Source organism: Vulcanococcus limneticus LL (genome assembly GCF_943369875.1).
Classification (GTDB): Bacteria; Cyanobacteriota; Cyanobacteriia; order PCC-6307; family Cyanobiaceae; genus Vulcanococcus; species Vulcanococcus limneticus_A.
This window is the reverse complement of the sequence record NZ_CALROT020000011.1, coordinates 1-54,909: the sequence shown is the minus strand read 5'-3', so window position 1 is coordinate 54,909 and position 54,909 is coordinate 1. Positions and strand designations below refer to the sequence as shown.

Genomic DNA, 54,909 nt, shown 5'->3' with positions numbered 1-54,909 from the left:
TCCGCGTCTACCTCGGCGACGAGACCACCCGCTCCATGGGTCTCGCCTACTGAGGCAGGTCCCGGTCGGCCGACGACCTGTGTTCCAGGAGTCGTTGGCCGCCATTCACCCATAAGCTCAAGCCCAGCTCCGGCTGGGCTTTTTTGTTGGCGGTGTCTCCGGGCGCCGCCGCCCTCCTCCCTCGGCATCTATGTGCGGCATCGTGGCGGTGATCGGTTCGCGGGAGGCGGCTCCCCTGCTGCTGGAGGGCCTCCGGCAGCTCGAATACCGCGGCTATGACTCGGCCGGCCTGGCCACGGTGGAGGCTCTGCCGGCGGGCCCGGCGGGCGGTCCTGCCGAGGGACGGCTCACCTGCCTGCGGGCCGAGGGCAAGCTGATCAACCTCACCCACCGCTTCGAGCAGCACGGGGCCCCGGGTCAGTGCGGCATCGGCCACACCCGCTGGGCCACCCACGGCAAGCCCGAGGAGCGCAACGCCCACCCCCACCTCGACGGCAGCGGCCGGCTGGCGGTGGTGCAGAACGGCATCATCGAGAACTTCCGGATCCTGCGCGAGGAGCTGCAGGCCGAGGGCGTGGTGTTCCGCTCCGACACCGACACCGAGGTGATTCCCCACCTGGTGGCCCGCCAGCTGGAGCGGATCCAGCAGGGCCGGCCCGCCAGCGGCGCCCTGCTGCTGGAGGCCGTGCAGCAGGTGCTGCCGCTGCTGCACGGCGCCTACGCCCTGGCGGTGGTGTGGGCGGCCCTGCCCGGGGCCCTGGTGGTGGCGCGCAAGGCGGCGCCGCTGCTGATCGGCCTGGGCGAGGGCGAGTTCCTCTGCGCCAGCGACACCCCGGCCCTGGCCGGCTTCACCCGCACGATCCTGCCCCTGGAGGACGGCGAGGTGGCGCTGCTCACCCCCCTGGGGATCGAGCTTTACAACGCGGCCGGCGAGCGCCAGCAGCGCACCCCCTCGCTGCTGAGCGGCACCGAGCACGTGGCGGACAAGCGCAGCTTCCGCCACTTCATGCTCAAGGAGATCCACGAGCAGCCGGAAACGGCGGCCCTGTGGGTGGCGCGCCACCTGCCGGAGGCCGGCGCGGCCGGCGGCCAGGCCGGTGCCTCGCTGGTGGCCCTGCCCCTGGATGAGGAGGTGTACGAGGGCGTGGAGCGGATCCAGATCCTGGCCTGCGGCACCAGCCGCCACGCCGCCCAGGTGGGCGCCTACCTGCTGGAGCAGCTGGCGGGGATTCCCACCCGCGTCTTCTACGCCAGTGAATTCCGCTACGCGCCGCCGCCGCTTGCGGCCCACACGCTCACGATCGGCGTCACCCAGTCGGGCGAGACGGCCGACACCCTGGCGGCCCTGGCGATGGAGCAGGAGCGCCGCGCCCTGGTGGCGGATCCGGCCTTCGCGCCGCGGCTGCTGGGCATCACCAACCGTCCCGAGAGCTCCCTGGGCCGCCTGGTGCCCCACATCCTCGACATCGGCGCCGGCATCGAGGTGGGGGTGGCCGCCACCAAGACCTTCCTCGGCCAGCTGCTGGCCTTCTACGGCCTGGCCCTGGCCTTCGCCGAGCGCCGCGGCGGTGGAGCCACCGGCCACGGGCCTGAGCAGCTACGGCGCCTGGTGGCCGATCTGCGGGCCCTGCCGGAGCAGCTCAAGGTCCTGGTGGAGGACCACGACCGCCGCTGCGCCGAGCTGGCCCACCTGTTCGCCGACACCCAGGACGTGATCTTCTTGGGCCGTGGCATCAACTACCCGATCGCCCTGGAGGGCGCCCTCAAGCTCAAGGAGATCAGCTACATCCACGCCGAGGGCTACCCGGCCGGCGAGATGAAGCACGGGCCCATCGCCCTGCTGGATGCGCGGGTGCCGGTGGTGTCGATCGCGGTGCCGGGCCTGGTGTTCGACAAGGTGCTCAGCAACGCCCAGGAGGCCAAGGCCCGCGATGCCAAGCTGATCGGCGTGGCCCCCGAGGGTCCCGACACGGAGCTGTTCGACACCCTGCTGCCCGTGCCGGAGGTGGATGAGCTGCTCAGCCCGCTGCTGACGGTGATCCCGATGCAGCTGCTCAGCTATCACATCGCGGCCCATCGGGGGCTTGATGTGGATCAGCCGCGCAATCTCGCCAAGAGCGTCACAGTCGAGTAGGTGCGGCGTCGGGTGTGTCCCTCGGGGCGGCCACCGGCCTGGGGCCGGAATGCCGCCCCGAGGGACACACCCGACGCGCCGCAGGAGTTGGGGGTGGGGAGGGGTTTTAGGGGCCTGTCTGCACCTTGTCGGCGCAGGCTGAAGCTTGGTGTGGTCGCTCTGGGATGTGGGGCGAGGTTGGCGGGCGCGGCTGAGGTGTGGCGCGACGGCCTGTGGGGGAGTGGTTGAGCGCGGGCTGTCGTCTGGAGAGGGTCGTGGCGTGCACCTGAATGCCCGTCAGGCCTCCACGCTGCCATCCATCCCCTCCCCCACCCCGGCTACCGGTGAAGGGCTGATCAGAGGGCCGCATTCCGGCCTCCGGCCGGTGGCGGCCCGCCGGTCAGCCCTTCACCGCCACACGCCCACTCCTGCCGTAGAGGTCTTCGAAGCGCACGATGTCGTCTTCGCCCAGATAGGGCCCGCTCTGCACTTCGATCATCTCCACCGGGATGCGGCCGGGGTTGGTGAGGCGGTGTTTGCAGCCCAGGGGGATGTAGGTGCTCTGGTTCTCGCCCACCAGCTCCTCGACGCCGTTCTTCTCCACCACGGCGGTGCCGGCCACCACCACCCAATGCTCGGCGCGGTGGTGGTGCATCTGCAGCGACAGTGAGGCCCCGGGGTTGACCACGATCTTCTTGACCTGCCAGCGCTCGCCCTCGGTGACCCCGTCGTAGGAGCCCCAGGGGCGGTAGATGCGGCGGTGGGCCCGGCTCTCGCGGGCGCCCTCCTGCTCCAGCTGGCCCACGACCGCCTTGATGTCCTGGGCCCGATCGCGGTGGGCCACCAGCACCACGTCGTCCGTTTCCACCACCACCAGGTCTTCCACCCCCAGCCCCACCACCAGGCGGTGCTCGCTGCGCAGGTAGCAGTTGCGGGAGTCCTGGCTGATCACCCGGCCCCGCAGCACGTTGCCCTCGGCGTCCTGGTCCGCCGTCTCCCAGAGGGCGCTCCAGCTGCCCACGTCGCTCCAGCCGGCCTCCAGGGGCAGCACGGCGCCGCGGTCGGTCTTCTCCATCACCGCCACGTCGATCGCCACGTTGGGGCAGCCGGCGAAGGCCTCCCGCTCCAGCCGCAGGAAGTCCAGGTCGGCGCTGTCATGTTCGAGGGCGGCCCGGCAGGCGCTCACCACCTCGGGGGCCAGCCGCTCCAGTTCGGCCAGGATCGCGCTGGCCTTGAACAGGAACATGCCGCTGTTCCAGGTGAAGCGACCGCTGGCCAGGAACCCCTCGGCGGTGGCGCGGTCGGGCTTCTCCACGAAGCGGGCGATCGGCACCGGGCCCTGGGGTGCCGCGCTGGTGCCGTTGGCGCCAGCGGCGCTCGCGGCTTCCGGGGCGGTGGCGGCCTCGATGTAGCCGTAGCCCGTCTCCGGGGCGGTGGGCACGATCCCGAAGGTCACCAGGGCGCCGGCCTCGGCGGCGGGGATGCCGGCCGCCACGGTGGCGCGGAAGCGCTCCGCCTCGCGGATCACGTGGTCGGCGGCGAGCACCAGCAGCAGTGGATCCTCGCCGCGGGCCGTGGCCTGCAGGGCCGCCACCGCCACGGCGGGGGCGGTGTTGCGGCCCATCGGCTCCAGCAGGATCGCGGCGGGCTCCACGCCGATCTGGCGCATCTGCTCGGCCCCGATGAAGCGGTGGTCCTCGTTGCAGATCAGCAGCGGCGCGGCCAGGCCGCCCAGGCCCCGCAGCCGCAGCTGGGTCTGCTGCAGCAGGGTCTCCTCGCCGCTGCCGGCCAGGGCCCAGTACTGCTTGGGATAGCTGGCCCGCGATAGGGGCCAGAGGCGGGTGCCCGTGCCGCCGCAGAGGATCACCGGCACCAGCGCGGAGCTGGTGGTGGCGCTACCCGCGCTGGCCGTGGCGCTGGAGAGGGTGGCGGCGGCGCTTGGGGTCGCGGTCATCGCGGGGGATCACTCGGCGGCGGGGCGGCGCCCGTCGGCCCGGTCCCCATGGATGGCCCCATTCCAACCCAGAACCGCTGCGGCAGGAAGGTGGCCGCGTCGGATCCCGGACTGCCGGGATGGATCCCCGGCCGCAGTGCCCTGGCCCGGCCCCGCCCAGCGTGGCGTTGGCTGGCCCTGCCCACTGGCGCGTGACGCCTGGGGGCCCCCGTCGTCAGGTTTCAGCCCTCGGCCAGCTCCAGCAGGCCCGGCGGCGGCGTCAGCGACAGCCAGCCCTCCGCCAGCTCCACCCGCGGCACGATCGCCTCCACGAAGGGGATCAGCAGCCGGCGCCCACCCTCGCTCAGCTCCACCTCCAGCAGGTCGTTGCCGGCGTGGATCAGGTCGCTGACCCGGCCGATCACCGCGCCATCGGCCGCCAGCCGCACCTCCAGGCCCACCAGATCCAGCAGGTGGAACTCGCCCTTGGCCAGCTTGGGCCGGTCGGCGGCGGGCACCAGCAGATCGCGGCCCACCAGGGCCTCGGCGGCGCTGCGGTCGTCCACGCCCGCGAAGCGCACCACGTAGAGCTCCCGGCCCGGCAGCTGGCGGCCCGCCAGCAGCTCCAGCGGCTGGGGTGGCTCGCCGCGGCGCTGCAGCCAGCGGCGGCCGGGGCGGGTGAAGCGCTCCGGGAAGTCGCTCATCGGGTTGATCCGCAGTTCGCCCTTGAGGCCCTGCACCCCCACGACCCGGCCCACCACCAGCAGCTCCTGCTCCGGCGCCATCGGCTCCGCTGCCGGCGCGCTCCCGGGCGTTGCAGCGGGGGTTGCCTCCGTCTTTGCGTCCGTCATCCGGCCCATCTGCGTGCCCTGTGGCTCGATAATGGCCCCACGACTGGGCCCACCCATGGCTGACACCCTGCCGATCCTGCCCGGCTCCACCGTGGTGGTGCGCGACGGCCGCTCGATCTACGACGGCTACCGCGGCTTCGTGCAGCGGATCAGCGGCACCCGCGCCGCCGTGCTGTTCGAGGGCGGCAACTGGGACAAGCTCGTGACCCTGCCGCTCAAGACCCTCGAGCAGGTCTGAGCCGCTCCAGGGCCTGCCGCGCCGCCTCCTGTTCCGCGACCCGGCGTGAGCGGCCCCAGCCCTCCCCCAGCGGCTCCTCCCCCAGGCGCACCACGCAGTGGAACCGGCGCGGATCGGCGTGGATCGTGCTGATCTCCGTGCTGCGGTAGTCCGGCAGGCCGCGCCGCTGCCCCTGGCTCCACTCCTGCAGCGCCGACTTCCAGTTGTGGCGGTCCGGGTCGGCCTCCAGCTCGGCCGCCGCCGCCCGCCAGTGGGGGGTGAGCCACTGGAGCACCGGCTCCAGCCGCCCGCCCCAGATCCGATACAGGGCGCCCACCACCGCCTCACAGGCCTCGGCCCGCAGGGTGGCGCGGCCGGCCTGGTCGCCCGCGGCCATCGGCCCGATCCGCAGGGCCGCCTCCACGCCGCAGCGCTCGCCCAGTTCGCCCAGCCAGCGGTCGCTCACCAGCTGGGCCCGCAGCGCCGAGCTCTGGCCCACGCCCAGCTGGGGCTGCTCCCGCTCCAGGAACTCCGTTGCCGCCAGCCGCAGCACCGCGTCGCCCAGGAACTCCAGCCGCTCGTGGTCGATCGCCAGCCCGGCGGAGGTGTGGGTGAGGGCCGCATCCAGGGGGGCCAGGTCGGCGCCGGCCGGCGGGCTCAGGCCCAGGCCCGCCAGGAAGGCCTGCAGCTGGGCGGGGCGATCGGGGGCCTGGGCGCTGGACATGGACGGCGGAATCGGGCCGGCCGGATCGGACCGGGACAGCGGGCCGACGGCAGCGGCGGCCGGAGAAAGGGGTGAAAGCAGGACGTAAGCCGGGTTCTGTTCACCGCCGGCAAGCCGGCGGGGGTGGTCATCTGTCTGGGACCGCCGTTACCGGCGGCCTCGAGCGGCGCACGTGAAGCGGGACGGGTGTCATGGCCAACCGTTGTCCCTGGGCCTTGCTCCCAGCCGGGGTTTACCGAGCCAGCACCTCTCGATGCTGCTGGTGCGCTCTTACCGCACCCTTGCACCCTTGCCTGTGCTCCCGGGGGAGCCATCGGCGGTGTGTTTCTGTGGCACTCTCCTCACGGTCACCCGCACTGGGCGTTACCCAGCAAGCCTGGCCATTGGGGAGCCCGGACTTTCCTCAACCGGGCCCGTATCACCGACCCGAGGGCCGGGACGCAGCCCGATCGCGACCACCTCGCCTGCTTTCGGGCTCCATCATGCCCCTGCGGGCGACGCGCATAATGCGGTGGCGGGCTCCGCCCGTGGGGGGCTGTAGCTCAGCCGGATAGAGCGACGGTTTCCTAAACCGTAGGTCGTGGGTTCGAGTCCCGCCAGCCCCGTTCTCCAGGACCCGAGTCGCTGCCTGGCTGTTCAGGGACGCCCAGGGTGGACGACGGGTTCGCCTGCTGCCCCCGCCAGAGCCGCGCCCCAAGGGCAATCCGCAGGCGGCCCTGGCCCCCCGCGCCGGGCGGCGTGATCGCTCCCCCCCACAGGAAGGCGCCCCAGGTCGGGGCGCCTTGGCACCGGTTGCGGATCATCGCCTTGGCATCTGGGGCTCAATCCGATCGGGTGTCGGGGATTCACACTGAGCCTGTCTTGGGCCTGGCAGGGAAGGACGGGGATCACGTCTCCGCAAAGAGATGCTCGGGGCTTGACCTTTGCGGCTGTGATCTCGGCCCGGGTTATGCAGCCCGGGATTGCAACAGGCGGGACATAGAACTGGCGTCTGTCTCACTTCAGCGGCGGGATCGCGCTCGCACGGCGCGATCGGGTTCACGGTTGCTGGGACGCATCCTGGGCGCACCTCCGTTTTGCACACCGGCTCGGGTGATCCCTGGCCGGACTCTTGTGGAGGGCGGGGCCCGGGTTGGCTACCGGCTCCCCCCTCAACCTCAAGATACGTCTGTGTTCCGGCTCTGGTGGCGGTCTGAAGGTCCTGTTCCCGTACTCCGCGGTGTCACGCTCGGGACGCCTTGGATCGGTTGTCCCCGCCGTGGGGTGGGGCCTGCCGTACCTCGGTGGTGAGGGCCGAATCGGCAGGTTCGGCTGCCCGGATTCGATGAGCTGAAGAAGGCGGCGACAGTGTCTGCAACGGGGGCGACTGACGATCCCCTCGACACAATCCCTGCGATTCCAGCCATGCTGACCCTGCGTTCTTCCGCACCCTTCGATCTGTTCGATCGCCTGGAGCAGCAGCTCAGCCAGCAGCTCAGCCAGCCGTTGCAGACCGCTGAGCGTGTGCCCGCTGCCGAGGTGCACGACACCCCCGAGGCCTATGAACTGCTGCTCGAGCTGCCTGGCGTCGACAAGGCGGCCATCGCGGTGAAGGCCACCGATCGCACCCTGGTGATCAGCGCAGAGCGCCGCAGCCACCGCGAGCCTTCCGCTGAGGGTGAGGCCACGGTCAAGGCGCCGCTGCTGAGCGAGTTCCGCTACGGAACCTGGAGCCGCAGCTTCCGCTTCCCCCAGGCCATCGACCGCGACCGGCTGCAGGCCACCTACCGCGATGGTCTGCTGCGGGTGACGGCCCCCAAGGCCAACACCGTCACCTCCGTGACGGTGCAGGTGGAGGGCTGAGGCTGATCCCGTCAGGTGCTGGCGCCGGCGCGCCGCGGTCCTGCTGCCGCGGCGCCGCCGCCCACCCACTGCCCGCTGTGAAGCCCCTTCATGAAGAGCCGTTGCCCCCGGTGACGAGCGGTGTCGTCCTGGTGCGGGGCCGTTGCCTCCGGCGGCGCGCCGGACGATGGTGATGGCAACGGGATTCGGAGGCTCCGCTGATGGACGACACCCCCCCTGAGCACCAGCCAGGAGTGCGCTGACGATCCGGCCCCTGCTCCAACACTCTCGACGGATCTCTGACGTTCCTGGCGTGTCAAGCCAGTCGCCGTCCACTGCACCGCTCCAGGTGCCCCGGACCCAACGGAACGTCCCGATTGACACCTGGCCCCAGGTGCCAGCGCCGGCAGCTCCGACCACAACTGAAGACACCCTGATCTGACGATCAACCGACCGCGCAGCTGCGCCCGACCCCCTTGGGAAGGCACCACGGCTGAGCAGACAAATGCCCGGGGCCAACGCTCCGGGCTTTGTTGTGGCGGTCGGCGTTGTGGCGATCGGCCGGGGTGGGGCGGAGCCTCTCTCAGTCTGCTGAGCCGTCGGGCCCAAGGGTCACCGGCAGGTGGCCGGTCTTGACCCAGATCGTGCAGCCTGCCTCGCTCCAGGGGCGGTGGCTGCTGCCGGGTGGATTGCGCAGCCAGCTGCCGGTGGGGTAGCTGCCGTGCTCGTCCTGGAACACGCCAGCGAGCACCACGATCTCCTCCCCGCCGGGATGGCCGTGGGGCTGAAACACGGTGCCCGGCGCCCAGCGCACCAGGGCCACGTGCTCGGAGCCGAAGGCGTGCAACGGCAGGACCGACAGCCCCGGCACCAGGCCAGGAACCCAGGCCGCCCGGTGGGTGTCGATCACCAGGCGCTGCTGATCGGCCGGGTGCATCTGCTGCAGCTTGACCAGGATCGTGCAGCCCTCGGCACTGAACGGGGCGTGGCTGGAGCCGACCGGATTGCGCAGGTAGGTGCCGGCGGGATAGTCGCCCGTCTCGTCGGAGAAGGTGCCCTCCAGCACCAGGATCTCCTCGCCGCCGCCGTGGGCGTGGCGCTCAAAGCGGCTCCCGGGCGCGTAGCGCACGATCGAGGTGGCGCGGGCCACTTCACCGCCGCGGCGATCGAGCAGGCGCCGCTCCACCCCGGCCATGGGCGAGGGCAGCCAGGGCAGGCTGGCGGTATCGAGCACGGCCCGTTGGCCCAGATCGGCGTGGAGCTCCATGGACCCGATTCTGGTCCGCCGGCGGTGGGCCCCACGCCTGCGGGGCACGGCCTTGGCGGCGTTGTTTTCGCCCAGGGACCTGGCCGCCCAGAGCTCTGCTGTCAGGACCCGTCGGCTGGCCGGAGCAGCTGCTGCATCACCTGCGCCAGCCCATCGGCCAGCGGACGCGGGCTGGCGAGACGGGCGCTCCAGATCGTTCCGGAGAGCAGCTCCTCGCTGGACACCAGCGCCATGTCCTGGCCCTCCAGCAGCTGCAGCTGCTCCAGCGGCACCGACAGCTCGGCGCGAAAGACGTGGGCCGTGCGCCGATGCAGGCGCTGCTCCATGGCGTAGTGCAGCAACCGGGGCTGCCAGCCGATCTCCTCCAGCAGCTCACGGCGGACGGCCTGCTCCGGGGTTTCGCCGGGCTCCAGGTGGCCGCCGAACAGTCCCCAGCAGCCCGGCGCCACGATGCCGGGGATCTCATCGCGCAGCTGCAGCAGCCAGCGGCCCTCGCGCTGCAGCATCGCCAGGGCGACTTCAACGGCCATGGCACCCGATCAGGCCGTCGCCATGCGGCGCTGCTGCAGGGCGTAGAGCCCGGCGGCCCCGGCCAGCAGGCCGAGGGCGCCGCCCGCCGCCAGAACCAGCAGGGTCTGCAGCAGCAACAGCACGATCCCGAGGGCCGAGAACGCCGTGATGCGCACCTTCGCCTTGATCAGCAGGGTGAGCAACAGCACCACCGTGGCCTTCAACGCCAGCACCCTGGCCGCACCGAAGGGACACAAGGGGTTCAGAACCATCCCGACACCGCACCAGTTCACCCCATGCTGCTGCCCCCACCCCTCCACCGCGCCCCTCCACCGCGCCCCTCTACAGCGCCCCTCACCCATACCCCCACCCACCCCCACGCCCGCCACCGGCGGGTCGTGGCGCAGCGGCGATCCCGCCCCCCGGGCGGCGCGCCGCGAAGCCCGACCCGCCGGTGGCGCACCCCCGTAGCAACCACTACCTCTGGTGCCCTTCCCAATCCAGGCACCGCCGCTAGCGTGGCCCCAACCGTCATGACGCCATGGCTCAGCTGCACGATCTGCGCCTGCGGCTGCTGGTGCAACAGGAGAGCGAGCGCATCGCCGACAGCCAGCCGGACGAGCTCGATCTCTCGGTGGTGCAGGCCCGCTGCCTCTGCTGGCTGGCCCTGCTGGCCGAGGCCCATGAGGACCAGGCCACCGACGCCGAGCGCCGTGGCGACGTGGAGCAGGCCATGGGCTGGTTCGCCGATTCGATGCGGCTGCGGGACGTGATCCAGGTGGTGAGTTCGATTGAAATTCCCCTGCCCGCCACGGGCGATTCGCCGCTCTGAAGGCGCTCCAGGGCAGGTCCATCGCCCTGGTGCCATGATGGGAGTGACTCAGTGAAGGGACTGCGGTGCCGGAAGAGCCCTGCCAATGCCCTGATTGTCAGCGGTTCTACCGGGAACACGACCGCCTGATCCGCGAGAATCCCACCCTGCGTCAACAGCAGGAGCTGAACTGGGCTGCACTGCAGTCGTTCCGCACCCTGGCGGGGCGGGTGCTTGAGGAACTGCAGAAGATCCACGGCGACTGTGACGGCCCGGCACCTGCGGCGGCGACCCCCGGCGCCGTCGCCGGCGGCCCCAACGACGCGGCGGACCAGGACGCCATCCAGCAGGCCATGGGCGATCTGGAGAACATCAACGCCCACCTGTTCTCGATCGAGGCCCTGATGGAGCGCATCTTCGATGTGCGCGTGCCGGAGGAGGTGGAGCAGAAGTTCCGCGAGCTGGCCGGTGAGCTGGCTCCCGATCCCCTCAACGCCGATCGCCTGCGCCTGAACCGTCTGCTGCACCAGACGCCCGACCTGCCCGACCACCGGGGCTGAAGCCCTAGGCCGGCGTGCCTTGCCGCTGGACACTCCGCGGCTGGCTTGACGCCGTCAGGCAGAGCCGCGCCACCATCCCCTCCTCATCGGCGGGGACCGTCAGGAGCGTGAAGGGGGGCAGCCAGACCAGGGCCGCCCGGAGTTCTTCGGCCAGCAGCGCGTCGTTGGCGCCGATGCCGCCGCTGAGGGCGATCACATCCACGCCCCCCAGGCTGGCGGCCATGGCGCCGATGCCCTTGAGCAGGCTGTGGCGGAACACGGCCAGGGCCAGCTGGGCGCCGCCATGGCCGCTGCCGGCGGCGTCGCGCAGCTCACGCCAGTCGCCGCTGAGGCCCGAGAGGCCCCGCAGGCCGCTCTCGCGGGTGAGTTGCTGATCGAGCTCGGCCAGCGGCAGCCCCTCGCGCAGCAGCTGCAGCAGCAGCCCCGGATCCACGGAGCCGCTGCGGCTGGCCATCACCAGCCCCTCCAGTGGTGTGAAGCCCATGGTGGTGTCGAGGCTGCGGCCGCCGTGGATGGCCGCCAGGGAGCAGCCGGCCCCCAGGTGACAGCTGATCAGCCGCAGCTCCCCGGCCGGTCGCTGGTCCGGGCCCTGACCACTGGCCTGCAGGCGGGCCACGGTCTCGGCCACGTGCTGGTGGTTCAGGCCGTGGAAGCCGAGGCGGCGCAGGCCGCGGCGGCGCCAGGATTCCGGGATGGCATAGGTGTAGGCCTCGGGGGCGAGGCTGGCGTGGAAGCCCGTGTCGAAGCAGGCCCACTGGGGCAACGACGGCCGTGCCGCCTGCAGCCAGAGGATCGCCTCCAGGGCCGGGCCGTTGTGCAGGGGCGCCAGGGGCACCAGGGCCCGCAGCTGGGCCAGCACGGCCGCATCGATGGCGGTGGGGCGGGTGAGCGTCTCGCCGCCGTGGACCACGCGGTGGCCCGCCAGCCGGATGTGCGGCCACCAGGGCTGCAGCTGGGGCAGCAGCCACTGCTCCAGCACCTGGGCCAGCGGTTCGCCCCGCAGCTCCCGCTCGCCAGTCCAGGGGCGGGCGCTGGGATCCCCGCCTTTTGGTCCCCCCTCGAGCCCGGCCTGATGGTGCCCGGCCTCCGCCCCGGCGGCCACCAGGGCCGCCTTGACGCTGGAGCTGCCCACGTTGAGCACCAGCACCAGCTCGGGGGGCGCCATGGCCTCAGGGCACGTCGCAGGTGATCGTGATCGGGAAGGGCTCGGCTCGCCAGATCCGTTCGGCGTACTCGCGGATCGAGCGATCCGAGGAGAAGAAGCCGGTGCGGGCCGCGTTCAGCAGCGAGATCCGGTTCCACTCTTCCCGATCAGCCCAGAGGCGGTTCACGTCATCCTGGGCCCGCAGGTAGTCGCTGAAGTCCGCCAGCACGAAGTAGGGATCGCGGCCGGTGAGGTTCTGCAGCAGCGGCCTGAACAGGTCGCCGTCGCCGTTGCTGAAGTGGCCCTGCTCCACCAGCTTGAGCACCTCGGAGAGTTCCGGGATCGAGCTGATCAGCTCCCAGGGCCGGTAGCCCTCGGTATGGAGGGCGCTGATCTCGGATTCGGTCTTGCCGAACAGGAAGAAGTTCTCCGCCCCCACCTGCTCGCGGATCTCCACGTTGGCGCCATCGAGGGTGCCGATGGTGAGGGCCCCGTTCATGGCGAACTTCATGTTGCCGGTGCCGGAGGCCTCCAGGCCGGCGGTGGAGATCTGCTCGGAGAGATCGGAGGCGGGGTACACCCGCTCCCCCAGCTTCACGTTGTAGTCCTGCAGGAACACCACCCGCAGGCGGCCGTCCATGTCGGGGTCGGCATTCACCGTTTCGGCGATGCCATTGAGGAAGCGGATGATCAGCTTGGCCATGTAGTAGCCCGGCGCCGCCTTGCCGCCGAAGATCACCGTGCGGGGTGCCAGGCCATCGGCCTGGCCGTTCTTGATGCGCAGGTACTGGGCGATCACCTGCAGGGCATTGAGGTGCTGGCGCTTGTATTCGTGGATCCGCTTGACCTGCACGTCGAACAGGGAGGAGGGATCCACCAGCAGGCCGCTCTGGCGCTGGATGTAGTGGGCCAGCGTGCGCTTGCAGGCGAGTTTGGTCTGGCCCCAGCGCTCCAGGAAGCCGCTGTCGTTCTGGAACTGCTCCAGGGCCCGCAGCTCGTCGAGGTTGCGCACCCAGCCCTCGCCGATGCTCTCATTGAGCAGCTGGTGTAGGGGCGGGTTGGAGAGCGCCAGCCAGCGCCGGGGGGTCACGCCGTTGGTGACGTTGGTGAACTTGTCGGGCCAGAGGGCGGCGAATTCGGGGAAGAGCTTGGTGCGCACCAGCTCGCTGTGCAGGGCCGCCACGCCGTTGACATGGTGGGCCGCCACCGTGGCCAGGTTGGCCATCCGCACCGCCTTGCCGCCCTCCTCGTCGATGATCGACACCCGGCGCAGCACCTCCTCGTTGCCGGGGTACTTGAGCCGCACGGTCTGCAGGAAGCGGCGGTTGATCTCGTAGATCAGCTCCAGGTGCCGCGGCAGCAGCGAGCCGAACAGCCCCAGGCCCCACTTCTCCAGGGCCTCCGGCAGCAGGGTGTGGTTGGTGTAGGCCACCGAGCGGCTGGTGATGTCCCAGGCGGTGTCCCAGTCCAGGTGCTTGTCGTCGATCAGCAGCCGCATCAGTTCGGCCACCGCGATCGCCGGGTGGGTGTCGTTGAGCTGCACCGCCCAGTGGTCGGGGAACTCCGTCACCGGCAGGCCGCGGTGCTCCAGATTGCGCAGCATGTCCTGCAGGGAGCAGCTCACGAAGAAGTGCTGCTGCTTGAGCCGCAGCCGCCGACCCTCGTCGGTGCCGTCGTTGGGATAGAGCACCTTGGAGAGGGTCTCCGAGCCCACCTTCTCCTCCACGGCGCCGTAGTAGTCGCCGATGTTGAAGGCGTAGAAGTCGAAGGATTCGCTGGCGTCGGCGCGCCATAGGCGCAGCCGGTTGCAGGTGTTGACGCGGTAGCCGAGCACCGGCACGTCGTGGGGTACACCGATGGCGTGCTCCTCGGGGATCCAGCGCACCCGGTAGTGGCCGTGCTCGTCGCGGTAGCTCTCGGTGCGGCCGCCGAAGCCCACGAAGCAGGCCAGATCCGGATGGGGCAGCTCCCAGGGCCAGCCGCCCTTGAGCCACTTGTCCGTGATCTCCACCTGCCAGCCGTCGCGGATCAGCTGGTCGAAGATGCCGAACTCATAGCGGATGCCGTAGCCGGTGGCGGGGATCTCCAGCGAGGCCAGCGACTCCATGAAGCAGGCCGCCAGGCGGCCCAGGCCGCCGTTGCCGAGGCCCGGCTCCTCCTCCACCTCGAGGATCTCCTCCAGGTGGTCGATGCCGAAGCGGCGCAGGGCCTCCGTGGCGGCCTCCTGGATGCCCAGCATCAGCAGGTTGTTGCCCAGCTGGGGACCGATCAGGAACTCGGCCGAGAGGTAGGCCACCACGCGGGTGGGGGTGGCGCGGATCGCCTCGATGCCCGCCAGGTAGCGGGTCATCAGCCGGTCGCGCACGGCGTGGCTGAGGGCCAGGTAGAGGTCGTGGCGGGAGGCGGTGGGGGCGAGTTTGCCGAGCGTGTAAAAGAGGTGCTCGGTCATGCCGTCGAACACGTCGTCGGCCTCGAGGCCGCTCCGGTCCGGGTCTGCGTAGCAGCCCGGGGTGGGCAGTTGCAGCTGGCGGGGGGCGATGTCGCTCATGCTCCGGTCTCCTGGGGGGCTGTGCTGGGGGCGCTCCAGCGCCACTCGGTGATGTCGGGGGCGTCCATGCCGTGCTCGTGGGCATAGGCGCGGTTGGCGAGAATCGCCTCTTTCATGCGTTCCTTCACGTGGGCGGCGCGGGATCCCAGGCCGGGTACGCGATCAATCACGTCGATCACCAGATTGAAGCGGTCGATCTGGTTGTTCATCGCCAGCTCCAGTGGCGTGTTGATGTTGCCTTTCTCCTTGTAGCCGCGCACGTGGAAGTTGGCGTGGTTGGTGCGGCGGTAGGTGAGGCGGTGGATCAGCCAGGGGTAGCCGTGGAAGTTGAAGATCACGGGCCGGTTGGTGGTGAACAGGGTGTCGAAGTCGCGGTGGCTGAGGCCATGGGGATGTTCACTGGGGTCGGTGAGGGCGAACAGCTTCACCACGTTCAGAACGCGGATGCGCAGCCTGGGGATCTCACGCCGCAGGATCTCCACGGCGGCCAGGGTCTCCTTGGTGGGGATGTCACCGGCGCAGGCCATCACCACATCCGGTTCATCGGGTTCATGGCCGATGTGGTCGTTGCTGGCCCAGCTCCACAGGCCGATGCCCTTGGCCACATGGGCGCGGGCCTGCTCCAGAGTGAGGTACTGCAGGTGCTTCTGCTTGTCGCTCACGATGATGTTGCAGACGTTGGTCTCCACCAGCGCCTGCTCCGCCACCGCCAGCAGCGAGTTGGCATCGGCCGGCAGATACACCCGTACCACCTCGCCGCTCTTGTTGCCCGCCAGGTCGATGAAGCCGGGGTCCTGGTGGGTGAAGCCGTTGTGGTCCTGCCGCCACACTGTGGAGCTGATCAGGCAGTTCCAGGGACCGATCGGAGCCCGCCAGGGGGCGTGGTGAATGCAGCTCTCCAGCCACTTGGCGTGCTGGTTGAACATCGAGGCGATCACATGGGCGAAGGCCTCGTAGGTGTGGAAGAAGCCGTAGCGGCCGGTGAGCAGATAGCCCTCCATCATTCCCACCAGGGTGTGCTCGCTGAGCATCTCCACCACCCGGCCCTCGCGGGCCAGCTCGCTGCCGCCCAGGTCCTCCGGAAGAAAGTCCTCCATCCACACCTTCTTGCTCACCGCGTAGATCGCCTGCAGGCGGTTGGAGGCCGTTTCATCGGGGCCGAACACCCGCAGGGAATCGGGGTTGCCGCCGATGGCGTCGCGCAGCAGGGCCCCCAGGGGGGCGGTGTTCTCGTGCTCCACCTCGCCGGGGGCCGGCACCGCCACGGCGTAGGCCGTGCTGGGGGGCAGGTGCAGCTTGCGGCGCAGCAGACCGCCGTTGGCGTGGGGATTGGAGCCCATGCGCCGGTTCCCCACGGGCGAGAGGGCCTGCAGCTCGGGCTGCAGGCGGCCGGTGGCATCAAACAGCTCCCAGGGGCGGTAGCTCTTCAGCCAGCTCTCCAGCTGCTGCAGCTGGGCCGGATCGTGGCGGGGGTTGGGCAGCGGCACCTGGTGGCTGCGCCAGAAGCCCTCCAGCTTCTGGCCGTTGAGCTCGGCGGGGCCGGTCCAGCCCTTGGGGGAGCGCAGCACGATCATCGGCCAGGCCGGCCGCACCGCCTCGCCGCTGGCGCGGGTCTCGGCGCGCACCTGCTGGATGCGGCCGATGGCGGTGTCCATGGCCTCGGCCATGGCCCGGTGCATGGCCGCGGGCTCGTGGCCCTCCACGAACAGGGGGTCCCAGCCGTAGCCGCGCAGCAGGCTCGCCAGCTCGTCCCGGGGGATGCGGGCCAGCAGGGTGGGGTTGGCGATCTTGTAGCCGTTGAGGTGCAGCACCGGCAGCACCGCCCCGTCGTGCACCGGGTTGAGGAACTTGTTGATGTGCCAGCTGGTGGCCAGGGGCCCGGTCTCCGCCTCGCCGTCGCCGACGCAGGCCAGGGCGATCAGGTCGGGGTTGTCGAACACCGCCCCGCAGGCGTGGGAGAGCACGTAGCCCAGTTCACCCCCCTCGTGGATTGAGCCGGGGGTTTCCGGGGTGCAGTGGCTGCCGATGTGGCCGGGGAAGGAGAACTGCTTGAAGAAGCGCCCCATGCCCACCGCGTCCTGGGACTTGTCGGGATAGATCTCGCTGTAGGAGCCATCCAGGTAGGTGGGGGCCAGCACCCCCGGGGCGCCGTGGCCAGGCCCGGACAGGTAGATCATGTCCAGGTCGTGGTGGCGGATCACCCGGTTGGCGTGGGCCCAGATGAACGCCTGGCCCGGACTGGAGCCCCAGTGGCCCAGCAGCCGGTTCTTGATGTGCTCGGGCCGCAGCGGTTCAGCCAGCAGCGGGTTGTCGCGCAGGTAGATCATCCCCACCGCCAGGTAGTTGGCGGCCCGCCACCAGGCATCGGTCAGCGCCAGCTCCTGCTCCAGGTCCACACCGGCGATCCGGACGCTGCCGGGGGCGAGGCCTGCTGCCGACTGGGTGGCGGTCATGACGGACGGGTCCGATCGTGCCCGGACCGTAGCCGTGCTCACCGGTCCGAGGCCCCAGACCCCAGACTCTCGTGGTGAATTGCCCACGCCCGCGATGAGCCTGCCGCCATATCTGCTGCAGGTCGGCCTGGAGGCCAGTGCCCACCAGCTTGAGGTGGCCGACACGCTGATCGGGGTCGGCCGCTTCGTGGTGATCTTCGTGGCGGCCAGGCTGCTGGCCGAACTGCTGGTGCGGCTGCAGCTGCCCACGATCCTGGGGGAGCTGGTGGCCGGGGTGCTGATCGGCGTCTCGGGCCTGCACCTGATCGTGCCGCCCGAGACCCAGGCCGCCGTCAGCGGCGCGGCGCTGGAGCTGGTGGGCTCCCTGGCGGATCTGCCGGCCGCCAGCGTCCGCGACATCTACGTGGAGAGCTTCCCCAGCCTGGAGGCGGTGGCGAACCTGGGCCTCTACGCCCTGCTGTTCCTCACCGGCCTGGAGAGCGAGCTCGATGAGCTCGTGGCGGTGGGGGGCCAGGCCACCACGGTGGCGGTGGCGGGGGTGGCCCTGCCCTTTGCCCTGGGCACCCTCGGCCTGATGCTCCTGTTCCACGTGGATCCGATCCCGGCGATCTTCGCCGGCGCCTCGATGACGGCCACCAGCATCGGCATCACCGCCAGCGTGTTCGGCGAGCTGAAGATGCTGCGCTCGCGCGAGGGTCAGATCGTGATCGGCGCCGCCGTGCTCGACGACATCCTCGGCATCGTGATCCTGGCGGTGGTGGTGAGCCTGGCGGGCGGCGGCAGCCTGGAGCTGGGGCCGATCCTCAAGCTGGTGACCGCGGCGCTGGTGTTCGTGGTGGCGGCCATCGGCCTGAGCCGCACCGCTGCCCCCGCCTTCGACGCCCTGATCGATCGGCTCAAGGCCCCCGGCGAGGTGATCGTGGCCTCGTTCGTGGTGCTCTCGCTCAGCTGCTTCGCCGCCACCGCCATCGGCCTGGAGGCGGCGCTGGGGGCCTTTGCCGCCGGCCTGATCCTCAGCACCTCCAAGCACACCCACGCCATCCAGGAGTCGGTGAAGCCGGTGGTGGCCCTGTTCGCCACGATCTTCTTCGTGCTGATCGGCACCGGCATGGACCTCTCGGTGCTCGATCCCACCAATCCGGCCAACCGTCCCGGCCTGGTGATCGCCGCCTTCCTGCTGGTGGTGGCGATCGCCGGCAAGGTGGCGGCCGGCTGGGCCTTCCTCTCCAAGCAGCCCACCAACCGGCTGGTGGTGGGGCTGGGGATGATGCCCCGCGGCGAGGTGGGCCTGATCTTCCTGGGGCTCGGCACCCAGGCCAGGCTGCTCAGTCCGCCCCTGGAGGCCGCCATCCTGCTGATGGTGATCGGCACCACCTTCCTGGCCCCGCTGCTGCTCAGACTGGTGCTGGCCGGAAAGGATGGAGATCCCGATGCCGACGCCCTCGCCGAAATCCCCACCTGACTCACCCCTGGCGGGCTGGGGCCTCAGCTGGGGAGGCTGGCTCGACAACCGCCGCGGCGAGTGGTGGCTGCTGGCCCAGCTGCTGCTGATCGCCGCCCACCTGCTGCCGGCCTGGCCGCCGCCGGGGGCCTGGGGCTACGCCTGGCCCCTGCCACTGGCCGCCGCCGGGGTTCTGCTGTTGGTGCTGGGGCTGGTGCTGGCGGCCCTGGCCTTCGGCGGGCTGGGGTCCAGCCTCACGCCCCTGCCCGATCCCAAGCCCGGCGCCGCCCTGGTGACGAGCGGTCCCTACCGCCGCTGCCGCCATCCCCTCTATCAGGCGGTGCTGCTCTGCTCCCTGGGGGTGACCCTGGCCCTGGGCAGCCTGCTGCACCTGGCCCTGCTGCTGGCGCTGGTAGGGGTGCTGGGCGGCAAGGCGCGGCGGGAGGAGCGGCAGCTGCTGCTCTGCCATCCCGACTACCCGGCCTACCGGGCGGTGACGCCGGCGATTGTTCCCGGCCTGCCCTGGCTCGACTGGCGCTGAGCAGCCGGGGCTCAGCCCCGGGAACCGGGAAGGGGTCAGGGCTCGCCGCGCAGGCTGGCCAGGCCCCAGAACAGGCCGTAGAGGGCGGCCATCACCCCGAGGCTGGTGCCCCAGCCGGGCCCCAGGGCCCAGCCCAGCCCCAGGTTGGTGAGGGCGCCCACCCCAAGGGCCAGCGCCAGGCTGGCCAGCACCAGCAGGGCCTGTTGCATCCCCTCCTCCAGGGGACCCTCCGCCAGCACCTGCTCCAGGCGGGTGAGCGGTGCGCTGAGGGGCACGTAGAGGGCCAGGGCCCAGAGGGCCGTTCCGGGGAGCAGCAGCGTCCAGTCGGGCACGGGCCAGGGGGCGGGATGGGCTCCCTAGCATCGACCACCCTGCCCCCACCCGGTGACCAGCCCCGCCGCCGCCGCCCCCGTCGAGCCGCCCGTTGCTGCGCCAGGAGGGGAGCGAGCCGACGGGACCCCCGCGATGCCGGAGGGACCGTGGCGGTTCCAGGGGCACCGGGTGCACTGCCTCAGCCGCCGGCCCGAGCGGCCCGTGGGGCCGGCGATTCTGCTGGTGCACGGCTTCGGTGCCTCCACCGACCACTGGCGCTTCAACATCCCTGCCCTGGCCGAGCGCCACGAGGTGCATGCCATCGACCTGCTGGGCTTCGGCCGCAGTGCCAAGCCCGAGGGCCCCAGCTATGGCGGTGCCCTCTGGCGCGACCAGCTGGCGGCCTACGTGACCGAGCGCATCGGCCGCCCCACGGTGCTGGTGGGCAACTCCCTCGGCGGCTATGCGGCCCTGGCGGCCGGGGCCGCTCTCGGGGAGCAGGCGGCCGGCGTGGCGCTGCTCAACGCCGCCGGCCCCTTCTCCGATGAACAGGCCGAGCCCCGGGGCTGGGGCGCCATCGCCCGCCGCACCATCGGCAGCGCCCTGCTCAAGAGCCCGGTGCTGCAGCGGCTGCTGTTCGAGAACCTGCGCCGCCCCGCCAGCGTGCGCCGCACCCTGCGGCAGGTCTACATCGACAAGACCAACGTCGACGACGCCCTGGTGGAGTCGATCCTGCGGCCCTCGCGCGATCCCGGCGCCTTCGGCGTGTTCCGGACGGTGTTCGACATTCCCCGCGGCCAGCCCCTCGATGAGCTGTTCGCCCAGCTGCAGGCGCCGCTGCTGCTGCTCTGGGGGATCCGCGACCCCTGGATCAATGCCGCCGGCCGTCGCGGCGCCTTCCAGCGCCACGCCCCGGAATGCACCACCGAGGTGGTGCTGGAGGCCGGCCACTGCCCCCACGACGAGGTGCCGGAGCAGGTGAACCGGGCGATGCTGGAGTGGCTGGCGGGCCTGCCCGGTGGCGGATCCGAGCCCTCCCTCCCGCAGCCCACCCGCCCCTAGCCATGCCGCTGACTCAGCGCACCGATCCCTATCCCCACTGGGAGTTCTCCGCGCCGTGGGGCGATCGGCTGCGGATCGTGCCCGAGCGGGGCGGCCTGGTGACGGGCTGGCAGTGCGGGGGGCGCGAGCGCCTCTATTTCGATGCCGAGCGCTTCGCCGATCCGGCCGCCTCGGTGCGGGGCGGCATCCCGGTGCTGTTTCCCATCTGCGGGAACCTGCCCGGCGATCGGCTGGAGCTGTCCCAGGGGGCGTTCCTGCTGCGGCAGCACGGCTTTGCGCGGGATCTGCCCTGGCAGCTGGAGCTGCTGGAGCCAGGAGCCGCCGGGGAGGCGGCCGGCATCCGACTGCGTCTGGAGGACAGCCCAGCGACCCGCGCCAGCTTTCCCTTCGCCTTCCGGCTGGACCTGGAGCTGCGGCTGGAACCCGGTGCCCTGGCGATCACGGCACGGATCAGCCACCGGGAAGGGCCGGCGCCGGCTGACGGAATCACCACGCCGGCGACGGCCATGCCCTTCAGCTTCGGGCTGCATCCCTACCTGGCGGTGAGTGCCCTTGAGGCGGTGGAGCTGGAGGGGCTGCCCGACACCTGCTTCGACCACCACCCCATGGCGCCGGCGGCCACGGCCACCCAGCTGGAGCGGCTCGTCCAGGGGGTGGATCTGCTCAGCGCGCCCAGCGGCCCGGTGCGGCTGTGGGATCGCGGGGCGGGCTCTGGCCTGGAACTGCAGACCACGGCCCCCTTCGACCTGGTGGTGGTCTGGACGGATCCGCCCCGGCCGATGCTCTGCCTGGAGCCCTGGACCGCGCCCCGGGGGTCCCTGGCAACGGGCGAGCGGCGCCTGGAGCTGGCGCCCGGTGCCAGCCAGGAGCTGCACTGCCGCTACCGGGTGCTCGACGACGCCTGAGCCTCGGCCGCGGCGGCCCCGCAACCGGTGCTGGTGGCTCCGCTCAGCTGGCCTGCACCCCCGGCAGCCGGCCGCGGGCCAGCTGCTGCAGCGGGTCGAACTGGCGCTTCACGGCCTCGATCAGGGGGCGCGAGGGGGCGTCCTCCCAGGCCGGCAGGCCCGCGCTGGCGGGCTGCTCCAACAGCGTGAGCTGGCCGCCCAGGGCCCGGCAGCGGCGGCGCAGCGCCTCCACCTTGTAGGTCGGCAGCTGGCTCGCCTCCGCCCAGGCCAGGCCGAGGCCGCTGCCGGCCGCCAGGCTGAGCCGCAGGTCCGCCAGCAGGGGATCCGCCAGCAGCGCCGCGGCCTCGGCGGGCAGGACGCCCAGCCGCAGCAGCCAGCGTCCACTCCCGGGGCCAGCGGCGCGGCTCGTCGGGCCGGGGCTGCTGCCCTGATCGGGGCCCAGGGCGACGGCCCGCAGGGCCTCCAGGCGCTCCGGATCCAGTTCCTGGCGCCGCAGGCCGGCGGCCTCGGCCTCGGCGCCGATGGCCGCCAGCTGGTCGGCGATGGCCTCGCCGCTGACGCTGGCCAGCCCCAGCAGCAGCCCCGGCAGGGGCGGCTGGCCGGCGGCCTCGGCCAGGGGGGCACTCCACCAGTCGAGCAGTTCCGGGCCGAGGGCGGCCGCCAGCAGGCGGCGGCGCAGCGGCTCCAGCTGCTGCGGCTCCCCTTGCAGCAGCAGGCCGCGGCGCTGGGGCGGCAGCGGCATGGTGCGCAGGGTCAGCTCGGTGATCAGGGCCAGGGAGCCCCAGCTGCCGGTGAGCAGCCGCATCAGGTCGTAGCCGGCCACGTTCTTCACCACCTTGCCGCCGGCCCGGGCCGCGGTGCCATCGGCGCGCAGCAGGCCGATGCCGATCAGCTGGTCGCGCACGCCCAGGTGCCGCTGGCGCAGGCCGCCGGCCATGCCCCGCGCCACCAGGCCCCCCACCGTGCCGGCCCCCAGGCCATCGGCGCCGCTGCCCCAGGGCCAGTCGAGGGCCAGCCACTGGCGCTGCTCCGCCAGGGCCTGCTGCAGGTGCTGCAGCGGCAGTCCGGCCTCCACGGTCACGGTGAAGTCGCCGGCGGCGTGCTCCAGGACCCGGTTCAGCCGGGCGGTGCTCACCACGGTGGGCCGCTCCTCGCCCACACCAGGCTGCACCGGCGGGCCCCAGTGCAGCCGTGTGCCCTGCCCGGCGGGCAGCCAGGGGGCGGCCTGGCGGTGGAGCTCCCGCACCAGGTCCGGCAGCGCGTGGGGCTCGGGTGTCATCACGGCACGATGGTGCCATGGCAGTGCAGAGCAGCGGCGCCGGGGCGCCGGGGACCCCGGCTTGGGGTGGGACGCCGCCGGGGACGGACCCACGGTTCAAGACGGATCCCCGGCTCAAGATCGTCGTGCTCGACGACGACCCCACCGGCTCCCAGACGCTGCACAGCTGCCCGCTGCTGCTGCGCTGGGATCCGGCCAGCCTGCGCCGGGGCCTGGCCCATCCCTCCCCGCTGCTGTTCCTGCTGGCCAACACCCGCGCCCTCGCCCCGGCCGCGGCGGCCGAACGGGTGCGCGCGATCTGCCGGGCCCTGCGGCCGGCCCTTGCGGAGGCCCAGGCGGCGGGGGAGCTCGACCACTGGTTGGTGGTGAGCCGGGGCGATTCCACCCTGCGCAGCCACTTCCCGCTGGAGGTGGAGGTGATCGCCGCGGAGCTCGGCCCCTTCGAGGCCACCCTGCTGGTGCCGGCCTTCCTGCCGGGCGGGCGCACCACCGTGGGCGGTGAGCACCGCCTGCATGGCGAGCCGGTGCACACCACCGCCTTCGCCCGCGACCGGCTGTTCGGCTACGGCACCAGCTATCTGCCGGCCTGGGTGGAGGAGAAGAGCGGTGGCCGGATCCCGGCGGCGGCGGTGCAGCGGATCGACCGGGCGGAGCTGGAGGCGGCGGCGGCGGATCGGGCGGCCGGCGGCGAGGGCTACCGGCGGCTGCGGGAGCGGCTGGCGGAGCTGCAGGGGAATGCCTGCGTGGCGGTGGATGGGGAGCGGCCGCAGCAGCTGGCGGCCCTGGGAGCCGTGGTGCGGGAGCTCACGGCTCCATCCGGGGGCGGGACTGGGGGGCGGCCGCGGCGGTTCCTGTTCCAATCCGCCGCCAGCCTGCTGAACGGCCTGGCGGACCTGCCGCCCCAGCCCCTCGATGCCGCGGGCCTGGCGGCCCTGCGGCGCCGGGATGCCGCCGGCCAGCCGCTGCCGGGGCTGGTGCTGGTGGGCTCCCACGTGCCCCTGGCCGATGCCCAGCTGGAGACGCTGCTGGCGGAACCGGGCTGCGGCGGGGTGGAGATCGCGGTGGCCACGGTGCAGCGGCTGCTGGAGGGCCCCCTGCCCGATCGGCTGCTGGCCTCCCTGGAGGCCGCCTGGCTGGAGCAGCTGCGGACCCACCTGGCGGCGGGACGCACGCCGGTGCTGTTCACCAGCCGCGGCGAACGGCCCAGCCGCAGTGCCGCCGAGGGCCGGGCCCTGGGGCTGGCGCTGGCGGGGCTGATGGCGCGGATCGGCGCCGCCCTGGCCCCCCGGCTGGGCTACCTGATCAGCAAGGGCGGCACCACCAGCCAGACCCTGCTGGCCGACGGTCTGGAGCTGGCGGCGCTGCAGCTGGAGGGCCAGCTGCTGGCGGGGCTGTCGCTGGTGCGGCCGGCGCAGGCGGGCGGGATCCCCGGCATTGAGGGGCTGCCGATCCTCACCTTCCCGGGCAACCTCGGCGATGCCGGCACCCTGGCGCTGGCCTGGCGCTGGATGGAGACCGGGGCTGCCGGGCCCGCGACGGGTGGTTCACTCAGCCGGGGGCGTTGACGGGCTGAGGGGCGCGCCACGGAAGCTGCGATCCAGCAGCTGGATCGGGTGCAGCACCGGCAGGGGCCGCGGGATCTCCTCCAGGTGGCGGCGGATCTGCAGGGTGCAGCCGATGTTGGCGCTCACGGCCAGGTCGGCGCCGCTGCCGGCCAGGTCGGCGGCCTTGAGGCGCCCCAGCTCGGCGGCCTCCTCCGGCTGCACCAGGTTGTAGATGCCGGCGCTGCCGCAGCAGACCCCCGCCTCCACCGCCTCGCGCAGCTGCACGTGGGGGATCCGGCGCAGCAGCGCCCGCGGCTGCTCCTGGAGGCCCTGGCCATGCAGCATGTGGCAGGCGTCGTGGAACACGAGCCGCAGGGGCCGCTCCGCCGTTGCGGGGGTGCCGTCGGGGTGCGGCAGCGGCCCCAGGCCGGCCTCGAAGGCCTCGCTCAGGCCCCGACGCGCCAGGAACTCCTGGATGTCGGCCACCTGGTGGGCGAAGGCGGAGCCACGGGCGGCCCAGGCCGGCTCGGTGGCCAGGATCGCGTCGAGCTGCTTGAGGGTGTGGCCGCAGCCGGAGGCCGCCACCAATACGGCCTCCAGGGGCTCGGGTCCCGCCGGTTTGCCAGGGCCAACCACGGATTCGAAGCTGTCGATCAGGGCGCCGGCCAGCTCGCGGGTCTGCTCCAGCTCGCCCTGGTGGTGGGTCACGGCGCCGCAGCAGCCCTGCTGCGGTGGGATCACCACCTCGATGCCGTTGGCGCTCAGCACCCGCACCGCCGCGGCGTTCACCTCGGGGTCGAACAGGCGCTGCACGCAGCCCAGCACCAGCCCCACCCGGGCCCGGCGTTCACCCTGGGCCGGCACCACCACGGGGAAGCCGTCGCGGAAGGCCTCGGGGGCCAGGGGCGGCAGCAGCCGCTCCATCGCCTCCAGCTGGGGGCCGAGCAGGCGGGTGAGGCCGCTGCGGCGTACCAGGGCCTGCAGGGGCGTGCCGGCGTAGGCGCGCAGGGGGGCCAGCAGGGCCCGCAGGCGCTCGGGATAGGGCAGCAGGGTGAACAGCAGCCGCCGGAAGGCCCGCTGGGCCGGGCTGCGCAGCTCCGGCGCGTTCAGCCTGGGGCGGGTGGCCTCGATCAGCTGGTCGTAGCGCACGCCCGAGGGGCAGGCCGTCACGCAGGCGAGGCAGCCCAGGCAGGAGTCGAAGTGGCTGGCGACGGTGGCATCCAGCTTCAGCTCCCCGGCCTCGATCGCCTTGAGGGCGTGGATGCGCCCCCGGGGCGAATCCATCTCCGTGCCCAGCACCCGATAGCTGGCACAGGTGGGCAGGCAGAAGCCGCAGTGCACGCAGGGATCCAGCGGCGACCCGCCTCCGGCGAAGCTGGCGGCCTCCGCCGCTGCGGCCGTGGCGCCGGCTCGCTCCATTCAGCCCCCGAAGTGGCGCACCACGGCCTCGGCGAAGCCGCTGCAGCTCACCGGCTCCACCGGCGGCTCCATCAGACGGGCCAGGTCGTAGGTCACCTCGCCGTTGGCGATGGCGGCGCTGAGGCCGGCGGTGATCAGGTCGGCCGCTTCCTGCCAGCCCATGAACTCCAGCATCATCACGCCGGAGAGAATCACCGAGCCGGGGTTGATGCGATCGAGGCCCGCATGTTTGGGGGCGGTGCCATGGGTGGCCTCGAAGATGGCGGCGGTGTCGCCGATGTTGGCGCCGGGGGCCATGCCCAGGCCGCCCACCACGGCGGCGGCGGCATCGGAGATGTAGTCGCCGTTGAGGTTGAGGGTGGCCAGGATCGAATAGTCGGCCGGGCGGGTCTGGATCTGCTGGAAGATGCTGTCGGCGATGCGGTCGTCGACCAGCACCATCGCCTTCCACTGGCCGCCGCCGTGGCTGGCGCCGATGGCGTCGATCACGCCCTGCACTTCGGCATCAATGGCCGCCTTCTTTTCGGGGGTGAGGCTGTCGTAGCCGGGTTCGATCAGGCGGGCGTTGGCCTCGATGCTCAGGTTGGGATCCTGTTCGAGGTTGCCGAGGATCCAGCTCTCGCGCTCGGTGATGCACACCTCGCGGAATTCCGTGGTGGCCAGCTCGTAGCCCCAGTCGCGGAAGGCGCCCTCGGTGAACTTCATGATGTTGCCCTTGTGCACGAGCGTCACGTGGCGCTTCTTGCCCTCCAGGCGCAGGGCGTGCTGGATCGCCTTGCGGATGTGGCGCTGGCTGCCGTGCTTGCTCACCGGCTTGATGCCGATGCCGGAGCCGGCCGGGATCTGGCGCTTGCCGAGTTTGCCGTTGGCCGGGATCACCACCTCATTGAGGTGCTGGATCAGCTCCAGGCACACGGGATCGTTGGCCTCCCACTCGATCCCCATGTAGATGTCCTCGGTGTTCTCGCGGTACACGATCACGTCGAGGTCCTGGGGCCGCTTGTGGGGGCTGGGGGTGCCCGCGTAGTAGCGGCAGGGCCGCACGCAGCAGTACAGATCGAAGATCTGGCGCAGGGCCACGTTCAGGGAGCGGATGCCGCCACCTATCGGTGTGGTGAGCGGGCCCTTGATGGCCACGCCGTAGGTGCGGATCGCCTCGAGGGTGTCCTCGGGCAGGTATTGATAGGTGCCGTAGAGGTCGCAGGCCTCATCGCCGGCGTACACCTTGAACCACTCGATCCGGCGCTCGCCGCCGTAGGCCTTGGCCACGGCCGCATCCAGCACCCGCTGGGTGGCGGGCCAGATGTCCACGCCGGTGCCGTCGCCGCGGATGAAGGGAATGATCGGGTCGTTCGGCACCACCGGCTGGCCGTTCTCGAAGCGGATGGCCGTGCCGCTGCTGGGGGCGGTGAGCTTCTCGTAGCTGGCGGTGGGAGTGCTGGCCATCGCAGGCGTCGACCGGGGCGTTGGGGGGTCAGCCGAGCCTATGCGCCGGGCCTGGCCCCAATGGTTTGTGGGGATCAGCGGTGCTGGCGCCGGTGTGCTGGGGCCTGAGCGGCCGGGCCGTTGGCCTGTGTCGGCGGCCGCCCACCTGGGCTGCGCCCGCCGCCCGGCTCCTGCAGGATGGACCCATGAATGCCGCGGATCAGGCCCGATCGCTGGAGCTGGCCCAGGCCATCGCCTCGGTGGTGCGTCTGCTGCGGACCCACTTCCCGGATGCCCGGGCCAACCTCACCCCCTGGCGCGACGATCCGCTCACCCGCGCCTTCGCCGAGCAGGAGAGCCTCGACCTCTCCTTCCACTTCCCGGGCTGGAGTCCGCGCACCCAGTGCCGCTCGTTTCTGGTGCAGCTGCGGCTGGAGCGGGCGCCGGGGACGGATGGCCTGCCGGCCGGACGGCCTCGCCTGCTGGGGGTGCTGATCCGCGGACTCACCTATGAGTCGGAGCGCTGGCGGCTGGCCACCCTGGGCGACTGGCAGCCCTCCGGCTCCCACCTGCCCCAGCCGGCGGTGGTGGAGGCCCTGCAGCAGTTCTGCCGCGAGCTGTTCGACCTGTTCGACGGCCGTGGCGAGCTGGAGGCCAGGGCCGCGTAACCCTTCGCAACCTTGGCGCCGGCGCCGGGAACACGCCGCCTACCTTGATCCGACCGACCGAGCAGCGTTTCCCAACGCCCCCTGCTGATCATGGCCGTCGCCCTTGCTGCCCAACTGCGTGAAGGGACCAAGAAGTCCCACACGATGGCGGAGAACACCGGCTTCGTGAGCTGTTTCCTCAAGGGCGTGGTCGACAAGGCGAGCTACCGCAAGCTCGTGGCCGACCTCTTCTTCGTGTACACGGCCATGGAGGAGGAGATCGGTAAGCTGCGCCAGCAGGGCCATCCCGTGGTGGGGCCGGTGGGCTTCCCCGAGCTGAACCGCCGCGAGACCCTGGAGCAGGATCTCGCCTTCTACTTCGGTGCCGACTGGCGCAGCAGCGTCAAGGCCACGCCGGCGGCTGAGGAGTATGTGGCCCGCATCCACCAGATCGCCAAGGAGGCCCCCGAGCTGCTGGTGGGCCACCACTACACCCGCTACATCGGCGATCTCTCCGGCGGCCAGATCCTCAAGAACATCGCCCAGAAGGCGATGAACCTCGGCGAGCACGACGGCCTGCGCTTCTACGAGTTCGAGGCCATCTCCGACGAGAAGGGCTTCAAGACCAACTACCGCGCCACCCTCGACGCCCTGCCGATCGACCAGGCCATGGCCGACCGCATCGTGGAGGAGGCCAACCATGCCTTCCACCTGAACATGAAGATGTTCCAGGAGCTGGAGGGCAACCTGGTGGCCGCCATCGGCAAGGTGCTCTTCGGCTTCCTCACCCGCCGCCAGCGGGCCGGCAGCACCGAGGTGGTGGCGGCCTGAGCCCCGCTGGGGCCGGCGCCACGGGGCCGGTTGCGGCAGAGTCGCCGCTGGCTGACCTGACCCGCTTGGGCTCCTCTTCGCTCCGCCCGCTGCGTTTTCTCGTGCCCGGCACCGGCAGTCGCTTCCGCGGCGGTGGCCTGCTGGTGGAGCTGCAGACGGCCCGGCTGGCGGCCCAGCTGCGGCCCACCGAGGTAGTGACCTACCGGCAGCGGCAGGCCGAGCATCCCTTCCTCGATGACCTGCTGCGGGCGGAGGGGGCTCCGGGCGAGGCCCTCTGGATCGTGAGCTGGGGGTTCGACGTGCCCGGGCTGCTGCGGCGCCTGCGGGGCCGGCCGGTGGCCTACCACGCCCACAGCAGCGGCTACGGCTTCTCCCTGCCCCCCGGCACCCCGGTGTTGGCGGTGAGTCGCAACACCCTGGGCTACTGGGGCGACCGCAGTCCCCGCAGTCCGCTGGCGCTGGTGCCCAACGCCCTGGAACCGATGTGGCTGGAGCGGGGCGCCAGGCCGGGCAACGCCGCGGCGGCGGCCTCGGCCCCCCGCCGCCCGATCGACGTGCTGGTGCAGCGGCGCAAGAGCAGTGCCTATCTGCTCCAGCAGCTGGTGCCCGCCCTGCAGGCCCGGGGCCTGCGGGTGGAGGTGCAGAGCGGCTGGGTGGAAGATCTCGTGGCCCAGTTCAACAGCGCCACGGTGGTGCTCTACGACTCGGCCGACTACTGGCGCGGCCGTGGCGTGAGCGAGGGCTTCGGCCTGCCGCCCCTGGAGGCCCTGGCCTGCGGCTGCGTGGTGTTCAGCAGCCTCAACCACGCCCTGGCCGACACGCTCGATCCCGGCCTGCTGGGCCACCAGATCGGCGCCGGCAGCCTGGAGGCCGACCTGGAGCGCATCGCCGCCGCCGTGGCGGATCCGGCGGCCTGGCGCGCCGATCCCCAGGCGTTGGCCAGGCTGCTGGAGGGGTGCAGCGAGGCGGCGCTGCTGGAGCGCTGGCGCCGCGCCCTGGCAGACATTGATGCCCACTGGGACCGGCTGGCGGCGGGGGCGCTGCCCCTGACGTCCCCATCGCCCTGGTGCCTGCGCTGGAGCCAGCGGCTGGAGCGAGGGCTCCGCCTCTGGAGCCGGCTCGTCCCTGGTGTCGCCCGGTGATGCTGCTCGCCCTCCTCCCCAGTCAGGCGCCCTTCCGGGTGGATCAGGTGATGGCGGCCCCGGGGCTGATGGCCGGCCTGTTCGGCCTTCAGGTGCTGCTGGCGGGCGTGCTGTCCTGGAGTGGCAGCCGGCGGTCCTGGCGCTGCTGGTGGCTCGCGGCCGCCGCGCTGCTGGGGGTCACGGCCCTGTTCTTTGCCCTGGGCAGCTGGGGCACCAGTGACGTCACCAAGCTGAGCGTCTGGTTTGCTGTGGCTCCCGGCCGGGGCACGGAAGGCGAGCCCTTCTGGCACCTGGTGGGTCCGCTGATCCCCCACCTCCCCTACCGGATGGCGGCGGTGCATGGCCTGGTGGCGGCCGGCTACGGGTTGGCGGCGATCCTGTTGGCGCGCCACTGGCAGCGGCCAGCCTGGGCCGGCTGGTGGTGCCTGTTCCTCACGGCCAGTCCGATGCTGCGGGGATTCCTGCAGAACGGCCAGAGTCGTCAGGCCATGGCCTTGCTGTTGTTGCTGCCCCTGATGCTGCGGGCGGCGCGGCTGGTGCGGTTGCCCTGGGGCCTGGTGGGTGGCGCCACGGCCTGGTCGGCGCTGACCCACACCACCTTCCCCGTCAACCTCCTGTTTGCCCTGCTGCCTGGCCTGGTTAGCCGGGATGGACGGGACCGCGCCGTTGGGGTGCCACGCCGACGCTGGCTGTGGCTGCTGCTGCCGGCCCTGATCGCGGTGCTGCTGATGGCTTGGCTCGGGCCCATGGCCCTGCAGAAGCTCAGCACCTACGCCACCCAGATGAGCTTCTTCAGCCACTACGCCGTGCGCCGCGAGGTGCTGCTGCTACAGGCCGCCATGGCCTTGGCCGTGGTGCTCGCCTGCCGGCAGCGGGGGCTGGGGCCCCGCCAGCTGGTGGCCTGCCCGCGGAGCCGGGTGTTGGGGCTGTTTGCCCTGCTCTATCTGGCCCTGCAGGTCTCCGTGGAGTGGGAGTGGTGGCCCCAGATCACCTTCCGGTTGGCCGACGGGGTGGGGCTGTTCCTGCTGATCAGCTTTCTAGCCTGGCTGCGGCACTACCGCGCCGAGTGGCTGCTGCTGCCGGCCCTGGCCGTCACCCTCATCTACTGGTTCGACGACCGGATCCTTCCGTCCGGGGGGTTTCGCTGCGGCCAGGACGACACGTTCCTCTGCATTCCCGACCGTTGGCCGGGCCTGGTGCGCTATTGAGTGCCGCTGGCGCCCCTGGCCTGGAGCGTGCTCAGCAACCAGGGGCGATCGGTTGCCGCGCTGGCCACGCCCTCACTGGGGTTGCGGCTTTGGCTGGGTAGGTTGACGCCGGGCCTGGCCCCCTCTGGTGGGTTTGATCGTGGTGGAGCAGACGGTGCCGGGTCGCAAGTCAGAACGCCGCCCGGCCAAGCTGCTCAACAGCCAGACCCTCTCCCAGCTCTCCCAACTGCTCGCCTACCTGCCCCGCAAGCGCCTGCGGGGCCTGGCCGTGCTGCTGGGGGTGTCGCTGCTGGTGGGTCTGTTTGATCTGGTGTTCGTGGGCCTGCTGGCCCGGCTGGTGGGGGCCATGAGTGGTTCCCGGCTGGCGGACAAGATCCCCAACATCTTTGTGTTCGGAGGCGGCAAGGCCGATCAGGGCCTGTGGATCGCCGGGCTGCTGATCGGGTTGGTGTGGATCACCATGGCGCTGAAGTATGGCGCTGCGCTGATTCAGAGCCTGCTGAGTGCGCAGATCTGGGCTGATTACGGCGAGCGCATCTACGCCAATGTGCTGCTGCAGCCCTACGAATATTTCCAGACCCAGAACACGGCCCACATGCTGGCCCGGTTGAACCGGATTCTCAGCCGCATCTCCGACGACATCGTGCTGCCGATGCTCACGGTGGTGTCCAACCTGCTCTCGGTGAGTGTGCTCACGGTGGGCATCGTGGTGGCCTTCGGTTGGCGGGCCCTGCTGATCTTCGCGTTTCTATTCGCGGCCTACGCCCTCTCCTCGCTGCTGATCACCCCGCCCCTGCGCTTTGCCACCAAGCAGAAGCTGGTGTTCTCGCTGCGGGTCAATTCGCTGCTGCTGGAGTCCACCCGCTCGATTCGCGATGTGCAGCTCTATGGGGCTGAGCGCCATTACCTGCATCAGTTCGAGGCCATCGGCACCCGCGGTAAGAAATTCGACCGCATTTCCAAGCTCCTGCCCGATGTGCCCCGCTATGTGATTGAACCGGCGGGCATCACCGTGCTGTTTCTGGTGGGCCTGCTGCCGGCCCTGCTGCACCGCGATGCCGGGCGGATGATCCAGGACGCGGTGCCCACCCTGGCCGCGATCATGTTTGCCGGGCTGCGGCTCTCGGCGCCGATCCAGGCCATCTTCCGCTCCATCAACAAGCTGCGGGGCGGCCTGCCGGACATCAGCGATGCCCTGCAGCTGCTGCAGCTCAAACCCAAGCGCCTGCTGCTGGGGGCGGCTGCCACGCCCACGCCCAGCGGGGTGATGCCCCGCACGTCGATCCGGCTGGACAATGCCTGGTACCGCTATCCCCAAGCCAAGAACTGGGTGATCCAGGGGGTGAATCTCACGGTGCCCGTCGGTTCCAGAGTGGCCCTGGTGGGCCAGACCGGTGGGGGCAAGTCCACGGCGGCCCATCTGCTGCTGGGTCTGCTGCAGCCCCAGCAGGGCCAGTTGCTCCTGGACGGCATTCCGGTGACGGCTTCCGAGCTGCCGGCCTGGCAGGCCTGCTGCGCGATCGTGCCCCAGAACATCGTGCTGCTGGATGCCAGCGTGCGCGCCAATGTGGCCTTCGGTGCCGATGAGGAGGCCATCGACGATGACGCCGTCTGGGAGGCCCTGGAGATGGCCCAGCTCGATGAATTCGTGAGTGAGTTGCCCTACGGCTTCTACACCGTGGTGGGGGAAGATGGCATGCGCCTCTCCGGTGGCCAGCGCCAGCGCCTGGCCCTGGCCCGCGCCTTCTACAAGCAGGCCAAGGTGCTGATCCTCGATGAGGCCACCAGCGCCCTCGACAACAAGACCGAGAACGACGTGCTGGAGGCCCTGGAGCTGGTGGGGCGGCGCTGCACCACCGTGGTGATCGCCCATCGGCTCTCGACGATCCGCTACTGCGATCGCATCTTTGAATTCGAGCGGGGGCGGATCAAGGCCTCCGGGGACTACCAGCTGCTGCAGGAGCGCTCCGACACCTTCCGGGAGCTGGTGGCCCTGCAGGAGGGCTGAGCGCCATGGCCGACATCACTCTGCTCGCCACGGCCGACTGGGATCACCCGCTCTGGACCAACAAGCAGCACGTGGCCTGCAGCCTGGCGGAGCTGGGACACCGGGTGCTCTATGTGGAGTCCCTGGGGCTGCGGCCGCCGCGCCAGGGGGCCCGCGGGCCAGGTGCCGTCCAGGCCCGTTCGGACCGCGGTCGGATCTGGCGCCGCCTGCGCCATGGCCTGCAGCCCCCCCGCCGGGTGCGGCCGGGCCTGTGGGTGTGGTCGCCGCTGGTGCTGCCCGGGGCCCAGGGCGGGCTGGCGCTCCGGGTCAACCGGCTGATGCTGGGGCTGGGGCTGGGCCTGTGGCGCCGGGTTCTGGGCCTGCGGGCCGACTGGCTGTGGACCTACAACCCCATGACCCTGGCGGTGCTGGAGCCGCGGCCTTGGCGGCGCCTGATCTACCACTGCGTGGATGCGATCCAGGCCCAGCCGGGGATGCCGGCGGCGGTGATCGAGCGCTGGGAGCAGCGCCTCTGCCGGCGGGCCGATGCCGTGTTCGTGACCTCGCCCGATCTGCAGCGCCGCCTGGCGCCGCTGAATCCGCTCACGCGCTTCTACCCAAACGTGGCCGATGGCGACCACTTCGCCCGGGCCATGGATCCGGCCCTGCCCCTGCCCGCGGATCTGGCGGCGATCCCGGCTCCGCGGCTGGGCTTCGTGGGGGCGATCAGTGCTTACAAGCTCGATCTGGCGCTGCTGGAGCAGCTGGCCCGGGCCCATCCCGGCTGGTCGTTGGTGCTGATCGGGCCGGTGGGGGAGGGGGATCCCACCACGGATGTGGCGGCGCTGGCGGCCCTGGCCAATGTGCACCTGCTGGGGCCACGCCCCTATGCCGAGCTGCCGGCCTATCTGAAGGGGTTTGACCTGGGCCTGCTGCCGCTGCGTTTCAACGCCTACACCCAGGCGATGTTCCCGATGAAGTTCTTCGAATACCTGGCGGCCGGCCTGCCCGTGGTGTCCTCGGCCATCGATGCGCTGCAGCCCTTCGCCGATCTGGCCCTGCTGGTCGACCCGACGCCGGAGGCCTTTACCGCGGCGATCACGGCGGTCCTGGCTGGGGAGGGCCCCAGCCGGCAGCAGCGGCTGGCCGGGGCTGCTGCCCACACCTATCGGGGTCGCACCGAGGCGATGCTGCGCGCCCTCGCCGCCCTGGGCTGAGGCCGAGGGATCTGGGCTCCCGTGGCCTTTCCTACAGTTCTGTTCTGCCGTGCTCTCCATGCCCAGATCCACCAGCATCGTGACGGTGTGCATGAACCGCCGCGAGCATCTGCTGGAAGCGGCGCCGCGGGTGGCGGCCTGGCCCCACCACCAGGAGCACCTGATCGTGGACTGGAGCAGCGTCGAGCCCCTGCACCGGGCTGACCTGCCGGAGGATCCGCGCATCCGCCTGTTGCGGGTGGAGGGCGAGCGCCGATGGAACCTCTGCCGCGCCTACAACTTCGCGCTTCAGCAGGCCCGGGGCGACTGCCTGTTCAAGCTCGACGCCGATGGCTGGCCTGAGGATCTGCCCGCGGCGGATGCCCTGGCGGTGGACGGGGTGGTGTGCTGCTTCGGCAGCGGCGAGGACGGCCGGCTGGGTCAGTTCCTGGTGGATCGCTTCCTGCTGGAGCAGGTTGGGGGCTTCAACGAACACCTCTGGGGCTATGGCTTCGACGACAAGGACCTCAAGGCCAGGCTTCAGGGCCATGCCGGCGTTGCGATCCGGCTGCTGCCACCCCAGGCCCTGGGGGTGATCGCCCATTCGATCGAATTCCGGGCCAGCCGAGCCCACCGCGTCGACGTGCGTCCGGGCCCCCTGGAGGAAGGCCATTCCCACGCCCTCAAGCGGGCCACCTCGACGGCCAACCGGGTGATGGCGGCGTCTTGCCCCTGGGGCCCGCGCAGCCCCGCCAGCCGCTACAGCCACGATCCGCAGACCGGCGTCTGGCGTCTGGTACCAGACTCGCTGCCCCGCCCGCCCGAAACGGTGCGCCAGGAGCTGATCCGCCTGCGCCGGCACCAGTTCTGGGGCCGTTTCCTGATGATCCCGGAAGTGGTGGTGATGGAGCTGCCGGTCAAGCTGCTGCCCGAGGAGCGCCAGGGGGACTTCCCGGTGCGCTGGTGGCATCGCCTCTATTGGCACACCATCCGCCGTGTCTATGCCGCTCCGGTGACGGCGCTGGCCCTGCTCAAGGGCCGGCGGCGGCAGCTGCTGAGGCTGGTGCGTGGCTGAAGCCCGCGGTCGGCCGCTGTGGCTGCGGTTCCGCTCCCGCCGGATCGTGCGGGTTCTGGAGGCGGAGGCCGACGCCGCCCTGGAGCAGGGCAATGTCGCCGCCGCCCTCGGCAGCCTCGAGACCCTGGCGGCCCGCCACCGCTGGCACGCTCCGGTGGAGAGGCTGCTGTTCCGCCGGGCCGCGCGCCCCACGGACGAGGCCACGGCGGGGGCCCTGCTGCGGGGCATCGCCGCCGGCGAGGGCTTCCGTCGCCACCATCGCGCCTATGCCGCCGTGAGCCTGGCGTACCGGGCCGCCGCCAGCGGCGATCAGGATCTGGCCCGGGAGCTGCAGGCCGGGCTGGAGCGGGCCGTGGCCGAGCTGGAGGCCGACCCGTCCACGCTGCGCTGCCGCCGCCGCAACCGCGAGAACCGGCTCAAGCGGCTGATCTCCAGCCGGGCGGCCTTGCTGCACCTGGCGCTGCTGCTGAATGATCAGCAGGCGCTGGCCTCCATCGGCCCCTGGGCCCACGCCCTGCTGGCCCGCCTCGACTTCGATCGCCTGCCGGCGGATGTGAGCCTGCGGCTGATGAGCAACTTCGGCCGGTGTCTGGCGCTGCAGGCCCTCGTGGCTCCCGAGGTCCTGCGCCTGGATCTGGAGCGCCTCGTGGCCGAAGCAGCCCGGCCGCGGCACCGTCACAGCCGGGCCCCGGAGGATCACCTCGGGTTTCTGCGGGGGCTGCTCGCGGACCTGGAGAGCGGTGCTCCCCTGCTGGCGATCCTTAATGTCGACACGCCGGAGCTGCGGGCGGGCCTGGGGGCCTTCTGGCAGGCTGCCGCCGAGGGGCGCGGGGCCTGACTGCCATGGCCAGGGTGCTGATCGCGATCCATGCGTTGCGTACCGGTGGCGCCGAGCGGGTGGCCCTGCAGTTCGCCCGCTGGCTGCTGGCGGCTGGCCACGGGGTGGTGCTGCTCACCCCCGCCCGGGCCGGGGCCGACTTTTATCCCCTGCCCGCGGGCCTGGAGCGCTGCCACGAGCCGCCCCTGCCCGGGCCCCTGGAACGGCTGGGTCCCCTGGTGTTTCCGCTGCGGGTGTGGCGGCTGCGCCGGCTGCTTCAGACCGAGCGCTTCGATCTGGCCCTCGGCATGACCACCCTGCCGGCGGTGAAGCTGCTGCTGGCCGCCTGGGGCCTCGGCCTGCCGGTGGTGGTGGCGGAGCGGATCTTCCCCGGCGCCACCCCCCTGGCCCTGCCCTGGCGCTGGCTGCGACGGCTCACCTATCCGGGGGCGGCCCTGCACCTGGTGCAGACCGAGGCGATCGCCGCCTGGTTGCGGCAGCGGCGGCTGGCGACCCGAACGGCTGTCCTGGCCAATGCGATCCCCTGGCCCCTGCCCGAGCACCCGCCCCGGGTCGACCCCGCCGGCCTGTTGGAATCCGAGGAGCGGCTGGTGCTGGCCGTGGGCACCAAGCCAAACCAGAAGGGCTTCGACCTGCTGGTGCCAGCCTTCGCCGCGCTGGCCGCGCGGCGGCCTGGCTGGCGGCTGGCGATCGTCGGGCTGCCCCCGGAAGCCTGGCCCACCGGCTGGCCCGCTCTGCCGGCCGGCGCGGCGGGGCCACTGCTGCCGGGGCGGGTCGGCAATCTGGCGGAGTGGTATGCCCGCGCCGACCTGTTTGTGCTCAGCTCCCGTTTCGAGGGCATCCCCAACGTGCTGCTGGAGGCGATGGCCAGCGGCTGTGCCTGTCTGGCCATCGACTGCCCCACCGGCCCCGCCGAGCTGATCGACCATGGCCAGAACGGCTGGCTGCTGCCGGCGGGATCGGGGGTCCCTGAGCTGACGGCCGCCCTGGAGGAGCTGATCGATGACCCCGGGCAGCGGCGGCGGCTCGGGCACGGTGCCCTGGCCGTGCGGCAGCGTTTCGCTGAATCGACGATCCGCCGCCAGTTTCTGGTCGCCCTCGCCCCCTGGCTCCAGCCCGCGTTCCCGCCAGTCCCCGCTTCGCCCACCGCCCCTGCTCCAGCCCCGCCCGCCGCCACCCCATGAGCCGCCCCCTGCCCCGGCTACGCCTGCTGGCCTTCGTGCCCTCGGCCCAGGCCCCCTCGGAGACCTTCATCCGGGCGAATCTGCGCGGCCTGCCCTTCGACACCATTGCCTACTTCGGCGATGACCTCTCCTGGCGACGGCCCTGGCAGGGGGCCTATGCGGCCTCGGTGCTGCTCAGCAAAGTGCTTTACCGGCTCGGTCTGCGGCGTGCCGGCACCCTGCCGCCCTCGCTGGTGGCCTGGGCCCTCTGCCGCCGCCACCGGCCTGATGCCCTGATCGCCGAATTCGGCTTTCATGCCGTGCGGATGATGGAGGCCGCTGCCTGGAGCGACCTCCCCCTGGTCGTGCAGTTTCACGGCTCCGATGCCTCGGCCCGAAGCCGCCTGGTGCCCCTGCGCGAGCGCTACCGGCGCCTGCTGGGCCTCGCGGCGGGGGTGATGGCCAAGTCGGAGCCGATGCGGCGCACACTGCTGGAGCTGGGAGCCCCCGCCGAACGACTGGTGGTGAGCCCCTGTGGCGCCGATGCCGCACTATTCCATGGGGCCACGCCGGGCCTGGCCCCGCCCACCTTTCTGGCGGTCGGGCGGTTTGTGGCCAAGAAGGGTCCCCTGCTCACGATCCGGGCTTTTGCCGCAGCGCTGGAGCAGCTCCCCCCTGGTCAGGCCGCCGGGTTGCGGCTGGTGATGGTGGGCGATGGACCCCTGCTGCCGGCGTCCCGTCAGTTGGTCCATGCGCTGGGCCTGCAGGATCAGGTGCAGTTCCCCGGTCTGTGCAGCCCCGCCGAGGTGGCTGATCGGATGCGTGCCTGTCGCGCCTTCCTGCAGCACTCCCTGGTGGCTCCCGACGGCGATAGTGAGGGTTCACCGGTGTCGGTGATGGAGGCCCAGTTGAGCGGCCTACCGGTGGTCTCCACCCGCCATGCCGGCATCCCCGAGGTGGTGCTGGAGGGTGAAACGGGCCTGCTGGTGGATGAGGGTGATGTGGCCGGCATGGCGGAGGCCATTGCCAGGTTGGCGAGCGATCCGGCCCTGGCCGAGCGGCTGGGGCGGGCGGCGGCGCTACGGGCCCGATCGGCCTTCACCGTGGGCCACCACCTGGACGCGGTGGCGGGCCTGGTGGAGCGGGTGGTGGCCGAGCGGAGGCAGGCTTCTCAGGATTGATGATCCAGCGTCAGCAGCCCGTGGCGGTTGAGGAAGCGCCTGAAATCGCCATGGAGAAGGGTGCCACCTTGGTTGTTGAGGTGGTCGTCGTCGAAGAAGATCCGGCGCCCTCCGTGATAGTTCCGGCAGGTGGGGCCCACTGGGCAGAGGACCGGGAAGGGGTCGTAAAGCAGCAGATTGGGCTGGCGCTCGGAAGCGGCCTTCAGCCCGTTCGTCAAGACCTGGATCTCTCGACCCAGCTGCGTCCGCTTTGCCTGGAGTTCACAGCCAGGATCGAGCAGTGGGCGAAACCACTCCTGCACACACAGTTCCGGAGGGGGAAGGTCGCGCCCGCGTGCGAACTTGGGCATCGGCAGCAGCACCACGACGGGGACCTGCTTCAGGGCTGCCCGCTGGGCCAGGGTCTCCAAGTCCCCCAGCCAAAGGGCATAGGCCTGGTCACGCGTCAGGGGTTGACCTCGCTCATCGGCAAAGCGATTGCGACGATCGATACCGAAAACGCTTGGCAGGAAATTAGAGACAACGACAACATCTCCAGGCTGGAGCTCTGCCATTGTCCGTTTGATCAATCGGGCCTGCTGAGCCTTGTCAAGGGCCTTCCAGGCACGCGTTTCCAGCTCCGGGCTGAGGGGCACGAGCTGTCCGTGGACGTAGAGCAACCGCAGGCCAATCCCATCCTCGCGGTGCAGTCGCTCCAGCAATCCGGTGAGGTGTCCGGCATGGCTGTCACCGAGCACCAGCAGGCGGGGCCCGCCAGCTGTCCTCGTCGGCAGGGTGCACAGGTGGCTGCTCTGGGCCAGCGGCGGTCCCTCTCCCCGGTACCAGCTGCAGTTGGCCTTCGTCACCGTTGTGCCCGGAATGGTGCTGCGCTCCACTTCCTGGCGGGTCGATGCGGCCGGCCTGCCGCGAAAGACCGTCGCAAGGGCAGTCCGTTCAAAGCCCAGCAGCGTCAGGGCCGTAAGGCCGGCGGCGCCCAGGCCGACCCAGATCGTGGCGGCCCTGCTGCCGGGCCAGCGGGCCTGGCGGCCTGGCGTCTCGATCCAGCGGTAGGAGATCCAGCCCAAGAGCAGCATCAGCCCCAGCTGACCCGGCATGGTCCAGGGATGGATGCCGATGGTCCAGCGGCTCAGGACCAGGACGCTCCAATGCCAGAGATAGAGCGAGTAGGAGAGGCCGCCGAGCCATAGGACGATCGGCCTGGTGAGCAGCCCGTGGACAGCGCTGCCAGGTCGCAGCGCCACGAGCAGGAGCCAGGTCAGGGCAGCCACCGCCAGCGTGGCCGTGGTGATCCAGGCCTTCAGCACAAACAGGAGGGTGACCAGGGGCAGGGCAAACCAAAGCGGATTGACCCGCTGGAGCAGCCGATGCAGGCGGCCTCGGCGCTGCACGGTGAGAAAGGCCAGGCATCCCAGGCCCAACTCCCAAAACCGCGCCGGCATCAGAAAGAACGCTCCAGCTGCATCGCGATCCGCCAAGGCCAGGTAGAGCACGAGGGAGCCGAGGCCAAGTCCACCGATGGTCAGGGCCAGGCGTCTGGCACCGTGAACCCTGCCCTGGGCAAAGCCCGTGAGCCAGAGCAGGAGGGGAAAGCAGAAGTAAAACTGCTCCTCGACCCCCAAAGACCATGTCTGGGTGAACAGGTTGTAGTCGGAGGATTCGGCAAAGTAGTCGGTTGCTGTGCTGTGAAGATAGAGATTGGAGAGGCCGAAGATGGCGCTGATCCCTGTCCGCCAGCTGCTGCCAGCGGCGGGCGCATAGGGCGGAATCACCAGGCTCCCCAGCAGGACTGTGACGGCGATGCAGACCAGCAACGCCGGCATCAAGCGTTTCATCCGCCGGGCGTAGAAGCTCGCCAGCCAGTCGCTCCAGTTGGTCGCCGGCCGTCGTGAGAGGGAGCTGGTGATCACATAGCCCGAGATCAGGAAGAAGACATCGACGCCCAGAAAGCCATTCGGTGCCAGGCTTTTGTTGACGTGATTGGCGATGACGGCCAGAACCGCGATGGCACGCAGCCCGTCGATGTCATGGCGATAACTGGATCTCGCCGAACCCGTGGACACTGGTTTCTCCTGTGCTCCGGCGATGGGTTCAGGCTCAGAAGCTTGGGATGCCCTGGCAGTGCATGAATGGCTTGATCCTACGGGGATGATCCGTGGAATAGACCCTGCACGATGGTGATGCCGGGAGTCAGCCGCTGGCCTGCTCGGGCTCAGACCGATGGGGTCCCTAATGTAAGGGGATGGTCACTCACCAGCCCCAGCACGCCGGTTCCGGTGGGTTCCTCGCCGGCCTCAACGACGCCCAGCGCAAGGCGGTGGACCACCACACCGGCCCGCTGCTGGTGGTGGCCGGCGCCGGCAGCGGCAAGACCCGCGCCCTCACCCACCGCATCGCCCACCTGATCGGCCACCACGGCGTGGATCCGGCCGAGCTGCTGGCCGTGACCTTCACCAACAAGGCCGCCCGGGAGATGAAGGAGCGGCTGGAGCTGCTGCTGGCCCAGAAACTGGCCCAGAGCCAGTTCGGCCAGCCCTGGAGCACCCTGCCGCCGGTGGAGCAGCGCCAGCTGCGCTCGCGGATTTATCGCGAGGTGATCAAGGACCTCTGGATCGGCACCTTCCACGCCCTGTTCGCGCGGCTGCTGCGCTTCGACATCGACAAGTTCAAGGACCCGGAGGGCCTGAGCTGGACCCGCCAGTTCTCCATCTACGACGAGGGCGACACCCAGAGCCTGGTGAAGGAGATCGTGACCCAGGAGCTGGGCCTGGATCCCAAGCGGTTTGAGCCCAAGAAGGTGCGCTGGGCCATCAGCAGCGCCAAGAACCAGGGCTGGATGCCCGAGCAGCTGGAGGCCGATGCCGGCGGCCAGCGGGGCAAGTTGATGGCCGAAACCTACCGGCGCTATCGCCGCGCCCTGGCCGCCAACAACGCGCTCGATTTCGACGATCTGCTGCTGCTGCCGGTGCAGCTGCTGCGCCAGAATGAACAGATCCGCAACTACTGGCACCGCCGCTTTCGCCATGTGCTGGTGGATGAATACCAGGACACCAACCGCACCCAGTACGACCTGATCAAGCTGTTGGTGACGGACGGCCAGGACCCGGAGACCTACGACAACTGGCAGGGTCGTTCGGTGTTCGTCGTGGGTGACGCCGACCAGAGCATCTACAGCTTCCGGGCTGCCGATTTCACCATCCTGATGGGCTTCCAGGACGACTTCGGTGACGGCGCTCCCGATGACGCCACGGCCACGATGGTGAAGCTGGAGGAGAACTACCGCTCCACCGCCACGATTCTGGAGGCGGCCAATGCCCTGATTTCCAATAATTCCGAGCGCATCGACAAGGTGCTGCGGCCCACCCGCGGCGAGGGCGAGCCGATCACGCTCACCCGCTGCGACGACGAGATCGCCGAGGCGGAGGCGGTGGTGCACCGCATGCGCATGCTGGAGGCGGCCCACCCTGAGTTGCGCTGGGGCGACATGGCCGTGCTCTATCGCACCAATGCCCAGTCGCGGGCGATGGAGGAATCGCTGGTGCGCTGGGGCATCCCTTACATCGTGGTGGGTGGGCTGCGCTTCTACGACCGGCGCGAGATCAAGGACGTGCTCGCCTATCTCAAGCTGCTGGTGAATCCGGCCGATACGGTGAGCCTGCTGCGGGTGCTTAACACCCCCAAGCGCGGCATCGGCAAGACCACGATCGAGCGTCTCACCGATGCCTCCAACCAGCTGGGCATCCCCCTCTGGGAGGTGGTGAGCGACCCCGAGGCGGTGCGTTCCCTGGGGGGGCGTTCGGCCAAGGGGCTGCTGCAGTTCTGCGAACTCATCAACGACCTGCAACGGCGCGTGCAGGAGGCGCCCCCGTCGGAGCTGGTGCAGCGGGTGATGGAGCAGAGCGGCTACGTGGCCGAGCTGATCGCCGATGGCACCGATGAGGCCGAAGACCGGCGCCGCAACCTCAACGAGCTGGTGAACGCCGCCCTGCAATACCAGGAGGAGAACGACGAGGGGTCCCTGGAGGATTTCCTGGCCTCGGCGGCCCTCGCCAGCGATGCCGACAGCAAGGACACCGAGCAGGATCGCGTCACCCTGATGACCCTGCACGCCAGCAAGGGGCTGGAGTTCCCGGTGGTGTTCCTGGTGGGGATGGAGCAGGGCTTGTTCCCCAGCTACCGCTCCCTGGAGGATCCGGCGGCGATGGAGGAGGAGCGGCGCCTCTGTTATGTGGGCATCACCCGGGCCAAGGAGCGGCTCTACCTCTCCCACGCCAGCGAGCGAAGGCTGTGGGGCGGCATGCGCGAGCCGGCGGTGCCCTCGGTGTTCCTGTCCGAACTCCCCGAGGAGCTGGTGCAGGGCGACATCCCCCGCAGTGGCGGTGCCGCCATCCGCCGCGAGAACCGCCTGGATCGGCTCACCCGGGTGGACCGGGAGGAGTCGCAGCGGGTGGCCGCCGGTGGTGCCGCCGCGGCTCCGGCCAATGCGGTGCGGCGCCGGACGGTGGGTCCGGGCGCCGGCAAGGCCTGGGCGGTGGGCGATCGGTTGCGCCATGCCGCCTTCGGCGAGGGGTTCATCACCCACCTGTTCGGCAGCGGCGAGAAGATCTCGATCGCCGTGAAGTTCGAGGGCCTGCCCCCCAAGATCCTCGATCCGCGCCTGGCGCCGATCGAGTCGGTGGAGGCCTGATCCCGTGGCGCCCCGCAAGCTGTTGTTGATCCGTGGCCTGGGCCACAGCGGCACAACGATTCTCGATCTGGCCCTGGGTGCCCATCCCCGCATCGTGGGGTTGGGAGAGGCTGCCCGCATCCTGCGCAGGCCCCGGCCGGGTGAGGAGCGCCGAGGTCCGGCCCAGCTGAGGGCTGAACTCCGGCATCAACGGGTCTGCACCTGTGGTGCGACGGCGGCCCAGTGTCCCGTGTGGGGGGATCTGCTGGAGTGGCTACCCGTCCACGATCATCTGCCATTGGCCGATAAGTTTCGGCGCCTGATGGAGGCGGTGAGCGTGGCAGGGGTGCAGACCGGTCATGCTGATGACTGGCTGGTTGATTCCTATCAGGACGATCTCGAGCTGCCCTCCCAGTCCTTCGCGGATCTGGATGTGAGGGTGGTGTTCCTGGTTCGTGATGTGCGCTCGTGGGTGCACTCAAGAGTCCGGGATCGCCGCAATAAGGGGAAATCTCTTCTCGGGGTCCGCAATGTGGCCCGCTGGTGCCGCGTCAATCGCCGTTTTGAACGGGAGCTTCAGCGCTGTGGCAAACCGGTGTTCCCGTTGGGCTATGAAGAGCTGGCCCTGGCACCGGACCGGGCACTTGGCCGCCTGTGTGCGTGGTTAGGCCTGGAGTTCTCGGAGGCCATGCTCAGTCCTGGCCTGGCCACAGGCAGCCACATCCTGTCCGGGAACAGGGTGCGGTTTGACCCGCAGAAGATCAGGCAGATCCGTTACGACACCTCCTGGTTGCTGGCTCCTGCGTGGCCGGCTTCGGCCGCGCTGGTCTGGCCTCAGCTCGCGCAGATGAATCGTCGGCTTGTTTACGCCAATGCATTGGTGGGGGGCTGAGGGGACCTCCGCCCTTGGGGTCAGTGGGGCCTTGTCGGGGCTGGTGACCCACCGGTTCGGTCTCGGCAAGAAGATCTCGGTCGCCGTGACGTTGGAGGGCCTTCCTCCCAAGATCCTCGATCCGCGCCTGGTGCCGATCGAGGCCCTGAACCCTGCATGAGCCGCCTCGGGTTTGCCCCTGGCTTCACGTGAAAGCCTGTCAGGGCTGAAGTGAGTCATTCAGCCGGCTCACAAGGTGGTCCGGCAGCCTGCTGGCCAAGTCCCCCAGGAGCTGTTGCTTGGCCTCGTGGAGGGGACCGCCACGCTGGGCAATGGGTTGGAAGCACGTCTCCAGGCCGGTGAGCGGCGGCAGGACCCGGGTCAGGGTCTGCTGCAGCTCAAGGCTCGACTGCGCCATCAGATCCTCCATCCACAGGGGGGTGAGGTCCCGTTGCCTGCAGAATTCCACGATCAGGCGATTCTGTTCTGCCAGAAGTGCTGCCGTCTCCTCCTGGAGTGTGGAGTTGTTCAGGTGTTCCAGGCCTTCACCCTCGTTTGTGGTGATCAGGCCTGTGTCATAGGCGCCGCTCGTCCGCGAGAACAGATAGGAGGCCAGCTGTCGGCGTTGGTTCCGCCGCAACAGGGGCAGCGGCATCCAGTCGGGGAAGGCGACAGCAGGCTGCAGCTTCAGCTCCTTGAGATGCAGGGGTTGCACCTTGAGGCCGAACCAGCCGCCACGGCTGCGGCGTCGCTCGGCCTGAACCAGGTAGGCCTGCAGGTCTGCTCCCATTGCGCCGCTGGGTGTGGTGGCCCGTCGCTGGCGCTCCAGGCCAAGACGTGCCGCAAGGCGCTGCACACGCGTCTTGGTCTGAAAGGCTTCCAGGGGAGTTCCCCAACGTTTGGAGAGCCGGCGAAGATGGAGGCGGTTCAGGTATTCACAGGGCAGGCCCAGGCCAGCTGTCCAGAGTTGGCGACACAGCCAGTAACTACCTGACCGCGGCGGACTCAGGATCAGGTAGCGGTGTTGAGGCTTGGCCTCGTCGCCATCAAAGGCGGGCGAAATCATCTCCAATTCGGCCAGTTCTTCGCCTCGAGACCTGGAGAGGAACTCTTCTCGGAGTCTGAGTGCGTCAGTTGTCATGGTTCTGGTGTATCGCAGCCATTATTCTTGTCAGCTTCCGGCTGCTCGCGCGTCGATCCGGTCTGTAGGAGTCGTTTTAAGTCTGGGCTGCTGAGTGTGCGACTGAAGCCCCAGTATGGATCCAGCAGCGCCAGCAGTGGGTCGTTCGCGTGGCTGTCCGTCCCGTGTTGATCCAGGAGTTGCTCCAGTTCCTGGCTGAGTCGCTGGCGTTCGTCCCGTTCCCGCTGCGCGCGTTTGGCCTGCTCCACGGGGAGCTGGGAGTAGTCCTCTTCGACGGATGTGTTGATCCAGTGCAGTCGCTTGCCCAGGGCGGCGGCGTAGCCGATGTGGGTCCCGAAGGCATTGGTCACCAGCCCGTCACTCAGCTCCAACAGGCTTCGCAGGGCATCCAGAAACCAGGGGTTGGAGCGGTGGCCGTTGCAGGCGACGATCCAGTCGGGTGGCAGTGTCAGATCTGGCGCATCTTGCCAGTGCCGCAGCCAGATCACCTGGCGATAGGTGTGCTCGTGTGCGATGGTTGTGATGGCTTCAATGCACTGGGACACATCCATGGACCGATGCATGCGATCCCAGCTGTGGGCGAGGATCACCAGAAGGGTGGATCCCAGCCTTTGACGCAGGGCGGTCAGGTCCGCCAGGTCTAGAACTGATTTGGCGTAATGGATCCAGGGCCCGATGGCTGTGGCCGGGCAGCCATAACGCTCCCGCAGCCACTGGGCACGTAATTCCCCCATGCAGAGGTAGCCGCCGCCGGACCAGGGTTGTGGCGTCTCGAACTGGGCTTCGCGTGACACCTTGAGGCCGTGTTCCAGCAGGAATGGCAGCGGCGGCCCCACTAGGGGCAGGCCGGCATGGCGTTTGAGCTGGATGTCGTGGCCGTAGTGGTGCGAGGAGTTCTCCCGCTCCCGCCGCGCTGGGCTAAAGAACGGCTTGAGGCCCGTGGGGCTGCGGAAGGCGCCCCGCACCCAAAGATCGGCCACCAGCTCCGGCCGCAACGGCCGCTGGCCGTAGGCCTGGTGCACCAGGCCCCTGTAGGCCGCCAGGGCCTCCCACTCGTTCCGTTCCACCCGGGGGCCCAGGAGCTGGCGCAGCCGGGCCCGCTTCCACCAGTGGAGGTCGCTTCGCAGCTGGGTCAGGGCAGGGATGGATCGGGCCGCCATGCTGGTCCGCCCTCAGACGCTGCTGGGGGCCAGGCCGCCGGCCAGGGCGCCACGGATGGCCAGCAGCTGCTCCAGCAGCGGTTCGAGCCGGTGCAGCGGCACCATGTTGGGCCCGTCGCTGAGGGCGTTGTCGGGGTCGGGGTGGACCTCCATGAACAGCCCATCCACCCCCACGGCCACGGCAGCCCGGGCCAGGGGCGCCACGAACTCCCGCTGGCCGCCGGTGCTGGTGCCCTTGCCGCCCGGCTGCTGCACCGAGTGGGTGGCATCGAAGATCACCGGGCAGCCCAGCTCCTGCAGCTGGGGCAGGCCGCGGTAGTCCACCACCAGGGTGTTGTAGCCGAAGCTGCTGCCCCGCTCGGTGAGCCAGAGGTTCTCCACGCCGGCCTCCCGCAGCTTCTTCACCACCTGGGCCATGTCCCAGGGGGCGAGGAACTGGCCCTTCTTCACGTTGATGATCTTGTCGGTGCCGCGGGTGGCGGCGGCCGCCGCCAGCAGCAGGTCGGTCTGGCGGCAGAGGAAGGCGGGGATCTGCAGCACGTCCACCACTTCGGCCACCGGGGCCGCCTGGTGGCTCTCGTGGATGTCGGTGAGCACCGGCAGCCCGAAACGCTGCTTCACCTCGGCCAGCACCTCCAGGCCGCCGTTGACGCCGGGGCCGCGGAACGAGTCGCCCGAGCTGCGGTTGGCCTTGTCGTAGCTGGCCTTGAAGATGTAGCGGATGCCCAGCCGGTCGGTGATGGCCTTCACCTGCTCGGCGATGTCCAGGGCGAGCTCCCGGCTTTCGATCACGCAGGGGCCGGCGATCAGGGTGAGGCTCATGGGCAAGGGGTCGCGGCGGGCGCGGCAGTCCAGGTTGGGGCCAGCATGCCGGAAGCTGCAGCAGCGGGCCTGCCGGCATCGCGCCGGTTCCGCAGGCTGCCCCCAGCCTGGCGGCATTGCGACCCCACCACCAACCCCGACCCCCGCCGATGCCCCAGGCCCCGCCCCAGCCCAGCGCCCCGCCCCCGGGTGCCTGCGGCGTCTGCCGCCTGCATGCCGATGGCGAAGCCCGGGACCGCTGGCAGATCGGCGCTGACGAGCTCTGGCTTCTGCGCCACCATCCCGATCCGGCGCCCATGGCCGGCTGGTTGATCCTCGATGCCGTGCGGCACCTGGGCGGGCCGATCGACTTCCGGCCCCAGGAGGCCGCCGCCTGGGGTGGGGCGGTGCAGCGGGCCTCGCGGCTCGTTCAGGCGCTCACGGGTTGCGAGCGCGTCTATGGGATTGCCTTCGGGGAGGGGGCGCGGCACCTGCATCTGCACCTGATCCCCCGCCGGGAGGGGGACGCAGAGACTGAGGCCTGGGCGGTGGCCGACCTCTACCGGGCGGTGGCCGGCGGTAGCCGGCCGGCCGCCGATCCTTTTGCGGTGGCGGAGTTGGTGGCCCAGGCCCGGGTGCTCTGGGGTGGCGCAGACGACGGCCTTACGCTCGTGCCATGAGCCAGCCCATTCCCGTCTTCATCGGCTACGACCCGCGTGAGCGGGCGGCCACCAACGTGCTGATCGACAGCCTCTTTCAGCGCAGCTCGGCGCCCCTGGCGATCACGCCGATCGTGACGCCCCAGCTGGAGGCCCAGGGGCTATTCCGGCGCGAGCGCGACCCGAAGCAGGCCACCGCCTTCTCCTTCACCCGCTTCCTGGTGCCCCACCTGATGGGTTACCAGGGCTGGGCGCTGTTCATGGACTGCGACATGCTCTGCCGCGGCGACATCGCCGAGCTCTGGGCCCTGCGCGACGCGCAGTACGCCGTGCAGTGCGTGCAGCACGTGCACAACCCCAATGAGGCGGTGAAGTTCCTGGGGGAACCCCAGAGCCCCTACCCCAAGAAGAACTGGAGCTCGCTGATGCTGCTCAACTGCAGCCGCTGCACCGCCCTCACCCCCGACTACGTGAACACGGCGACGGGCCTGGAGCTGCACCGTTTCCACTGGCTTGCCGGCGACCACGAGATCGGTGCCCTGCCCGAGCGCTGGAACCACCTCGTGGATGTCCAGGATCCGGCCAAGGCCGAGGACGCCACGCTGCTGCACTGGACCCTCGGGGGGCCCTGGTTCCGCGAGCAGCGTCTGATGGGTGGCGTGCTGGCGGCCGAGTGGTTCGCCGCCCGCGACGACAGTTCCCGTCTCTGGGATTGATGGCGATGCGCACGATCGTGGCCGTGCCGGCCCGGCTTGAATCCTCCCGTCTGCCCCGCAAGGTGCTGGCGGACATCGGCGGCAAGCCGATGCTGCAGCGGGTGCTGGAGGCCTGCCGCCAGGCCGAGAGTCCGGCGGCTGTGGTGCTCTGTACCGATTCCGAGGAGCTGCTGGAGGCGGCGAAGCGCTGGGGCTGCCAGGCCCTGCTCACCAGTCCGGCCTGCAGCTCCGGCAGCGATCGGCTGGCCTCGGTGGTGGAGCCCCTGGTGGCCCTCGGCGGCGGGGCAGCGGCCGAGACCCTGGTGGTCAACGTGCAGGGGGACCAGCCCTTCCTCGATCCGGCCGTGATCGATGCGATGACGGCTGAATTCGGGCGCCGCACGCCGCTGCCGGAGGTGCTCACGCCCATCTACCGCATGGGGGCCGACAAGGTGCACAACCCCAATGTGGTCAAGACGCTGGTGTCGAGTGATGGGCGCGCCCTCTACTTCTCCCGCTCGGCCATTCCCCACGTGCGCGGTGTGGATCCGGAGCACTGGCATGCCCATGTGCCCTTCTGGGGCCACGTGGGCATCTACGGCTACCGGGGCGATGTGCTGGCCCGCTGGCCCCAGCTGCCGGCGTCGCCCCTGGAGGACAGCGAGAAGCTGGAGCAGCTGCGGCTGCTGGAGTCGGGCATCGGCATCGGCACGTTCCCGGTGGCGGAGGAGTCGCTGTCGGTGGATACGGCCGAGCAGCTGGAGCAGGCCCGGGCGATTGCGGCTGGCCTGGAGGGCTGAACGGAGCTGACCTGACCTGACCTGAGCTGACCTGACCTGACCTGACGTGAGCTGGGCAGGTTGGCCGCTGCCTGGGTCAGTCCCGACTGGCCGGGATGGACCGCCCTGGCTCAGCCGGCGCCGGACCAGGCCAGCTCTCGACTGAGGCTTGCATAACGGCAGCATTGTAGTTTGATTGCAGGATCAATCCTGTTGGCGCCTCCGCCTCTGCCATGGCTCTGCCCATTCCCGTGTTCATCGGCTACGACCCCCACGAGCGGGCCGCCGTGAACGTGCTGATCGACAGCCTTGTCCAGCACAGCAGCCAGCCCCTGGCGATCACGCCGATCGTCGCCCGGCAGCTCCAGGGCGTCTACGGCCGTGGGCGCGATCCGCGCCAGAGCACGGAGTTCTCCTTCAGTCGCTTCCTGGTGCCCCATCTGATGGGCTACCAGGGCTGGGCGATCTTCATGGATTGCGACATGCTCGCCCGCGGTGACATCTCCGAACTCTGGGCCCTGCGGGATGAGCGCTATGCGCTGTTGTGCGTGCAGCACGACCACGTGCCCCGTGAGGACGTGAAGTTCCTCGGTGCCCTCCAGACCCGCTACGAGAAGAAGAACTGGAGCTCGCTGATGCTGTTCAACTGTGGGCGCTGCACGGCCCTCACGCCCGAGTACGTCAACACGGCGTCGGGCCTGCAGCTGCACCGCTTCGAGTGGCTCCAGGGCGACCACGAGATCGGCGCCCTGCCCATGGATCGCTGGAACCACCTGATCGACGTGCAATCCCCGCGGACGGAGCCCGCGGCTGCGGGCGGTCCGGCCCTGGTGCACTGGACCCTGGGCGGCCCCTGGTTTGAGGAGTACCGCCTGGTGGGCGGTGTGTTGGCCGCCGAGTGGTTCGCCGCCAGGGACGAGGCCTTCCGGCTGTGGTCCTAGGGGTCAGGCCCCAGGGCCTCAGTCATTGCGATCGCGCCAGCCCTGGCCCTCCAGTTCGCTCCAGAAGGGGGTCGGCCGCAGCAGCCGCTCCGCCAGTTCCCGCACGGCGCCGCGCCCGCCGGCCCGCAGCAGCACCAGATCGGCCTGGCGGCGCAGGGGACGCGCCGCATCGGCCGTGGCCACCAGCAGCCCCACCTGGCCCCGCACGGCCAGGTCGTTGAAGTCGTCCCCCACGAAGGCGGTGGCCGTGGGCGTGACGCCCAGCTCGGCCTGCAGGGCCGCCAGGGCCTGGGGCTTGTCCTTGGCGCCCACCAGGCAGTGGCGGATGCCGAGGTGGCGGGCGCGCACCTCGGTGGCGCCGCCGCGGCCGCCGCTCAGGAAGGCCACCTCAATGCCGGCGTGCTGGAGCAGGCGGATCCCCAGCCCATCGCGCACATCGAAGCGCTTGATCAGTTCCCCCTGGGGGCCGTACCAGAGGCCGCCATCGGTCAGTACGCCATCCACATCCAGCACCAGCAGGCGTACGGCCGCCAGGCGCGAGCGCTGCCGCCACCAGCACCAGCGGCGGCGCAGCTGCCAGGGGCTGCCGAAGCCATGGCTCCCGCTCATGTCGCCGCCCTGCTGAGGCCGGCCTGCACCAGGTCGTGCAGCCGCAGCAGGCCGAGCATCTGCTGGGCGCCGCCCACCACCGGCAGCACGGCGATCGGCTTGCGCCGGTTGCGCTCCATCCGCTCCAGGGCCTCCACCGCCAGCACCTGCTCGTCCACGGTGATCGGATCGGCCGTCATCAGGTCGGCGGCGGTGAGCTGGGCCCACTCCGGTGGGCTGTGCTGCTGCAGGGCCCGGCGCAGGTCGCCATCGGTGATCAGGCCGCGGATCCGGCTGGGGTTGTCGGTTTGGGTCACCCAGCCGGCGCCCACCCCATCGGCGGTGAGCTGGGCGATCACCTCGGGCAGGGGTGTGCCGGCCTGCAGCGCCGTCAGCCGGCTGGCGGGAATCATCAGGTCTCCGGCCGTGAGGGTGAGCTGCTTGCCCAGGGCGCCGGCTGGGTGGTTGAGGGCGAAGTCCTGGGGGGAGATGCCACGCCGTTCCATCCAGACCGCCGCCAGGGCATCGCCGATGGCCATGGCCACCGCGGTGCTGGCGGTGGGGGCCAGGTTGAGCGGACACACCTCCCGGTCCACGGACCCATCGAGCACCACGTCGCAGCCCCGGGCCAGGGAGGAGTCGATCCGGCCCACCAGGGCGATGCGGCGGCTGCCGCGGCGGCGCAGGTGGGGCAGGATCTCCAGCAGTTCAGCCGTCTCGCCGCTGTTGGAGAGCAGCAGCGCCACGTCGTCGGGGGACACCACCCCCAGGTCGCCGTGCAGGGCGTCCAGCGGGTTGAGGTAGATCGCCATCAGGCCGATCGACGAGAAGGTGGCGGCGATCTTGCGGGCCACGATGCCGCTCTTGCCCACCCCGGTGATCACCAGTTTGGCCCGACGGTCCGCGCAGCCATCCAGGAGCTCCAGGGCCGCCTCCACCTGACTCGCGGCCAGCCGCTCCGCTGTGGCGGCGATGGCCGCGGCCTCTTCCTGCAGGCAACGGGTGAGCGCAGACAAGGGCTGAGGGCAGAAGGGTGCGGTGATTCTCCCCCAGGCCTGGTGGCGAGGCGGTGGTGCCGCTGGGCTCAGCGCCGTGTGCCGATGCGCTCGCCGCCGTAGCCGGCCCGGTTCCGAACCCCCTGGCACCAGTCCAGGTTGGCCAGATACCAGTCCACCGTGGCCGCCAGCCCCTCGCCAAGGGCGTGGCGGGGCTGCCAGCCCAGCTCCGTGCTGATGCGGCTGGGATCGATGGCGTAGCGCCGGTCGTGGCCCGGTCGATCCGTCACGGGGGTGATCAGGCGGGCGTGGGGGGCGCCAGCCGGGAGACGCTCATCCAGCAGGGTGCAGATCGCCTCCACCACCGCCTTGTTGCTGCGCTCTCCGTGGCCGCCGATGCAGTAGCTGCGGCCCGGCTGGCCCTGGGTGGCCGCCAGCAGCAGGGCCTCCACGTGGTCCTCCACGTAGAGCCAGTCGCGCACGTTGGCGCCGTCGCCGTAGAGGGGGATCGGTTCCCCGGCGGCGGCCTTGAGGATGACCACCGGGATCAGCTTCTCGGGGAACTGCCAGGGGCCGTAGTTGTTGGAGCAGTTGGTGAGCACCACCGGCAGGCCGTAGGTGTGGTGCCAGGCGTTCACCAGGTGGTCGCTGGCCGCCTTGCTGGCGGAGTAGGGCGAGCGGGGGTCGTAGGGGGTGGTTTCCGAGAAGCGGCCCGTTGGCCCCAGGGAGCCGAACACCTCATCGGTGCTGATGTGGTGGAAGCGGAAGCGCGCCTGGCGCTCGGCCGGCAGCGCCTGCCAGTGGGCCCGCACCGCCTGCAGCAGATTGAACGTGCCGGTCACGTTGCTGGCGATAAAGGCTCCGGGGCCGTCGATCGAGCGGTCCACATGGCTCTCGGCGGCCAGGTGCAGCACCAGATCCGGATCGGCGGCCCGCACCGCTGCGGCGGTGGCGGCGTCATCCACCAGATCCACCGGCAGGAGGTGGTGCCGCGCACCCGCATCCCCGCTCCCCTCGGCTGCCAGCGCGTGGAGCACCTGCTCAATGCTGGCCAGGTCGCTGGCGTAGCCGAGCTTGTCGAGGTTGAACACCGTGGCCGTCGAGTCCCGCAGCAGGCGGCGCACCACGGCGCCACCGATGAAGCCGGCGCCACCGGTGACGAGCACGCGGGTGGTCTCCCCCAGGAGCTGGGGAACGTCGAGGGGAGCGGGCAGGGCGGTCATCGGGGCGGGCGGGGTTGGGTCTGGGGTCGGACTGAGGCGTGGTGCGGTGGTGGTTGGTTGAGGGGTCACCGCCGGGATGGTCGCTCTCTCACGGCGGTGCTGAGGCGGTGCCGGGTTCCGGCCTGGCTCCTCCGTCGGGGGCGGGCCTGTTGGCGTCACGTCGTTGGTCGAGCACCGCGGCCAGGGCCGTCCGCCAGTGCAGGGGCTCCAGCCCCAGGGCCGACCGGGTGGCGCTGCAGTCGAGCAGGGAGTAGCTGGGGCGCCGGGCCGGGGTGGGGTAGTCGGCGCTGGTGAGGGGTCGGACCGCCGCCGCCTGCTCCAGCAGGCCCGCCTCCACCCCCAGCTCGCCGATGGCCACGGCGAAGTCGTACCAGCTGGCGGCCCCGGCATCGCTCCAGTGCAGGAGGCGCAGCGTCTCGGCACCGGCCTCCGCCGTTGGCCTGCCCACGCCGATGGCCCGCCAGCAGGCCGCCGCCAGGGTGTGGGTGGCGGTGGGGCAGCCCACCTGGTCGGCCACCACGCCCAGGGCTTCCCCCACCGCGGCCCGGGCCGCATGCAGCCGCAGCATCGTGAGGCAGAAGTTGTGGCCCACCGGCCCGTAGACCCAGCTGGTGCGCAGCACCCGCGCCCCCGCGAGCTCCAGGGCCGCCGCCTCGCCGGCGGCCTTGCTGGCCCCATAGACCCCGAGGGGATCCGTGGCCTGCCCCGGCCGGTAGGGCGAGCCCTGGGAGCCGTTGAACACGAAGTCGGTGCTGAGTTGCAGCAGCCGCCCGCCCGTCTCCGCCAGCGCCTCGGCGAAGGCCCCTGGGGCGCCGGCATTCACCGCCAGGGCCAGCTCTGGCTCCGTCTCGGCCCGGTCCACCGCCGTGTAGGCCCCAGCATTGAGCACCCAGGCGGGTCGGTGGGTCCGCACCACCGCCCGGCAGGCCTCGGCATCGGCCAGATCGAGCGCCACCTGACCGTCGCCACCGCTGCGGCCGGTGGCGATTAGCTCCACCCCCGGCGGCACCGAGGCCACCAGGGCCCGGCCCAGTTGGCCGCCGGCGCCGGTGAGCAGCACGCGCAGGGGTTGGGTCACGGGAACAGCGCGCTGGTGGGCAGCTCCGCCAGCTCGGAAGCCGCCCCATCCTTCTCGGACACCTGGATGGCCGTTCCCGCCAGGGCCTCCCGGGGCCAGGCGATCGCCAGGGCCGGATCATCCCAGCGGATCGCCCGCTCGCTGGCCTGGCTCCAGAAGTCTGTGGTCTTGTAGAGAACCTCGGCGTGGTCGCTGAGGGTGAGGAAGCCGTGGGCAAAGCCCACCGGAACCCACAGCTGCTGCCGGTTCTCGGCGCTCAGCACCGCCCCCACCCACTGGCCGAAGCTCGGCGAGGAGTGGCGCAGGTCCACCGCCACATCGAAGATCTCCCCCACCACGCAGCGCACCAACTTGCCCTGGGGATGGGGCGGGAGCTGATAGTGCAGGCCGCGCAGCACGCCCCGGCTGGAGTGGGAGTGGTTGTCCTGCACGAAGCCGGGTACCGGCTGCCCGTCGGCCGTCAGGACCTGCTCGAACAGCCGCTGGTTCCAACTTTCAAAAAAGAATCCGCGGGCATCGCCGAACACCCGGGGGGTGAGCAGCAGCGGGCCGGCCATCGCCACGCCCTGGCCCGTGGTGAGCCGATCAGCCTTCATGGATGTCCTCCAGCAGGGTGAGCAGGTAGTCGCCGTAGCCGCTCTTGCGCAGGGGCGCCGCCAGGCGCTCCAGCTGGGCCCCGTCGATCCAGCCCAGCCGCCAGGCCACCTCCTCCGGGCAGCCCACCTTGAGCCCTTGGCGGTGCTCCAGGGTGCGGATGTAGCTGCCGGCCTCATGCAGGGAGTCGCAGGTGCCGGTATCCAGCCAGGCCATGCCACGGCCCATCAGCTCCACCGTCAGCAGCCCCTCGTCGAGGTAGCTGCGGTTGAGGTCGGTGATCTCCAGCTCACCCCGAGGCGAGGGGCGCACCGCCCGGGCCCTCTCCACCACGGTGTCGTCGTAGAAGTAGAGCCCGGTGACGGCATGGCGGGATCTGGGCCGCTGCGGTTTCTCTTCGATGCTCAGCACCCGACCGTCCGCAGAGAACTCCACCACGCCATAGCGCTCGGGATCCCGCACCGGATAGGCGAACACGGTGGCGCCGGGTCCGGCGGCGTTGCTGCTCTGGAGCTGGGGCACCAGCTCGTGGCCGTGGAAGAGGTTGTCCCCCAGCACCAGGGCCGCCGGGGA

Annotated in this window: 51 protein-coding genes, 1 tRNA gene and 1 other RNA gene (1 of these 53 only partly in view); 29 read left to right on the top strand and 24 right to left on the bottom strand. The window is 70.8% G+C overall.

Features of this window, described 5'->3' with window-relative positions; all coding sequences use genetic code 11:
- A protein-coding gene (gene psaC / locus ACLV7J_RS12600; RefSeq protein ID WP_006850103.1) for a photosystem I iron-sulfur center protein PsaC crosses the window boundary here: on the top strand, positions 1-53 show its final stretch. 193 nt of this gene lie to the left of the window's left edge; the window shows 53 of its 246 coding nt (coding positions 194-246); its start codon lies beyond the left edge, outside the window; it ends in the stop codon at positions 51-53.
- A 137-nt stretch (positions 54-190) separates the two neighbouring features.
- The gene (glmS, locus tag ACLV7J_RS12595) at positions 191-2,134 is read left to right on the top strand and encodes a glutamine--fructose-6-phosphate transaminase (isomerizing) (RefSeq protein WP_411869422.1); all 1,944 of its coding nucleotides are present in this window, start codon (positions 191-193) and stop codon (positions 2,132-2,134) included.
- Positions 2,135-2,513: 379 nt separating this feature from the next.
- Here glmS and ACLV7J_RS12590 read toward each other — a convergent pair whose 3' ends face one another.
- Positions 2,514-4,067 carry a mannose-1-phosphate guanylyltransferase/mannose-6-phosphate isomerase gene (locus ACLV7J_RS12590; protein ID WP_411869421.1) on the bottom strand — a complete coding sequence of 518 codons (1,554 nt, stop codon included), beginning with the start codon at positions 4,065-4,067 and terminating at the stop codon, positions 2,514-2,516.
- A gap of 221 nt (positions 4,068-4,288) precedes the next feature.
- Positions 4,289-4,831: a ribosome maturation factor RimM gene (gene rimM, locus ACLV7J_RS12585; protein ID WP_411869420.1), complete on the bottom strand. Its 543-nt coding sequence runs from the start codon at positions 4,829-4,831 to the stop codon at positions 4,289-4,291.
- Positions 4,832-4,952: 121 nt separating this feature from the next.
- On the opposite strand from rimM, the gene ACLV7J_RS12580 reads away from it, so the two are divergent.
- Positions 4,953-5,135 (top strand): NAD(P)H dehydrogenase subunit NdhS, encoded by a 183-nt coding sequence (locus tag ACLV7J_RS12580; protein WP_411869419.1) that lies wholly within the window; start codon positions 4,953-4,955, stop codon positions 5,133-5,135.
- Here the strand turns inward: ACLV7J_RS12580 and ACLV7J_RS12575 are convergent.
- Positions 5,113-5,838, bottom strand: coding sequence for a ribonuclease III family protein (locus tag ACLV7J_RS12575; protein ID WP_411869418.1), 726 nt, complete (start codon positions 5,836-5,838; stop codon positions 5,113-5,115). The two genes, ACLV7J_RS12580 and ACLV7J_RS12575, sit on opposite strands and share 23 nt — an antisense overlap.
- Positions 5,839-5,907: 69 nt before the next feature.
- An RNA gene (gene rnpB / locus ACLV7J_RS12570) (RNase P RNA component class A) lies at positions 5,908-6,310 on the bottom strand.
- A 59-nt stretch (positions 6,311-6,369) separates the two neighbouring features.
- Between rnpB and ACLV7J_RS12565 the strand changes: the two genes are divergently transcribed.
- Positions 6,370-6,443 (top strand) — tRNA-Arg (locus tag ACLV7J_RS12565).
- A gap of 799 nt (positions 6,444-7,242) precedes the next feature.
- Positions 7,243-7,680 (top strand): Hsp20/alpha crystallin family protein, encoded by a 438-nt coding sequence (locus ACLV7J_RS12560; protein ID WP_411869417.1) that lies wholly within the window; start codon positions 7,243-7,245, stop codon positions 7,678-7,680.
- A 562-nt stretch (positions 7,681-8,242) separates the two neighbouring features.
- Here ACLV7J_RS12560 and ACLV7J_RS12555 read toward each other — a convergent pair.
- The 3 genes from ACLV7J_RS12555 to ACLV7J_RS12545 form a co-directional block, all read right to left on the bottom strand.
- The gene (locus ACLV7J_RS12555) at positions 8,243-8,926 is read right to left on the bottom strand and encodes a cupin domain-containing protein (protein WP_411869416.1); all 684 of its coding nucleotides are present in this window, start codon (positions 8,924-8,926) and stop codon (positions 8,243-8,245) included.
- Positions 8,927-9,027: 101 nt separating this feature from the next.
- Positions 9,028-9,456, bottom strand: a complete 429-nt coding sequence (locus ACLV7J_RS12550; RefSeq protein WP_411869415.1) for an NUDIX hydrolase — start codon at positions 9,454-9,456, stop codon at positions 9,028-9,030.
- A gap of 9 nt (positions 9,457-9,465) precedes the next feature.
- Positions 9,466-9,708, bottom strand: coding sequence for a hypothetical protein (locus ACLV7J_RS12545; RefSeq protein WP_411869414.1), 243 nt, complete (start codon positions 9,706-9,708; stop codon positions 9,466-9,468).
- A gap of 269 nt (positions 9,709-9,977) precedes the next feature.
- Between ACLV7J_RS12545 and ACLV7J_RS12540 the strand changes: the two genes are divergently transcribed.
- Positions 9,978-10,268: a hypothetical protein gene (locus ACLV7J_RS12540; protein WP_411869413.1), complete on the top strand. Its 291-nt coding sequence runs from the start codon at positions 9,978-9,980 to the stop codon at positions 10,266-10,268.
- A 65-nt stretch (positions 10,269-10,333) separates the two neighbouring features.
- Positions 10,334-10,807: a hypothetical protein gene (locus ACLV7J_RS12535; protein ID WP_411869412.1), complete on the top strand. Its 474-nt coding sequence runs from the start codon at positions 10,334-10,336 to the stop codon at positions 10,805-10,807.
- 4 nt (positions 10,808-10,811) lie between these two features.
- Here ACLV7J_RS12535 and ACLV7J_RS12530 read toward each other — a convergent pair whose 3' ends face one another.
- From ACLV7J_RS12530 to ACLV7J_RS12520, 3 genes are read right to left on the bottom strand one after another with little or no spacing between them, the layout of a single operon-like run.
- Entirely contained in the window at positions 10,812-11,972 is a 1,161-nt protein-coding gene (locus ACLV7J_RS12530; protein ID WP_411869411.1) for an acetate/propionate family kinase, read from the bottom strand.
- A gap of 4 nt (positions 11,973-11,976) precedes the next feature.
- A complete protein-coding gene (locus ACLV7J_RS12525) occupies positions 11,977-14,499 on the bottom strand; it encodes a glycogen/starch/alpha-glucan phosphorylase (protein WP_411869410.1) in 2,523 nt (840 codons plus the stop codon).
- Positions 14,496-16,952, bottom strand: coding sequence for a phosphoketolase (locus tag ACLV7J_RS12520; RefSeq protein ID WP_411869409.1), 2,457 nt, complete (start codon positions 16,950-16,952; stop codon positions 14,496-14,498). The genes ACLV7J_RS12525 and ACLV7J_RS12520 overlap by 4 nt, the downstream gene beginning before the upstream one ends.
- A 94-nt stretch (positions 16,953-17,046) precedes the next feature.
- Here ACLV7J_RS12520 and ACLV7J_RS12515 point away from each other — a divergent pair, with 94 nt between their 5' ends.
- Both ACLV7J_RS12515 and ACLV7J_RS12510 read left to right on the top strand, forming a co-directional pair.
- Positions 17,047-18,414: a cation:proton antiporter gene (locus ACLV7J_RS12515; protein WP_411869408.1), complete on the top strand. Its 1,368-nt coding sequence runs from the start codon at positions 17,047-17,049 to the stop codon at positions 18,412-18,414.
- Complete coding sequence (locus ACLV7J_RS12510) at positions 18,383-18,934, top strand: methyltransferase family protein (RefSeq protein WP_411869407.1); 552 nt, start codon at positions 18,383-18,385, stop codon at positions 18,932-18,934. Before ACLV7J_RS12515 ends, ACLV7J_RS12510 begins: the two co-directional genes overlap by 32 nt.
- Before the next feature lie 35 nt (positions 18,935-18,969).
- Here ACLV7J_RS12510 and ACLV7J_RS12505 read toward each other — a convergent pair whose 3' ends face one another.
- Positions 18,970-19,266: a hypothetical protein gene (locus ACLV7J_RS12505; RefSeq protein WP_411869406.1), complete on the bottom strand. Its 297-nt coding sequence runs from the start codon at positions 19,264-19,266 to the stop codon at positions 18,970-18,972.
- A gap of 133 nt (positions 19,267-19,399) precedes the next feature.
- On the opposite strand from ACLV7J_RS12505, the gene ACLV7J_RS12500 reads away from it, so the two are divergent.
- A complete protein-coding gene (locus ACLV7J_RS12500; RefSeq protein ID WP_411869405.1) occupies positions 19,400-20,308 on the top strand; it encodes an alpha/beta fold hydrolase in 909 nt (302 codons plus the stop codon).
- A 2-nt stretch (positions 20,309-20,310) separates the two neighbouring features.
- Positions 20,311-21,213 (top strand): galactose mutarotase, encoded by a 903-nt coding sequence (locus ACLV7J_RS12495; RefSeq protein ID WP_411869404.1) that lies wholly within the window; start codon positions 20,311-20,313, stop codon positions 21,211-21,213.
- A gap of 43 nt (positions 21,214-21,256) precedes the next feature.
- On the opposite strand, the gene ACLV7J_RS12490 is transcribed toward ACLV7J_RS12495, so the two are convergent.
- Positions 21,257-22,492, bottom strand: coding sequence for an FAD-binding oxidoreductase (locus ACLV7J_RS12490; protein ID WP_411869403.1), 1,236 nt, complete (start codon positions 22,490-22,492; stop codon positions 21,257-21,259).
- Between the two features lie 17 nt (positions 22,493-22,509).
- On the opposite strand from ACLV7J_RS12490, the gene ACLV7J_RS12485 reads away from it, so the two are divergent.
- The gene (locus ACLV7J_RS12485) at positions 22,510-24,057 is read left to right on the top strand and encodes a four-carbon acid sugar kinase family protein (protein ID WP_411869402.1); all 1,548 of its coding nucleotides are present in this window, start codon (positions 22,510-22,512) and stop codon (positions 24,055-24,057) included.
- Here the strand turns inward: ACLV7J_RS12485 and ACLV7J_RS12480 are convergent.
- Positions 24,037-25,455, bottom strand: a complete 1,419-nt coding sequence (locus tag ACLV7J_RS12480) for a (Fe-S)-binding protein (RefSeq protein WP_411869401.1) — start codon at positions 25,453-25,455, stop codon at positions 24,037-24,039. The genes ACLV7J_RS12485 and ACLV7J_RS12480 overlap by 21 nt on opposite strands.
- A complete protein-coding gene (locus ACLV7J_RS12475) occupies positions 25,456-26,901 on the bottom strand; it encodes an NADP-dependent isocitrate dehydrogenase (RefSeq protein WP_411869400.1) in 1,446 nt (481 codons plus the stop codon).
- A gap of 185 nt (positions 26,902-27,086) precedes the next feature.
- Between ACLV7J_RS12475 and ACLV7J_RS12470 the strand changes: the two genes are divergently transcribed.
- From ACLV7J_RS12470 to ACLV7J_RS12425, 10 genes are all read left to right on the top strand, one after another.
- A complete protein-coding gene (locus ACLV7J_RS12470) occupies positions 27,087-27,548 on the top strand; it encodes a hypothetical protein (protein WP_411869399.1) in 462 nt (153 codons plus the stop codon).
- Between the two features lie 90 nt (positions 27,549-27,638).
- Entirely contained in the window at positions 27,639-28,358 is a 720-nt protein-coding gene (locus ACLV7J_RS12465) for a heme oxygenase (biliverdin-producing) (protein ID WP_411869398.1), read from the top strand.
- Between the two features lie 101 nt (positions 28,359-28,459).
- Positions 28,460-29,500, top strand: a complete 1,041-nt coding sequence (locus ACLV7J_RS12460; RefSeq protein ID WP_411869397.1) for a glycosyltransferase — start codon at positions 28,460-28,462, stop codon at positions 29,498-29,500.
- Positions 29,500-30,708 (top strand): hypothetical protein, encoded by a 1,209-nt coding sequence (locus ACLV7J_RS12455; protein ID WP_411869396.1) that lies wholly within the window; start codon positions 29,500-29,502, stop codon positions 30,706-30,708. Before ACLV7J_RS12460 ends, ACLV7J_RS12455 begins: the two co-directional genes overlap by 1 nt.
- A gap of 127 nt (positions 30,709-30,835) precedes the next feature.
- The gene (locus tag ACLV7J_RS12450; RefSeq protein ID WP_411869395.1) at positions 30,836-32,716 is read left to right on the top strand and encodes an ABC transporter ATP-binding protein; all 1,881 of its coding nucleotides are present in this window, start codon (positions 30,836-30,838) and stop codon (positions 32,714-32,716) included.
- 5 nt (positions 32,717-32,721) lie between these two features.
- Positions 32,722-33,912, top strand: coding sequence for a glycosyltransferase (locus ACLV7J_RS12445; protein WP_411869394.1), 1,191 nt, complete (start codon positions 32,722-32,724; stop codon positions 33,910-33,912).
- Between the two features lie 58 nt (positions 33,913-33,970).
- Positions 33,971-34,966 (top strand): glycosyltransferase family 2 protein, encoded by a 996-nt coding sequence (locus ACLV7J_RS12440; protein ID WP_411869393.1) that lies wholly within the window; start codon positions 33,971-33,973, stop codon positions 34,964-34,966.
- Positions 34,959-35,804 carry a hypothetical protein gene (locus tag ACLV7J_RS12435; RefSeq protein WP_411869392.1) on the top strand — a complete coding sequence of 282 codons (846 nt, stop codon included), beginning with the start codon at positions 34,959-34,961 and terminating at the stop codon, positions 35,802-35,804. Before ACLV7J_RS12440 ends, ACLV7J_RS12435 begins: the two co-directional genes overlap by 8 nt.
- Positions 35,805-35,809: 5 nt before the next feature.
- Positions 35,810-36,988, top strand: a complete 1,179-nt coding sequence (locus ACLV7J_RS12430) for a glycosyltransferase (protein ID WP_411869391.1) — start codon at positions 35,810-35,812, stop codon at positions 36,986-36,988.
- Complete coding sequence (locus tag ACLV7J_RS12425) at positions 36,985-38,148, top strand: glycosyltransferase (protein ID WP_411869390.1); 1,164 nt, start codon at positions 36,985-36,987, stop codon at positions 38,146-38,148. Before ACLV7J_RS12430 ends, ACLV7J_RS12425 begins: the two co-directional genes overlap by 4 nt.
- Here ACLV7J_RS12425 and ACLV7J_RS12420 read toward each other — a convergent pair.
- Positions 38,139-40,208 carry an acyltransferase family protein gene (locus ACLV7J_RS12420; RefSeq protein ID WP_411869389.1) on the bottom strand — a complete coding sequence of 690 codons (2,070 nt, stop codon included), beginning with the start codon at positions 40,206-40,208 and terminating at the stop codon, positions 38,139-38,141. The genes ACLV7J_RS12425 and ACLV7J_RS12420 overlap by 10 nt on opposite strands.
- 179 nt (positions 40,209-40,387) lie before the next feature.
- On the opposite strand from ACLV7J_RS12420, the gene ACLV7J_RS12415 reads away from it, so the two are divergent.
- The 3 genes from ACLV7J_RS12415 to ACLV7J_RS12405 are packed head-to-tail and all read left to right on the top strand — an operon-like array spanning position 40,388 to position 43,863.
- Positions 40,388-42,832 (top strand): UvrD-helicase domain-containing protein, encoded by a 2,445-nt coding sequence (locus tag ACLV7J_RS12415; protein ID WP_411869388.1) that lies wholly within the window; start codon positions 40,388-40,390, stop codon positions 42,830-42,832.
- A 4-nt stretch (positions 42,833-42,836) separates the two neighbouring features.
- Complete coding sequence (locus tag ACLV7J_RS12410; protein ID WP_411869387.1) at positions 42,837-43,703, top strand: sulfotransferase; 867 nt, start codon at positions 42,837-42,839, stop codon at positions 43,701-43,703.
- A 31-nt stretch (positions 43,704-43,734) separates the two neighbouring features.
- Positions 43,735-43,863, top strand: coding sequence for a hypothetical protein (locus ACLV7J_RS12405; protein ID WP_411869386.1), 129 nt, complete (start codon positions 43,735-43,737; stop codon positions 43,861-43,863).
- 39 nt (positions 43,864-43,902) lie between these two features.
- Here ACLV7J_RS12405 and ACLV7J_RS12400 read toward each other — a convergent pair whose 3' ends face one another.
- Genes ACLV7J_RS12400 through kdsA form a run of 3 tightly spaced genes read right to left on the bottom strand, consistent with a single transcriptional unit; the run spans position 43,903 to position 46,805 of the window.
- Entirely contained in the window at positions 43,903-44,823 is a 921-nt protein-coding gene (locus ACLV7J_RS12400) for a Stf0 family sulfotransferase (RefSeq protein WP_411869385.1), read from the bottom strand.
- The gene (locus tag ACLV7J_RS12395) at positions 44,820-45,983 is read right to left on the bottom strand and encodes a hypothetical protein (RefSeq protein ID WP_411869384.1); all 1,164 of its coding nucleotides are present in this window, start codon (positions 45,981-45,983) and stop codon (positions 44,820-44,822) included. The genes ACLV7J_RS12400 and ACLV7J_RS12395 overlap by 4 nt, the downstream gene beginning before the upstream one ends.
- 12 nt (positions 45,984-45,995) lie before the next feature.
- Positions 45,996-46,805, bottom strand: coding sequence for a 3-deoxy-8-phosphooctulonate synthase (gene kdsA, locus ACLV7J_RS12390; protein WP_411869383.1), 810 nt, complete (start codon positions 46,803-46,805; stop codon positions 45,996-45,998).
- Positions 46,806-46,954: 149 nt separating this feature from the next.
- On the opposite strand from kdsA, the gene ACLV7J_RS12385 reads away from it, so the two are divergent.
- The 4 genes from ACLV7J_RS12385 (at position 46,955) to ACLV7J_RS12370 (ending at position 49,858) form a co-directional block, all read left to right on the top strand.
- Positions 46,955-47,464: a diadenosine tetraphosphate hydrolase gene (locus tag ACLV7J_RS12385; protein ID WP_411869382.1), complete on the top strand. Its 510-nt coding sequence runs from the start codon at positions 46,955-46,957 to the stop codon at positions 47,462-47,464.
- Positions 47,461-48,159: a glycosyltransferase gene (locus tag ACLV7J_RS12380; RefSeq protein ID WP_411869381.1), complete on the top strand. Its 699-nt coding sequence runs from the start codon at positions 47,461-47,463 to the stop codon at positions 48,157-48,159. Before ACLV7J_RS12385 ends, ACLV7J_RS12380 begins: the two co-directional genes overlap by 4 nt.
- Entirely contained in the window at positions 48,159-48,938 is a 780-nt protein-coding gene (gene kdsB, locus ACLV7J_RS12375; RefSeq protein WP_411869380.1) for a 3-deoxy-manno-octulosonate cytidylyltransferase, read from the top strand. The genes ACLV7J_RS12380 and kdsB overlap by 1 nt, the downstream gene beginning before the upstream one ends.
- Before the next feature lie 212 nt (positions 48,939-49,150).
- Positions 49,151-49,858, top strand: coding sequence for a hypothetical protein (locus ACLV7J_RS12370; RefSeq protein ID WP_411869379.1), 708 nt, complete (start codon positions 49,151-49,153; stop codon positions 49,856-49,858).
- An 18-nt stretch (positions 49,859-49,876) separates the two neighbouring features.
- Here ACLV7J_RS12370 and ACLV7J_RS12365 read toward each other — a convergent pair whose 3' ends face one another.
- From ACLV7J_RS12365 to ACLV7J_RS12340, 6 genes are all read right to left on the bottom strand, one after another.
- Entirely contained in the window at positions 49,877-50,467 is a 591-nt protein-coding gene (locus ACLV7J_RS12365) for a KdsC family phosphatase (RefSeq protein WP_411869378.1), read from the bottom strand.
- Positions 50,464-51,462 (bottom strand): SIS domain-containing protein, encoded by a 999-nt coding sequence (locus ACLV7J_RS12360; protein ID WP_411869377.1) that lies wholly within the window; start codon positions 51,460-51,462, stop codon positions 50,464-50,466. The genes ACLV7J_RS12365 and ACLV7J_RS12360 overlap by 4 nt, the downstream gene beginning before the upstream one ends.
- A 68-nt stretch (positions 51,463-51,530) precedes the next feature.
- On the bottom strand, positions 51,531-52,664 hold the full coding sequence (gene rfbB / locus ACLV7J_RS12355) for a dTDP-glucose 4,6-dehydratase (RefSeq protein ID WP_411869376.1): 1,134 nt from the start codon (positions 52,662-52,664) through the stop codon (positions 51,531-51,533).
- A gap of 88 nt (positions 52,665-52,752) precedes the next feature.
- Positions 52,753-53,730 carry a dTDP-4-dehydrorhamnose reductase gene (rfbD, locus tag ACLV7J_RS12350; protein WP_411869457.1) on the bottom strand — a complete coding sequence of 326 codons (978 nt, stop codon included), beginning with the start codon at positions 53,728-53,730 and terminating at the stop codon, positions 52,753-52,755.
- A gap of 8 nt (positions 53,731-53,738) precedes the next feature.
- Positions 53,739-54,338 carry a dTDP-4-dehydrorhamnose 3,5-epimerase gene (rfbC, locus tag ACLV7J_RS12345; RefSeq protein ID WP_411869375.1) on the bottom strand — a complete coding sequence of 200 codons (600 nt, stop codon included), beginning with the start codon at positions 54,336-54,338 and terminating at the stop codon, positions 53,739-53,741.
- On the bottom strand, positions 54,328-54,909 hold a 582-nt coding region (locus ACLV7J_RS12340; protein WP_411869374.1), incomplete at its 5' end, for a sugar nucleotidyltransferase. The genes rfbC and ACLV7J_RS12340, both read right to left, overlap by 11 nt.

Excerpts from the sequence above, each read along its gene's own strand:
- glmS (WP_411869422.1), top strand. The coding sequence starts at position 191 with ATGTGCGGCATCGTGGCGGTGATCGGTTCGCGGGAGGCGGCTCCCCTG.
- ACLV7J_RS12590 (WP_411869421.1), bottom strand. The coding sequence starts at position 4,067 with ATGACCGCGACCCCAAGCGCCGCCGCCACCCTCTCCAGCGCCACGGCC.
- rimM (WP_411869420.1), bottom strand. The coding sequence starts at position 4,831 with ATGGCGCCGGAGCAGGAGCTGCTGGTGGTGGGCCGGGTCGTGGGGGTG.
- ACLV7J_RS12580 (WP_411869419.1), top strand. The coding sequence starts at position 4,953 with ATGGCTGACACCCTGCCGATCCTGCCCGGCTCCACCGTGGTGGTGCGC.
- ACLV7J_RS12575 (WP_411869418.1), bottom strand. The coding sequence starts at position 5,838 with ATGTCCAGCGCCCAGGCCCCCGATCGCCCCGCCCAGCTGCAGGCCTTC.
- ACLV7J_RS12560 (WP_411869417.1), top strand. The coding sequence starts at position 7,243 with ATGCTGACCCTGCGTTCTTCCGCACCCTTCGATCTGTTCGATCGCCTG.
- ACLV7J_RS12555 (WP_411869416.1), bottom strand. The coding sequence starts at position 8,926 with ATGGAGCTCCACGCCGATCTGGGCCAACGGGCCGTGCTCGATACCGCC.
- ACLV7J_RS12550 (WP_411869415.1), bottom strand. The coding sequence starts at position 9,456 with ATGGCCGTTGAAGTCGCCCTGGCGATGCTGCAGCGCGAGGGCCGCTGG.
- ACLV7J_RS12545 (WP_411869414.1), bottom strand. The coding sequence starts at position 9,708 with ATGGTTCTGAACCCCTTGTGTCCCTTCGGTGCGGCCAGGGTGCTGGCG.
- ACLV7J_RS12540 (WP_411869413.1), top strand. The coding sequence starts at position 9,978 with ATGGCTCAGCTGCACGATCTGCGCCTGCGGCTGCTGGTGCAACAGGAG.
- ACLV7J_RS12530 (WP_411869411.1), bottom strand. The coding sequence starts at position 11,972 with ATGGCGCCCCCCGAGCTGGTGCTGGTGCTCAACGTGGGCAGCTCCAGC.
- ACLV7J_RS12525 (WP_411869410.1), bottom strand. The coding sequence starts at position 14,499 with ATGAGCGACATCGCCCCCCGCCAGCTGCAACTGCCCACCCCGGGCTGC.
- ACLV7J_RS12520 (WP_411869409.1), bottom strand. The coding sequence starts at position 16,952 with ATGACCGCCACCCAGTCGGCAGCAGGCCTCGCCCCCGGCAGCGTCCGG.
- ACLV7J_RS12515 (WP_411869408.1), top strand. The coding sequence starts at position 17,047 with ATGAGCCTGCCGCCATATCTGCTGCAGGTCGGCCTGGAGGCCAGTGCC.
- ACLV7J_RS12510 (WP_411869407.1), top strand. The coding sequence starts at position 18,383 with ATGCCGACGCCCTCGCCGAAATCCCCACCTGACTCACCCCTGGCGGGC.
- ACLV7J_RS12500 (WP_411869405.1), top strand. The coding sequence starts at position 19,400 with ATGCCGGAGGGACCGTGGCGGTTCCAGGGGCACCGGGTGCACTGCCTC.
- ACLV7J_RS12495 (WP_411869404.1), top strand. The coding sequence starts at position 20,311 with ATGCCGCTGACTCAGCGCACCGATCCCTATCCCCACTGGGAGTTCTCC.
- ACLV7J_RS12490 (WP_411869403.1), bottom strand. The coding sequence starts at position 22,492 with ATGACACCCGAGCCCCACGCGCTGCCGGACCTGGTGCGGGAGCTCCAC.
- ACLV7J_RS12485 (WP_411869402.1), top strand. The coding sequence starts at position 22,510 with ATGGCAGTGCAGAGCAGCGGCGCCGGGGCGCCGGGGACCCCGGCTTGG.
- ACLV7J_RS12480 (WP_411869401.1), bottom strand. The coding sequence starts at position 25,455 with ATGGAGCGAGCCGGCGCCACGGCCGCAGCGGCGGAGGCCGCCAGCTTC.
- ACLV7J_RS12475 (WP_411869400.1), bottom strand. The coding sequence starts at position 26,901 with ATGGCCAGCACTCCCACCGCCAGCTACGAGAAGCTCACCGCCCCCAGC.
- ACLV7J_RS12470 (WP_411869399.1), top strand. The coding sequence starts at position 27,087 with ATGAATGCCGCGGATCAGGCCCGATCGCTGGAGCTGGCCCAGGCCATC.
- ACLV7J_RS12465 (WP_411869398.1), top strand. The coding sequence starts at position 27,639 with ATGGCCGTCGCCCTTGCTGCCCAACTGCGTGAAGGGACCAAGAAGTCC.
- ACLV7J_RS12455 (WP_411869396.1), top strand. The coding sequence starts at position 29,500 with ATGCTGCTCGCCCTCCTCCCCAGTCAGGCGCCCTTCCGGGTGGATCAG.
- ACLV7J_RS12445 (WP_411869394.1), top strand. The coding sequence starts at position 32,722 with ATGGCCGACATCACTCTGCTCGCCACGGCCGACTGGGATCACCCGCTC.
- ACLV7J_RS12440 (WP_411869393.1), top strand. The coding sequence starts at position 33,971 with ATGCCCAGATCCACCAGCATCGTGACGGTGTGCATGAACCGCCGCGAG.
- ACLV7J_RS12430 (WP_411869391.1), top strand. The coding sequence starts at position 35,810 with ATGGCCAGGGTGCTGATCGCGATCCATGCGTTGCGTACCGGTGGCGCC.
- ACLV7J_RS12425 (WP_411869390.1), top strand. The coding sequence starts at position 36,985 with ATGAGCCGCCCCCTGCCCCGGCTACGCCTGCTGGCCTTCGTGCCCTCG.
- ACLV7J_RS12415 (WP_411869388.1), top strand. The coding sequence starts at position 40,388 with ATGGTCACTCACCAGCCCCAGCACGCCGGTTCCGGTGGGTTCCTCGCC.
- ACLV7J_RS12400 (WP_411869385.1), bottom strand. The coding sequence starts at position 44,823 with ATGACAACTGACGCACTCAGACTCCGAGAAGAGTTCCTCTCCAGGTCT.
- ACLV7J_RS12395 (WP_411869384.1), bottom strand. The coding sequence starts at position 45,983 with ATGGCGGCCCGATCCATCCCTGCCCTGACCCAGCTGCGAAGCGACCTC.
- kdsA (WP_411869383.1), bottom strand. The coding sequence starts at position 46,805 with ATGAGCCTCACCCTGATCGCCGGCCCCTGCGTGATCGAAAGCCGGGAG.
- ACLV7J_RS12385 (WP_411869382.1), top strand. The coding sequence starts at position 46,955 with ATGCCCCAGGCCCCGCCCCAGCCCAGCGCCCCGCCCCCGGGTGCCTGC.
- ACLV7J_RS12380 (WP_411869381.1), top strand. The coding sequence starts at position 47,461 with ATGAGCCAGCCCATTCCCGTCTTCATCGGCTACGACCCGCGTGAGCGG.
- kdsB (WP_411869380.1), top strand. The coding sequence starts at position 48,159 with ATGGCGATGCGCACGATCGTGGCCGTGCCGGCCCGGCTTGAATCCTCC.
- ACLV7J_RS12370 (WP_411869379.1), top strand. The coding sequence starts at position 49,151 with ATGGCTCTGCCCATTCCCGTGTTCATCGGCTACGACCCCCACGAGCGG.
- ACLV7J_RS12365 (WP_411869378.1), bottom strand. The coding sequence starts at position 50,467 with ATGAGCGGGAGCCATGGCTTCGGCAGCCCCTGGCAGCTGCGCCGCCGC.
- rfbB (WP_411869376.1), bottom strand. The coding sequence starts at position 52,664 with ATGACCGCCCTGCCCGCTCCCCTCGACGTTCCCCAGCTCCTGGGGGAG.
- rfbC (WP_411869375.1), bottom strand. The coding sequence starts at position 54,338 with ATGAAGGCTGATCGGCTCACCACGGGCCAGGGCGTGGCGATGGCCGGC.